Source organism: Nostoc sp., assembly GCF_036917815.1.
In the GTDB taxonomy this organism is placed as follows: domain Bacteria; phylum Cyanobacteriota; class Cyanobacteriia; order Cyanobacteriales; family Nostocaceae; genus Nostoc.
Genome location: NZ_JBALEK010000041.1, coordinates 230,686 through 286,889 on the forward strand (window position 1 = coordinate 230,686; position 56,204 = coordinate 286,889).

Sequence of the window (56,204 nt, forward strand, 5' to 3'; positions counted from 1 at the left end):
TACAAGTTGGGTGCAATCCCTGGCTTTTAGTCCAGATGGAGGAATTTTAGCCAGTGGTAGCAACGACCAAACGGTAAAATTGTGGAATGTCAAAACTGGTGAATGTCTGCAAACTTTGTTAGGGCATAGCAATCGGGTAATTTTTACTACTTTCACTGACAATGGACAAACTTTGGTCACTGGGGGTGAAGACGAAACTGTGAGAGTGTGGGATGTAAATACAGGTTCTTGCCTGCGAGTCCTAGTAATCCCCATCAATTGGGTGTTATCTATTGCTCTTAGCCCAGATGGGCAAACACTGGCAACAGGAAGCGATCGCACAACGGTAAAATTTTGGGATTTAGCCAGTGGTGAATGCCTAAATATATTACCAGATTACAACAGTCATGTGTGGGCAGTTGCTTTCAGCCCAGATGGTCAAACACTGGTGACGGGGAGCGAGGATAAAACTGTTAAAATATGGGATGTCTTTACAGGAAAATGTCTGCAAACTTTGTATGAGAATAGTGATTCACCTACAGGTGATAGCAACGCTTCACGTATTTGGTTGGTTGCTGTTAATCCAGATGGCCAAAGCTTGCTGAGTATTAGTGAAAACCAAACCATGAAGTTATGGGATATCCGCACTGGACAATGTTTGAGAACAGTGGATGGGTATATTAATTGGATATTATCCGTTGCTTTTAGTTCAGATGGTCAAATGTTGGCGAGTAGTAGCCAAGACCAACGGGTGAGATTGTGGGATGTGAAGACAGGACAATACCTGCGAACCTTACAAGGGCATACTAATCTGGTATCATCAGTTACTTTTGCTTCCAAAGACTTAGATGGTTATACAGGTGGGAAAAGCATAACGTTATCTGAAGATATTGGGAAGCAGCGAAAAAGTCAGATTCTGGCAAGTAGCAGCGACGACACAACTATCAAACTTTGGGATGCAAGTACAGGAGAGTGTTTACAAACACTTTGGGGACATGATAGTTGGGTACATTCTGTTAGCTTCAGTCCAGATGCACAAATTTTAGCAAGTGGCAGTCGTGACCAAACGGTAAAGCTTTGGGACTGGCATACGGGAGAATGTCTGCATACCTTGCAAGGACATATTCATGAAGTAAAAACAATTACTTTCAGTCCCTGCGGTAAAATCTTAGCAAGCGGTAGTTATGACAACACTATCAAACTTTGGGATGTAAGTACAGGAATTTGTTTACAAACCTTGTCAGAACACAGTGATTGGGTTTTATCTGTTATGTTCAATCTCCGTGCAGATATCCTTGCTAGTGCCAGTGGAGACCGGACTATTAAGTTGTGGGATGTTAATACGGGGCAATGTCTACAAACGTTGAAAGGTCACACATATCGAGTTAGAACAATTGCCTTTAATTTAGATGGCAAGATTTTAGCTAGTGGCAGTGACGACCAGACTGTTAAATTGTGGGATACCAGTACAGGTATTGTTCTCAAAACATTTCAGGGACACCACAAAGCTGTACGGTCAATTGCCTTTAGTCCTAATAGCCCGGTGTTAGTTAGTAGTAGCGAGGACGAAACCATGAAGCTTTGGGATGTTGAAACAGGCAAATGCCTAAAAACCATCAGAATTGATAGACCCTATGAAGGTATGAATATTAAAAATGCAAGTGGTTTAACAACACCTCAGAAAAACACATTGAAAGCTCTTGGTGCAGTAGACAGAGAAGAAGATGCTATTATTCTCACATAAGGGTTAATTATTATACAATTTGGGTGCAAAAAACGGTATGGAAAATCAAGAACCTAAAAAAACTCCTGAAATAACAGTAGAATCTGATCATTTTCCAGCAATAGATAGAGGCGCTGACATTGAATCTGATGCATCAAGTCATCAAAATATCAAAGTAGAAAGTAAAGGAACTAAAAAAGCTCCTGAAATAACAGTAGAATCCGATCGCTCTCCAGGAACAGATAGAGGCTTATAGCCTGCTTCTGAAACAAGTACCAAAACTAGCACAAAATAGCGATCGCATTTTTGTAGTTAGAGTTTTTGGTTTTTGAATGGCGATCGCAATTTCGCTTATTAAAAGCTACCAGCCTCTTATCCTTGCAATCCGGGTGTTTGATAAACTCGTGCTGGGAAATTTTCTAAAACATCAGTTTCACTGTTACTAGACTCATGTGCAGGTGCTACATCTTCCTCTGGTAATGGCAACATCCGCGCTGCTGACTCAATCCGTTCATGTAATGCTTGGGTGAGCGTTTTAATATCAGGAATTATCACTTGACTTGACAAAGCAGGTTTAACTTGTGTGTCCCAAAGAGCCTCACTATCATGCGCCCGTTTTTCATCGGCTTTGGACACTGGAATAATTAAAGGATAAGGAATAGAAGCTTCTCCCTCTGAACTGTAACCAGGACTGGTAATTACGCACTTGCCTTGAGGAAATTTCAAAATTTCGTCAGCACTGATTACAGGCATTGTTTGCAAATTCTCACTCCAGCTAATTGAACGGCTCATTTGTCCGCCAAGCGATGCCTGCGGCGGGCTACGCCTACGCCCTGTGGTACGATTTTTAATCAGCACTTCCTTCTCACCGTAACGCTTTGAGTAATCCTCAGCCGTTTTGTAGTTACCAGGATTGAACAGAACATGGGTACTACAAGCAGAAGCGATACCTTCGGTGAGCTTCGCTAACGCACTCCCCATTTTATCCCCATAAATATCGTAAAGTTGCTCTAAACTTTGGATACCCAGAATAAAGCAGGCACCATTGGAACGATATTCATTAATCCATTGAGGTAAACGGTCTAGCTTATTACCAGTACCACTGATTTGCAACAACAGTATAACGAACAGTATTCCACCTACCATCATCCAACCTTGGGGATTGTTATACTGTTGAAACAACTTGCCAAAGTCAATGCTAGCCAGAGGTTAAATCTAGGGTTTCAAACAACTCTAATCGCTCCAATCAATCTACTGCCAAAACTGCTGCTTCTAATCCCAAAGCTAATACCAAAACTCAAGTGCGTCGAATTGCAGCAGGTGTGGTGTTAATTCGGTTATTCGGTTTATCTCCAAATGATAGGGCAGAAATTATTACCAATGCCATTAATAAACACGCAGATGCTCTGTATACTTTGAATAAATTTCAGTTTTATTTAGTTAATGTGTGGCTAGATTTGAGTATTTTCGCTATTTATTTATAATCGGAAACAAGCTGAATGTCTTACGTGAATTTACGTAATTAAATATTAAAGTGTTTAAAATTTTATGATTTTACGTATGTAGCCAATGTTTCGCAAACTCATTCCGTTTGGCACAAATTACGGTTTGGGTGCTGCATTTGGATGTTTACCTGCGCGTTCTATTAAGGCCTCCCAATCCCGATTTACCCGACGATTTTTGGCTATTACTAAGGGACTTCCCAATACGGTTCGGATAAGGTTTTTTGATGATACGCCCTAGCAAAGACGCGATAAATCGCCGTCTCTACAAAGGACTGATTATTGTAAAGACGGCGATTTATCGCGTCTCTTGCTTTAACTTCGTGCCGTTACGCGAACGTAGGGAAGGGGGTTAGGGGGTTAGGTTTTTCGCGGCTTTTCCACATAAGGTGAAAAGTCAGACTCAGGACTAGCGATCGCACACCAAAATCCTTACCTGAATAAATATATCCGATTTGTGTACGTAATAACACGGTAAAGCTGACCTGCTGAAGTTGACAAAAACATTGCAAAAGCGATCGCTGTAATCCAGTTCTTGAGTGTACTGGCGACAAGCCGAAGAAGCCTCTACGCCATTCTGGAGTTTAGTGGCGGAATAAAATTTATATTCTGGTTTTTGACACTGCATCAAAAAATAATCTGTAAAAAATGCCCGAAACATCTTCTGGGTATAGATTGTGACGAGCGCGATCGCAGGACTTATGAAAAATGCGGGCTAGGCTGTGATTGGTTTATTATTCTCAGGTTAATTTAGTTCTAATCATGGTCAAAAACATTACTTTAGATCCTCTAGTAACGGATATTCGATATGAAGAAATTTGTCAGATTTTGGGAGAGACTTACAATCAAGAACGCTGGAACGATTGGCGCTGGCAAATGCGGCATCGGTTGACTAAGTTGGAACACTTTCAGAAGTTATTAAGGCTTAGTGCTACCGAAGAACAGGGACTTTTAATCGCCCCAGAGAAGTTTGCTGTAGCTGTAACCCCATACTTTGCATCACTACTCGATCCAGAAGATCCCCTTTGCCCACTACGGTTACAAGTGATTCCACGGGAAGAAGAACTAATAGTTAGTACCGCAGACATGGTAGATCCATGTGGTGAAGATCACGACACTCCAGTACCAGGACTTGTACACCGCTACCCCGATCGCGTGTTGCTCCTTGCCCTAGATACTTGCGCTGCTTATTGCCGTTACTGCACCCGCTCTCGTTTGGTGAGCCAAGGTGAGATGTACCCAGTAACCCGTCGGTTGGATGCGATCGCGGCTTACCTAGAGGAACACACGGAGATCCGTGATGTGCTAATTTCTGGTGGCGATCCTCTATTGATGGCTGATGAACCCTTAGACAATTTGCTTAGGCGGCTACGTGCCATTAAGCATATTGAATTTATCCGAATTGGTTCTCGCGTGCCGAGTTTTTTGCCGCAGCGAATTACACCAGAACTGGTTGCTTTGCTGCGTAAACATCGGGTGTGGCTGTCTTTGCACTTTTGTCATGTACGGGAACTTACCCCAGAAGTGGCACAAGCCTGCGATCGCCTAGCTGATGGCGGCATTCCTCTAGGCAGTCAAACTGTGCTATTAAAAGGTATAAATGATTCTGAAAAAGCCCTGAAGAATCTGTTTCACGGTCTTCTCAAGCTGCGGGTGCGACCCTATTATCTTTACCAATGCGATCCAGTTGTTGGCACCGCACATCTACGAACGAGTGTTCAAACTGGCCTTGATTTAATTTCTAAATTGCGTGGTCATACCACAGGCTACGCTGTACCAACCTATGTGATTGATGCCCCTGGCGGTGGTGGCAAAGTCCCAATTCAAGCCCAGACTCTACTTGCTTATGAGAAGGGCACAGCGACAGTGCAAAATTGGGCAGGTAAGACATACACTTATATAGATCCAGTGGAGTAGCTGACTTTTCACGTTATGTGGAAAAGCCACGAAACACCTAACCCCCTTCCCGATGAAAATTCAAAGTCTCTCTCCTAAAAGGAGAGAGATTTAGAGAGAGATTTTCCAGATCCCGTGAAAAGTCAGGTGGAGTAGAGGTAACACTATATATTTGTATATGAGTTGATCGCCATTATCTAAAAGAGCCAGTTGAATGATTCTTTTAGATTAGACATAAGAGTGAAAATGACGTAGGGACAATTCATGAATTGTCCCTACCAAGGATTTCGAGCAACGCAGAATTAATTTTCACTCCTATGTCTATTATCGCAAACCAAAAAACTAAGTAATTGCCGGAGATTAATTGGAATGTTGATTGTTGGTAATGCAAACATAAAAGGTCGAGGTATTTTCGCACAGAAGCGCTTTTTGAAAGGAGAACTCATTGAGAAAGCGCCAATTATTGTTATACCCGCAGAACAGGTTGAATTGCTAGATAAGACAACTTTGGGTAACTATTACTACGATTGGGAAGAGAAAGCGGCGGCCGTCGCTTTCGGTTTAGTGTCCCTGATTAATCATTCTTACTATCCCAATACTTACTATGTGAAAAAATTCGCTGAAGGAGAAGTGGAATATATTGCCTACCAAGATATAGAAGCGGGAGAAGAAATGACTGCCAACTACAACGGTTCTCCTGAAGATAAATCTCCTATATGGTTTGATGTTGTTGATGAGCTATCTTCGACTCCATTGAAGATTTAGTAAGTAAGTCGGTGCTAATATTTCCAGCTATGTTAAGGAATTTTCATGTAGGGTGTGTTGTCGCCAAGCGCCGCACCGTCAACAATCTCAGGTGCGTTGCTATAAGGCATAACACACCCTACAGCTAATTTATATTTCTTCATATACATTGAATTTTTCTCACCGACTTACTTAATGGGAGTTCCTCAATTAAGACACTTGATTTGGACATTAAGGCTAACAGCAAAAGCTTTCTCACTGGGAATTATCGGGCTATGGGGTTATTAATTGGTCTGTGTTATGACCTGAAGGCAGATTACCTTCAGGCTGGTTTCAGTGCCTCTGAGGTGATGGAGTTTGACGACGAAGAAACTATCATCGGGTTGGAAGATGCGTTATTTCAGTTAGGTCATCAGGTTGAACGTGTGGGCAATGGTAGAGAACTTGCTGTGCGTTTGGTAAAGGGCGATCGCTGGGATCTGGTTTTCAATATTGCTGAGGGTTTGAAGGGTCGTTCTCGTGAAGCCCAAGTCCCGGCGGTTTGTGAATTATTCGCTCAACCTTACACCTTTTCCGACCCGCTTACCTGCGCTTTAACCCTAGACAAAGCACTTGCTAAAAGAATAGTGCGCGATCGCGGTTTGCCTACAGCTCCCTTTGAAGTGGTGAGTACCACCGCCGAAGCCGCAGCCGTATCGCTGCCAATGCCCCTTTTTCTCAAACCTGTGGCCGAAGGCAGTTCTAAAGGGATAACAGGGCGTTCTCTTGTCAAAGAACGCGAAGAGCTAGTAAATACTTATCAAGTGTTACGCGAACTTTTTCAGCAACCCATACTGGTAGAAACCTTTCTTCCCGGTAGAGAAATGACAGCGGGTATTGTTGGCAACGGCAGCAACTCACGGGTAGTAGGTGTGATGGAAGTAATTTTTACAGATCAAGCAGAAACCTCCGCCTATACCACCCTCAACAAGGATGAGTATCTGGAACGGGTATCTTATCGTTTGGTCATAGATCCCGAACCACTGGCAGCACAGGCAAGGCAACTGGCGCTGGATGCTTACCATACTCTTGGTTGCCGTGACGCTGCCCGTGTGGATCTACGCTGTGATGCTAGCGGTGTGTTGCAGTTTATGGAGGTTAACCCATTGCCAGGGCTACACCATATCCGCTCAGACTTGCCAATTATGGGACGTTTGGGTGGTGTGACATACAAAGAAATCATTGCTGAAATAGTCGAATCTGCATGGCAAAGGTACAAATGTTGAAGTTTTTAGAGTAATACAGTTCAGAATCAGCAACAAAACACTTGTAGAGACGGCGATTTATCGCGTCTCGAAAACCCAAAATTGTTGCCAGTAGCCCTTAACCCAAGCGTATTGGTTTTTAGGGCTGTTCAAGCAGACTCAATCTCAGAAGTCAAAAGATAAAAACGCCCAGTTAAAAGCACTGCACCCATGAGTAGCCCTAGTACTAAACCCAACCATAAACCTATAGCACCCCAGCCGAAAGGGAATGCCATGATATAGCCCCCACCTAAACCTACTCCCCAGTACGCAAACATAGTGATTAACGTTGGTATTTGGGTATCTTTCAACCCGATCAAAGCACCAGCAGCAATAGTCTGAATAGAATAAAATATCTGGACTATTGCCCCTACAGCTAGAAAAGAAATTGCCGTTTTAACTATCTCGATATTATCTAGATTGCCGGTATCCAAAAACATTGCCACAATATACTTTGGAAACAGCCAAAAAATTAGTGCCACAATGCTCACAAAGGGAGTCACAAGCGCAATGCAGACAAATCCCGCTCGGCTTGCACCCTTGAGATCATTTTGTCCCCTCAACTGTCCTACTCTCATGGTGACGGCATAGGAAATACCTATAGAAACCGTTTCGACAAAATTTTCTGTCTCAACGGTAATTTCATGGGCTACTAAAGTTTCTGTCCCAAACCACCCCATCATTAAAGCAGTGGCAGTGAATACTCCGATTTCTGCTCCATACTGCAATCCCAAGAACCATCCAGTTTGGAAGATATCCATAAACATATCTTTATCGAAGTGATGCAGGGCGGAATAAAATTGGTAGTCTTTAAAGTAGTTATCGAAGCAAATCCAACTGGCGGCGGCGATAAAATTTAGCCAAAAAATGAGTGTGCTTCCCCAACCGATACCAGCTAAACCCAGGGCTGGTAAACCAAATTTGCCGAACATTAACACGTAATTAGCAGCCGCATTCAATAATAGTCCAGACACCGTAATTACTGTTAGGAATTGGGGGCGATTGAGGGCAGAGCTAACTTCTTTTAAGATACAAAAACCGAGGACAGCCGGAAAACCCCAAACAATAGACCGCAAATAGGTTTGAGCCAATAATACATTGCTTTCTTCTTGACCAGTTAGCAGCAAGATATAGTCAAAGTGCCAAATAATAAACATCACAGGTAAGCACATTGTCACAGCTAACCAAATTCCTTGACCGGTAGCACGGCTAACTTGGTCTATTTTTCCTGCACCAAAAGCAGTTGCGACACTCACACCCGCAGCTGAAAGAATAGAACGACAAATGGAAGCTAGAGTAGAAAAGGCAACAGCCCCTAAAGCACCCGCAGCTAAAGCTCGGCTGTTAAGTAAGCCCATCATTACCCCATCCAATAAAGGAATGCCCGCTTCTAATATTTGAGTAATTACTAAAGGAACTGCCAATTGCAGGCAGGCTTGGACTTCTAATATCAGTTCTGATTTAAATTCTTTTGAAGTTAACTCCATTGGGCACGAAAATTAAGGAGGTTGCGAAAAAACTAACACTTAATATATTAAGACAGGCAAAAGTCCAACAATCAGCCGTTTTGAGTATACACAACTAATAGCGACTCGTATTGGACATTTGTACTCCTAATGGAAACTTTATCTTCCAAATCACCGTGAGAACGTCAGCCTATCCTTGGCATTACCCAGGGCTTTTGCTTTTTTCTCAATCTCTCCTACTCGTTGCATACGGTTAGCACCTACTCAAGGATTCGACCACCTTGAGGGCATACGAGAGGTTACTTCGTTCCGAATGACCATTTTATGTACCTTTAGAGTGACACTGTTCGCCGGGTTTAGAATAAGTGCAGATTGGTGGAGAGAAAATTCGCCAATTCTTTATCCTTTGTCTTTTGGCTCCAGCGTAGTCAGCCTTTTCGCTGGTTGCGGTGTTACGACGATTCAGGCGTGTCTTCAAGCGGTTGCTTTACTTATGGGTACTTTTGCTTGATGGATACCAGATTCAGTAGTTTTCTGGTCACAAGCTCCTTGTGTTTCAATCGAAATATTTTCAGTCAAACAAATCAGAACCTCTTCAAGAGTTTCTGAATCGGTCAGGGCTAGCTGCTTTGATAAAGTCATTGGCTTTCATTTCATGACTAATATCCTTTATTTTTTCATTTTTTAAACCTTATATTACAATTCATAACTTTATCTAATATTATCGGTATTTATTGCTACTTAACTGTACTTGGGTTATAGCGGTTCCCATTCAGATGCGGTACAACATTATATCGCTAGGTGTAGGGGCACGGCAGTGCCGTGCCCTAAAGGAGTGTACCTAACTAGGTCGAGAAACGCTATATGGCTAGCGATCGCCTTTGAAAAAACTTTGCGATTTACTGAAATTAGGTTCCATATTCTTTGACACAATATCACAGTCAATACCCCCTAATATTAGATGGGGCGGCTCAAAGTCGTTTGAACTTTTTCTGGAGAAATCTCAATGACCATTTCAATGTACCAAGCTTTAATACCGGTGTCTATTCGCACACTGAATAACCTTACAAACATTCTTGAAAAAGGTGCTGCTTATGCAGAAACTAAAAAAATAGATCCTTCTGTGTTGATTAATAGTCGTCTATCGCCAGATATGTTTCCATTATCAAAACAAGTGCAAATTGCCTCTGACATAGTAAATAGAGGTGTCGCACGGTTAGCAGGAATAGAACCACCTAAATTCGAGGACAATGAAACTACATTTCCTCAACTTATTGATCGCATTCAAAAAACTATCTCTCATTTAAATACTTTTAAACCTGAGCAAATTGACGGTTCAGAAGAGAGAGAAATTACCCTACAGATGCGTGACAACACTCTCTCTTTTCAAGGAATGCCATTTCTCCTATATTTTGTTTTACCAAACCTTTATTTCCATGTCACAACAGCGTATGATATTCTTAGGCACTGCGGTGTAGAACTTGGCAAAGGAGACTTTCTTGGTCAGCCTTAATCAGAGCAATATCTAACGCAATTTTTTCGAGAATTTTCGATCTTACTTGGGTTAGTAAAAAATAGACTTCTTGGCATTGTGGGGAAAAGTTTTTTCTTCTTCAACATTTCCCTTTTCTCTTTCTCAGTAATTACACTGGCTTGAATCTCGCCGATTAATTAGTAAAATCTAATACTACATCAAATTCAATATTTGTTCGGTTATGAGTATGATTTCGTTTAGACCAGTGATATTGATTATAGGCATAAGTATTGGTTTACCTCTGATGAGTCTCTCCAGCGCTATGACGATATCACAATGTTAATGTTGAGGCTTTAGGCTCCGCAGAAAATGCAGGTGTACTGCTTGGCGATGTTTTGGTAACGTTCGATGGCGTAACTGTGGGCGATACAGGTGATGTGCTGGCGCTGCTTAATAATAGCGATCGCATTGGTAAAGCTGTCAACGTACAAGTTGTGCGGGGTGGAGTGTTAGTTGAGTTAGCGATCGCTTGCAAGCCCTAGAAGCCCGTATTACTGGTACTGGTGGGAAAGCCTTATCCATTACTGCTGATGTTTCAGATGAGGCGCAGGTAGAAGCATTGGTGAACCCAACTCATGCAAAATTTGCCAGAGTTGATATTCTCATCAATAATGCAGGGGTGATGCTGTTAGGTCTGATTGACGGTGCAGATACAGAAGACTGGCGACGCATGATCAATCTCAATGTATTGGGATTGATGTCAAACCACCCGCGAGAATCAAAAATTTGCATTAAATAAAAAAATTGCCTGTTGACTTTTTAACTATTAGTAATATTGGAAAAATATAGCGGTTCTCAGTTGAGTGAGGTACAAGAACCCCACCCCCAACCCCCTCCCCGCTCTTCGAGAGGGGGATATGGTGTACCTCATTTGATTAGGAAACGCTATAAATGAGCCTTTGTATCTGTCAAATAAATTACTATAGCGGTTCCCATTCAGATGCGGTACAACATTATATCGCTAGGTGTAGGGGCACGGCACTGCCGTGCCCTAAAGGAGTGTACCTAACTAGGTCGAGAAACGCTATACTATTGCCAAACAGCCGAGTTAAAGTAATAAATAATTGTGAAAGATTAAGATTAGCTTTGTTATCAGGTTCTGATAAATAAAGCTCCCGATAAAGGGTAAAATTATTTTTAATATAAATACTATTTGCTTCGAGTAGTCTGTATTCAGTATCGTCTAGTCTCCAAAGCTCATATTTAATATTGTTTAATTCAAGTTAAACTTGAATACGTTCTCGAATTTGTCTAACTACTTGTTTCATATATTTGGCTCTAATTTGTTAAGAATATAGTAATACTGTAATTTTATGAGTTACTTTTCGACTATTTCGCTAGTTATGGTTTGCAAAATCTCATTGATATTTTGTAAACTTATGGAACTAATACCAATTGACTCTAAACTTTCAATAGCTGCAAGATATGCTGATTGAGATTGGTATTTCTCCTCAAAATACTGCTCATCTTTATAGCCATAAAGGATAGACTCAGAACCAATCTTCTTGAAAAACTGCTCAGATGGTATCAAGAGCTTTCTACTTTGAAAACAGCCCTCAAGATAACCATAAAAATAGCTGATGAAATAGTTGATTTCTTGGCGAGAAAATTCTATTTCAAAAGGTTCACGAAGTATTTGAGTATCATAACCTTCTACCTCAGCGTCCAGAATCCTGTAAAAGCTGATATAGAGTGTACCCCTATTGTCATAAATATCGATTAAATAGAAGAATCTACCTTGTGCTTTTTCTAAAATCAATAATAGTGGAAAAGAGAAAGTACCTTTCCAATCGTCAATCCAATCACTGCTATCACCAAACAAATGCGTTAAGCAGACATATAATTCAGCTAAATTGAGTTTATTTTTGTTCTCGCGTTCGGAAAGATAAAAGTGCATATAAAACATATAATCATCTTTAATGGGAAGACTTTTTTGCCGAAGTTTCCTAAATTCGGTATCATCCAAACGCCAAAGCTCGTATGTAATATCTTTCCGTTTGAGCTTAACTTTACTGCGCTGTTTAATTTGTCTAACTACTTGCAACATGATAATTAATTGGCTCCAGATTTATAGTAATAATGTACTATATTAATGTTTTAGTTCCAGTTTGACAACATGGTTAATGAAAATCCGCAGACAGAATTTGATAGCCCGTGGAAACAGATACTACAACTGTATTTTGAAGAGTTCATGCTGTTCTTCTTCCCCCAAGTACATGGAGAAATAGACTGGACACGACAGCCTGAGTTTTTGGACAAAGAATTAGAGCAGGTGGTGCGTGATGCAGAACTAGGGAAAAGACTAGCAGATAAGCTCGTAAAAATATACCGCACTGCTGGGGAGGAATCCTGGATACTGATACATTTGGAAGTTCAAAGTCAAGAATCAAGCGACTTTGCAGCTAGGATGTTTACTTATAACTACCGGATTTACGATAGATATAAGCGCTCTGTTGCATCGTTGGCAGTTTTGGGTGATGAGCGTTCAAACTGGCGACCATCAAGGTTTGGTTACAACCTTTTTGGCTGTACGGTTGAGTTCACATTTCCAATTGTCAAATTGTTAGACTATCAACAACGTCAATCTGAATTACAAGCCAGCCGAAACCCTTTGGCGACTGTGGTGATGGCACATCTAAAGGCAATGGAGACACGCAATGATAGAATAGAGCGCAAGCAACAGAAATTGGTTTTAGTGCGTAGATTGTACGAACAAGGCTTAAGACGGGAAGATGTTATTAACTTATTCGGGTTCATTGACTGGATGATGACTCTACCAGCGCAACTAGAGACAGAATTTTGGCAAGAATATCGTGATTTTGAGGAGTCTTTAAGTATGCAGTATGTTACTTCTGTTGAACGATTTGGTATTGAAAAAGGTAAGCTTGAAGCTTTGTTAAAAGGTATAGCCTTGGGATTAAAGCTCAAATTTGGTGAATCGGGTCAAAATTTATTCCCCGAAATCGAATCTATCCAAGATGTAAGCGTGCTAGAAGCCGTCTTGGAGGGGATAGATACAGCTAGTACTGTTTCACAATTGCGTCAAATTTACCAGTCGCACACAACAGACACGCAACCAGAAGTTTGATGTGCGCTACTTTGATCATTTGGTTTCAGGCAAGAATTATAGCGATGTCAACTGTGCTGCGCCTCAATCTGACAACTGGAGAGGGTCAAGAACCAAAGGTTTGCTTCATTTTCATCTAACGTTTGGAGGATTGACCTAATGTGTCAACAGTTAATGCACAGCCCCAGGATATTCATAAACTCCAAGACAAAATCAATGAACTGGAATTTCAGTTAGAGCAACAAAAAGAAATAACAGCAGCAAAAGAAGCTGAGATTGCCACAAGAGAACAGGAATTAGCACAACAGAAAGTGCAAGCTATTAATGGCTTTAAAGAATTAGAAGCTATGGTTCGTCAGGAATGGCTAACAGAAAAAAAAACAGGAAATTATAGTAGAACGTCAACAAATTATAGAAGCAGCACAAACGGAAGTTAACAAAAATTTGAGTGCCGCACAAACGGAAGCACAAAAAATTATCAAGGAAGCTCAAAAGTTAAAGCTTGATGTCCAAAATCAAGCAGATAGTATTATTGAACAGGCAGAAACTCTAGCCAATGAACATAGGCAACGAGCAAGAGAGCAAATAATTAAGGAAATTCAGACGAAGGAAGAAGAATTAGGGACTTCCAAGAAATAAATTATCCAAATAAACGAACCACAGAGGCGCAGAGAACACAGAGAGAGGAGAAATAGAGAGGGTTTTTGGGTCAGTTTTGGGACATTTTTTTATTTGGAAGTCCCTTAGTAAATTTCCGTAAGGTACTTGACGATAAAGACAGGTATCTTGAAGAAGAAGATAAAAAGCTGTCAAGACAAATTAAGCAAATTGAACGCCGAGAAGAAGACTGTCATCAAGATACTCAGTAGATTAAAGCATAAAAGCTTCACTACTAGGGGATGAATGTATCAGATACTGCTGGTTATACGTAGTGATATAGATCATTGACAAAATAGATAAATTAACTTTTGAGTCCATACGTTGAGAAAATTTATTCCCAAAGATAAATATTCGTTACCAACCAGGGAAAAATACGAAATTTTTTTATTTTTACTGGACACTCAGTATATAGTAGTGTAATTTCTTAACAGATAAAAAAGTTACTTCCTAGCAAACCATCTCAGCAGAAAATAAGACTACTAGTAGGTTGAGACTAATCACTCATTGCTTTGATTTAAGCCGATGACAAACGATTCTTACACACGCACAATTACTGCATTAGCCTGGTGTCTTGCTTGGGGCGAAAAGCACAATCTCGTTCAAGATAAACTCACTACCTTGCATCAAATACAACAGGCGTTGCAAAAAGGGCAGGATGTGCCAGAAAGCATAAAATCTATTGTTCAACAGGCACAGCGACTTTACGAAATTCCTAAAGACTACACTCCCAAAACACTCAATGAGTTAAAAGAAAAAGAGGATTACTTAAAACTTTGGGAGGATAAAACGCGCATTGGCTTGGTTTATGGTGGTGCAACAAAGATTAAACAATATGTTTTTGAAGCGGCGAAATTACCTGATATTCGTGGTGCTTCAGCACTCCTTGACCGGATAAACTTGGTTGATTTACGCGCGTTTTTTGGTTATTATAATAAGCAAGATTCAAGTTTAGTTGAGAATATCGAGCAGTGGTTAGATACTAATTTTCCTAATTTAAGAAAAGCTTTAATTCCTGAATTAATTATTTATTCTACAGGTGGTAGTATTCTTGCATTTTGTCCGGCGGCATTTGTTGATGATTTAGCGAATGCTATTGAAAAACGCTATACCCATGAAACTTTAACAGCTAATTCCTGTGCAGTTGGCGATACTTTTAAGTTATTAGAATTTCGGTTTGGTTTGTTGCAAGACAAAATAGAAGATACTTTCTGGTTTGATAAGTACGAGAAGAACCAAGACAATCCGATAATTCGGGCTTATTTTGATCAATCAGAAGTTAACGATCCTTTTGAAAGGTTCCAAAATCGCAAGAACTTTAATGAACTGGTGGGAAAGTTAGCCAACCAATTCACACAAAGACGCAACGGTAATAAACTACCCCAAAAAGAACTAGCTAAAGAACGTCCAAGTCGCTGCTATCCACCGATATTTGAAACTCATCCATATCTGCAACGAGATGAAAGCGATCGCCGTTCTGCAATAATGAAGGTAGAGTTTCCAAATAGCCGTTTTTTGTCGGAACCTTTAGCACGAAAACGCTTGGTAGGAGAGATTGCTAAACGTGAAAGTTCTCGTGCTTGGTATGACAATGCTAACTTGGAATGGGAGCCTTTTGATATTCCTAGCTGGGTAAATAAGTTTAAGGAGTTTCTTAATGAAGGAGATAATCAACAATTAGCTAGTCGATATTATGGTGATGTTAATAAAAAGTTAGTAGAAGAAGCACGTTCTTTAAGAGAAATTGCATCAGCAAGCAATCCATCAGGATTTGTGGCTTATATCTACGCTGATGGTAACAATATGGGTGGCTATATTCGTCAGAAAATTAAAACACCACAAGACTATCGGCTTTTTAGTGAAGATATTTTTACTGCTACAGAGAAATCTGTTTACAAAGCTTTAGCTCAATATTTGCATCCTTATAAATATACACCTGATGCTAAATCTAGCAGAACTAACAAAGAAGCTGTTTTGATTCATCCTTTTGAAATTATTACTATTGGTGGTGATGATGTATTGCTAGTCGTTCCAGCAAATAAGGCTTTAGAAATTTCTAAAGCTATTGGTGATGAGTTTGAAGATATTTTGTGGAGAACTGGTCGTTATTCATTACAGCAGACAACACCTAATTTATTAGCTCATCGCTACACTACAGGTAATATACCACCAGCTTCTAAATGTCTGTTGAGTATGTCAACTGGGGTGTTAATCACAGCACAGGATACGCCAATTTATTATGCAGACAAGCTGGTAAGTCAACTATTAAAATCGGCTAAAAAATATGCGAAGGAATTAAAGAAAGACCACAAATATTATGGTGGAACAGTAGATTTTCTAGTTATGAAAGCTGTAACGATGATTTCGTCGAATATTAAGGAGTTTCGAGAGCAGGGATTAATCAAAAACAAAGATGGAGAATCCAAGTTAAAACTTTATGCTTCTCCTTACACGTTATATGAATTGGGAGGACTGTTAGAAACTGCTAAAGCATTTAAACAAGCCGAATTTCCGCGATCGCAACTTTACCAAATTCGCAGCTTATTAGAAAGAGGTAAGCGTACAGCTATCCTTAACTATCGCTATTTTCGGATTCGCTTGACAAATGAAACAGCTAAACAAGAATTAAAAGATAAATTTGAATTAGCTTGGTGTGATGCACTCACAAATAATGGAAACATAGCACCTTGGTTGTCTGATATTGCAAGTATTCGCCGCAATTTACTGCTGCTAATTTTCCTAGAAGCTTCACCTCCAGAAGAATTCCGATCGCACTATATAGTTCTAACTTTGCTAAAAAAATATACCTATGAAACTATTTGGCGAGAATTAGTTGATTTGTATCCATTTATTGCCGAAGCAGCAGATAATACCGATGAATCTATACAATCAACTGCACCAGAGGTAAGGCAATGATTTATTTAGACAACCTTTCTTCCGTTGAAACTGATACTATCCGACTTAACGCTGTAATTGATACTGGTTTGTGTGTGGGTGCTGGTGGTTCCTCTGGTTCATTAGCAGATAAACCCATTGTCCGCAATGCACAAGGACAACTCCTCATACCCGCCTCGCAAGTCAAAGGAAGATTGCGTCATGAATGCGAAAAGCTAGCGCGTAGTTTAGGGTGGCAAATCTTTTCAGCACCAGCCGCTAATTTACTTTGTCCCACAAAAGAACAGGTATTAAGTCAGTTTAGAAACGATTATCAAGTTTTCGGTTATAAAGGATATCACTGTTTTGTTTCTAAAATATTTGGCGATCCTATTTTACCTTCACGGGTGATTGTTGATGACTTAATTTGTTCTTTAGCAGCAGGAGATTTAGAAGAAGTTTTGCGTCCTGGTGTGACAATTAACCGCAAAAGACGTACCGCAGAGGAGAAGAAATTGTATTTATTAGAAACTTCTCCAGTCAATACTCAATTAATTTTTGAGGGAGATATTCATCTGTTACCAAATTGTCCCAATTATACCAAACCTTTGATAGTTGCAGCTTTACATCATATTCACGCCTTGGGTGGTAGCAAATCTGCGGGGTTAGGATGGTTGCATTGGGAGGGACTACCAACAATTTCTAGTGATGATGAAGTTTGGTTAAGTTTATTACCAAAGGCGGAATCATGACACGACTGGAATTAACTATCACAGCTTTATCTTCCCTCGCACCAGGACGACAAAAACCCGGTGGTTCGGTTAGCGAGGTGGAAAACTATATTTCTGGTTCGGTGTTGCGGGGTGCGATCGCTTCCCAAATTTTACAACTATCTGGTCAGCATTCAGCAAATTTGGCGGAAGATGGTGGTAATTTTCAAACTCTATTTTTAGGGGAGAATCCAGCGATTTTTGGGAATGCTTACCCCGCAGTTACGAAAATAGACAATAAATCGATAGCTGTAAATCATCAAATCAAGGTTTTACCTGCAACTGCTGTTAGTTCCAAAACCAATCCAGGCTTTACTTCTAGTCGCGGACATGGAGTTTTTGATACTCTCATTGATGCCTTTTGTGCAGCAGCCTATAATCAACCTTACGACCCCAGCGACCCAAAAGCGATCGCACAAGGAACAAACCCCCAAGTCGAAACTTACAATAGTTTTTACAGCAAAGTAAAAGATAAATATTACAGCCACGATGCAACCAGTCGCTTTTTAACACGAGTCGGAATTAATCGTCGTCGCGCTACCGCAGAAGAAGAAATCCTTTACAGTGTGCAAGTTTTGAATGAGTCTTTTTTGAAAAATACTAAGACAGATGAATGGGATAACGTCGTATTCCGCAGTTTTGTTGTTGTTCCTGATGAAACTTTGGCTGAAGCGTTTCAAAGATTCATCGAGAGAAATTCCTACAACTTCCGCATTGGTGGTTCGGCTTCCAGAGGTTTAGGTAAGGTCAAAATCGCAGTTAACGAAGGACAATCACTAGCTAAAAGCATTAAATCTCGAATTGAGGAGTTTAACAAAGCATTAAAAACTAGGTGGGGACTTTGGTCTGTTTTTGGTCAATCTCAAGGTGATTTGTTGGCAGATAGAACTTATTTCACCCTCGATTTGCAATCTGATGCTATTCTTAGCGAAAATTGGCAACTCACAACGGTAGTTTCAGCTGCTATGCTGAAAGATTTTGCCAAAGTTGATTCATTGCTGTTCATGCACGTTGCTTATAGCAGCTATGAATATCGTTCTGGCTGGAATTCTGCTTGGGGATTAATGAAAGATGTAGAACTTGTGACTAATAAAGGTTCTGTATACTTGTTCAGCACAACCGAACCAGAGAAATGGTATGCAGCATTAGAAATTATAGAAGCAAAAGGAATAGGCGATCGCACCTGTGAAGGTTTTGGACAGGTGGAAATTTGCAATGAATTTCATCAAGTTTTTCGAGAGGATGCAAAATGACTCAGATATTAGACCCCAAGGTAGCGCTAAAAGTACAAAAAGCAATTCGCCAAGCCGAAGATGATTTAGTAATTGCAATTGAAACCGCTTTAGATAATTGTGAATATAAGAAAGAGGATAAAAAATTGGAAGAATCGCAGTTTAATAATTTGCTGCGAGTCGCTGACACAACTGATAGTCCAGAAGTAATTAAAAATTTTATTTGTTATCAAGTTGGTAGAGATGAAAAATGGGGAAGAGGTAAAAATTCTCTTGCTGCTCAAATTATTCAAGATATCAACATTTCTTTAAAAATCAGAGCTAATGAAATTTTTACAGCTAATCCAGGCGCAGATTTAAAATATATATGGATACAACTTATTCGCCGCTATCTTGGTTACGGCTCACGTTATTTATTGTATCTTAATAAAATAAGAAAAGAGCAAAATTTATCCGTTGTTGAGCCTCGAAAAACTGAAGTAATGAGAGATGAAAAATAAAAATTATGTTTGATATTTTTAAAAATCGTTTGGAAATTACAGGAAAACTCTCTACAGTCACCGCATTACGGATTAGTGCTGGTCGTTCTACTGAGCCAATTGGGGCTGATTTACCTGTAATTAAAGACGCATTAGAACAACCATTGATTCCTGGTTCTAGCTTCAAAGGAGCATTGCGATCGCGTCTCGAAAGTTTCTTGCGAGGAATTGATATCAGTCTTGCTGAAGATCCTGCTAGTTTTACGAGTCCAACTCGCAATCAAATTATCAAAAAACTCAAAGAAGATTATCAAGATGATGCTATTTTAACTGATAAATTACTCAATGAAACTGATTTAATTTCTCATCTGTTCGGTTCACCTTGGATTGCTAGCAAATTTCAAGTGCGAGATTTAACAGTAGATGTTGATACATGGTTTGGACAATATCAAGAACGTGATGGTGTTGCAATTGACCGCGATACAGAAACAGCAGCAGAAGGAAAACTTTATAATTTTCAAGTAGTTCCATCTGGTACAAATTTTAATTTAAAAATAGTCGTCGAGAATGCAGAAAACTGGGAGCTAGGTTTACTGATGATTGGATTACATCAATTTGAAAGTGAACAAATACCACTAGGAGGCGGACGTTCTCGTGGTTTAGGGGTAGTGAGTTTAACAATCGATCAAATGCAGTGGTTTGAGACTAAAGGCGATTCCAGAAAGCTTTTGACTTATCTGCAAAATCAAGTCATGAAGAACATGAATGACTATCAATATTGTGAAGAAGAAATGGAAATACTCAAGCAAGGCTGGACAGAAGCTTTAATTCTTCACTTGAGAAACTTCATATCAAGTAATTCTACAATCTCAGCTAAGACTGAGTAAATTTAGCCATGCACAAGCGATTAGTTAACCACTGTACGATTGATTTCAGTATCATTCCCGTTGGGCCAATTTTAATTAAATCAGGAAAAGAAGGTGCAGACCCAACGAAACCAAACATGGAATTTGTGGAGACTTACCACGCGGGTGGACGTTCAGTTTACCTTCCTGGAAGTTCCCTCAAAGGTGCGATTCGCGCTCATGCTGAACGTATTGTACGCACTGTAGGAAGCGATAAACGTCCCACCTCAGACCCCAAATCAGATAAATTTGAACTTTGGGCTGATGACCCTTTAAAAAATGAAAATTACGAATATTTAAAGAAATTAGCACCTGCTGAAATCTACAAACAATCTTCTTTTACCGACCAAATATTTGGTAATACTAATATTGCTAGTCGTCTCCGCATTCAAGATGCTTATCCTGATACAACTAAACCTCTGAGAATTGAAGAGCGTAATGGAGTCGCAATTGACCGCGTTTTTGGTTCTGCTGTGCGAGGTGCATTATTTAACTACGAAGTTTGTACATTCGGAGATTTTCGCACAAAAATTCATCTGAAGAATTTCTCTTTAGCACAACTAGGTTTAATCGGTTTGGTATTGCGCGATTTAAATGACGGTTGGTTTGGTCTTGGTTTTGCCAAATCTCGCGGTATGGGTACAGTCGAATTACAATACCACTCGGCTGTAGTGCAATATCCTGGCTGTGAATTACGAGGTGATAAAATCTACGCTATTGGTAAAGAGTTAAATTGGCCAAATACTTACTTACTAGGCGCAGGAGCGTTTTTGCAAGGGAAAGAAGCAAACCCTTATAAATTTCCTATTGATGATAAACAAGATACCATAATCACTGCCGAAGAAATGTCTTATGGTTTTGGGGTGCAGTTAACTTGGAAAGGAGAAGATGAGAGGGGCATTCCAGATTTATTTGAACGCGCTGTTCGTCAATGGCGTAAGTTATTACCAAAAGGAGTTGGTGCATGAGTTTTGTGGGATATAAGCAAGTCTCATCTTTAGAAGAATTAAGAAACCTACTCACAGATTATTATCAGGAACGTAGTTATTATTTTTTGCGTTGGACGCATCAAGTTAGTGGCATTTTAGCTGATTTACCACCAGACTTTCCCAGTCCTGAAGGACAAATGTTTAATACAGAATTAGAGCTTCGGTGGAAGCAAAATAATGGCGGATATCAAGTGTTATTGCTCAGTCAAACTCAGCCAAAAACAGAATTAGAATTTACCCCTATTGGTAAGGATTGGAAAACTTGCGATCGCCATGCCTATTTATATGATCTAGATGAGACTAAATTCCCTAAAGGATTCATCTACCCTGAAAAACTTTCTTTAGGTCAACGCTATTTTCAAGATACTGAAACATCGACTATACGTTTTGTTGCTTTAACTATAAAAACATAGAACTCTAATATTTCAGATATATATGCCTAGAAATTATAACTTTATCTCTCTACCACAACACAAACCTGACAGATTAAACATTCTAGGAAATGAAGGAAAGGATAAATTTGGACACGATCAATATCAACTCAATAATCAACGTTTTAGCGGTAAACTTTTTTTAAGTTTAATAGTTGTTTCACCTGTATCTGTAAATTCAGGTATCACCGTTATGGGTAGCGATTTAGCCCAACAAACTTTAGATGCTACCTCAGCCAAATATGTTGCAACAATTAGTCTGATTCAATCTTCTGTACAACAAAATCAGCGACTTATCATTCCTGGCAGTTCTCTCAAAGGGGTTGTACGCTCAATATATGAAGCCATAACAAGAAGCTGTTTGTGTAAAACTAATGCTAAGGTTCCTGATGGCTACAGCGAGTGTAAAGATATCTCACAGCTTTGTCCGGCTTGCGTAACATTTGGTGCAATGAGTTGGTTGGGACTGGTACATTTTCATGATGCCAAATATGACCCTGATAACGATAAGCCAGGGTTCCAAACAGGATTGATTAATCCTTTGTTTTCTCCTAAACCTGAAGCTGTTGATTTAGAAACTGGTGAAAAGGTTTATTATGATAATAACAATAACATTCGTGGTCGCAAATTTTACCCACATTCTTATGAGGAAGAAGTAAAACCAACAATTCGCATCCAACAGGCAGAATTAGGTAAAAAGTTTACAACTTATGTGAGTTATGCGAACTTAACAAAAGCGCAATTAGGAACATTATTAATTGCTTTAGGTCAAGACCCAGAAAATCGACTAGGATTAAAAATAGGTAGCGGTAAAGCTGTGGGAATGGGAACTATGAAGATAGATGTAGTTCAAATCGAGCAATTAAACATTAATCGCTACTTATCTTATAATTCAAACTCCTTAGCTTTAGAAGGTGATAAATTACAGAGATTTATTTTAGACGTTATCAAATCCGCTAAACCTCAACCCGAACCTAAGCAATCGACAAATCAACCTAAAAAACCAATAAAGAAGTCTGCTAATCAAGCATTAGTACAGCTAAAACAATTAGAGGAATTAAAAGAAATATTAAATATATAAATATCCCCAATTCCTTAAATAATTCGGGGATCTGAGACTCACATAAATAGCTTGAGGATAATAACCAGTGCAAATTAAAGAATCTTTGCCAGAAGACCAAATGTGGAATACTGCTCATGATATCGCAAATAAGCTTGTTCAAGAACAACAGCAAATTGAACCAACTAAAGATGGTATTCGATCTGAGTTAAATAAAATTATTGCCTATCTTCGTACTACAATTAGTCAAAATCAAAATAATATAGGTGAGAATTTTTTCAAATATTTAAAAGCACTTGTTGATAACAGTAAAAGCCTAAAACGTAGTGATAAAACTCCAGATTATTATCGTAGCATTCAGAAAATTTGCACTCAACATCTGACAGCGATACAGTCAAATCCTGAAGCCATGCTAGAAGTCTTGGGGTGGTCATCTCGTCTATTCATAGCCGCTACGTTAGAAAATTTGGGCGAATCTGCCCAAACAAATCGGCAAATGGAAATCCAAACGGCTGCTAAATCTCAAAACTTGCAAGAAGGCGATGAAATAGAAGCCAACATAACAAAAATTAGTGGCAATAAAGTTACCTATCAATTATTAAATATTTTTTCTAAAACAGTAAAAGAGCCAAAATATTATACATCATTACAAATTGGGCAGACAGTCATAGTTGAAATCACTGAAATAGAAAATGGAGTTCCAAAGAAAATTAGATATATTAGACCTAAATAAATAACAAAACCTACAAATTATGTTGACCCTCTGCTACATAAGCTGAATCTGCAACAATCCCTATCAAAGTTACAGAAGTATTTGCAGCAACATAATAGTAATCAACTCGCGCTGCTAAATTCTTCACTTCTTCAGAAAATCCATCGATATAGATAACTAAAACAGTTGCTTTATCTAACCAGTTTAGTGCTAAGTCAATCTGATTTTTTACTTTCTCTTCTCGTTTGTTTCTAGCATCATCTTTTGATAATCCAGCAAAATCTTGTCCTTCAAGTAGCCGAGAATTAATCAAATCTAAGACAAAAATATCTCCAACTGGCTTCTTGGGTTTTCTCTTTTGATGCCAAAATCTAACTTTGGCAAAACCTCTAGTTCGCAACAGCTTACAATCATTGGGTTCTGTTGGATCATCACTCGGTAAGTAATAATCTACAGTTGTTGAACCGATTACCCTTTCGCGCTGCAAAGAACGCTTGACGCTCTCAACTTCAGACTGAACTAAATCTGCAATTTTGTTCTCTACTTCTCGGTTAATTAATTGACTAGCGACTTTCTTCGCATCATCTAAATTTTTACCCACAGCAAAAGCTAAAAATCCACCTAAAAAGGCAAATACTACTAAGGTAAATTGCATCGCTGCAACAAATCTGTTAAAGCTCTCACCTAGTTGACCGTTTGTAGCTTTGAGAAATTCTAACTGGCTTTTTAATAATTCAATGTCATTGAAGTTTTTCGTCGGGGCTGATAGCGGTGAAGATGTAGGGATAGGAGTTGGAGTTTGGGAAATAACCAAATCCCACAGGTGAGGTAAATCAATTGAGGGTAGCCAATCCATAGATATTTTGTTTATAGCAATTATTTATTTAATCATGCGCGATCGCATCACTCTACAAATCCAACTTTAACTAAAAGCGATCGCACAATCCACTCCAACTTTAACTAAATCCCGAATATATTTCCATCCCCGTGAGGGGTAATGATTTGAAAACTGGGAAGATATTTATACGTTTCCTATGTGCGCTTTGCAGGTTTCCATCCCCCTGAGGGGTAATGATTTGAAAACCCTACCCTTCTAGAACACTTGCTACGACTGGGTTTGAAAGTGCCATTTTCGCGGGTGGTCTGATTTTACTGTCAATAAGCATACTTTACTCACACTAGCCCCCCACTATAGGCATCTCAAAGTCTTACTCAGTAAGCGATTCGCGGGGGTCAACGAAATCATAAAGGTTTCAAGCATTGGCATACCCCCGCGAAAAATTTGCGTGTATAGGGTAAAAACCAACACTTTAACTTTCACCAAGAAACCCAATATTAATTTTTCAACGAAGAGGCAGGGGGCAGGGGGCAGGGAGCGGGGGGAAATGACCCCTGACTCCTGCCTAGTTTGCGGAGCGGAACATGTTCTTACGTCCCCCACTTCTGCTAAGTGGTTCTCGTATTGGAGGGGTCGAATCCCTTTTCTGTTCTATCCCCCTTGCTCCCTGCTCCCTGCCCCTTTTCCTCTTTTTCAAGGTTCCGCTTTCTTAAACAAGAGTATACCAAACTACTCCTCACTCTTCAAAGCGCGTCGTGCCAACTTGACATAAGTCTTCACCGTTTCATAAGGCATCTCTAAATCTTCTGCCACCACCTGCAATGACTCGCCCATTTCCCGCCGTGCTAAGATTGTCGCCCATTTTGAAGCTATTTCATCTGCGCGATCGCCACCCGTCCGCTTGCGTCGTGCTTTAAAAATCTGTGTTAAATCTTCAATGCGTTTCGCCAAGACAGTTTGCACATCAGGTATGTCTTGGATAACTTGAGATGACCAACCCAAACGTGTTTGTCCCAAGCCAAAGGTAGTTTTGTGACCAGTACCGCAGTAGGGTGCAAGTTTTCCTAAAGCGGAAAATAACTGCCCAAATTCTGGCTGTTTGGCTGCATCTTTAGCTAAACTCAACTCAATCGCCCCAGTGAATCCTGTGACTGCGCCTTTCTTCCCCGCCAATACCTTCGCGGTTGTTACTTGGCAACGAGTAATCAATATATAATCATCTACCCAAGCCAAAAAAGCATCCTGGTCAACAGACATCCCCGAAAAGTCATTCCAGCGCCGCAGGTAGCTATGAAATACATTCACTGGTACTGGTAGGGGAAAGTGATGACCTTTGCGGCGAAAACTTGTAGGACTGAGAAATTTCAGAGCGAAAGTCTCATTAAGCTCAGATTCTAGCAGTTGCTTATAAGTTGTGGTCGGATGGGCAATTTTGACAGAACGAATCTGCAAAGGGGCATTTTTTAATTCCAGCACCTCTGGCAAATTTTCTACCCATTGCGCCATCCACTGTTGCACTCGATGAGATAAAGCTGTGACATACCAACGATAAGAGGTGTTTGCAGATAGTTGTATTTGTCTACCGCTACTGATAATCTCTCCATTTAAAGCTGAGATAGTAAAAGGTTTCTCTGACTCGCCATCATGGAGGTAAGCTGAAAGTTCTGGGTCTGTAGAACCCACTTGTTGGAGAAACCAGGCGTGTAGTCCAATAGTGTACTGAGGGAAGAGGTCACAATCTTTTGCAGGGACTAACTCAAATTCTAAGCCGATTAACTCCGTGTCCGGCGGCCATGTAAGCGGAGATGGAGGGATATTTGGCTTTTCTTGAGAGCGTCGAGGCATAGTATTATTTGAGCCACAGTTTCTATATTTTATCTTTTTTTCATCCCCAGTCGGGGATAAAGCTGTGAGTCGTGCTACTGCAAGAGGGGGTCAAATCAGAGACAAAATAAAAATCCCTAGCAAACTGTTTGAGCGATCGCTGGGGATGATTAATGTTATTGTCATATAGCGGTTCCCATTCAGATCCGGTACAACATTATATCGCTAGGTGTAGGGGCACGGCACTGCCGTGCCCTAAAGGAGTGTACCTAACTAGGTCGAGAAACGCTATACCAGCTAACCAAGTCTTGCTTCATCACAATTACCCTCGAATGTCCCAATCAAAGAACTTTGGAGAATATAATTTTTAGCAATAATCGGGATAACTGATATTAACAAAGACGCAGGTGTTTAGATAAAGTCAATCAACTCAAAGCTTCATAATCGGGTAAATTTTGCACTCCTTGCACATCAAAAATAATCAAGAATTTGATATTTTTGATTGAATGTTGCAACACTTGTAAGTAAGCAACTGCATCATTACGGCGGCGAAACCGTGCAACAACATTAGACTGTTGAACACCAGAATTAACGCCAGCATTATCCAACAGTTGTTCGTTAGATAAAACGCGAACAATACACCACGGATGCAGTTGCTGAAAATAGGTCATAATAACCACCTTACAAATGCTGTAAAATACCCAAAACTCAGCTTTGAAATGACTATCATTACCGTAGGCTATGAGTATTTGCTAAGACAGAGCAAGATGCTATTGACAAATTACTTAAGTTGTGATCAATCTCGGCTATGATTCAAGATGGTTAAGGTGCAACCAGTCCAAAACCTGTTCAGGAATCTCCTCGAAATGTTCGAGAAAAAAATCCATCAAAGCCAGATGGAGTAAATCATTATGCGTGGGATAGCGTCGATTAGAACCATTTCTAAACCAGCCTCGAACTGTTGAATCCGAACGGGAACATATTAAGGCAATTAGTTCATAACTTACAGCCCATTTAGCATAAAATTGTGTTGGTGTCATACTAAACTCCCAATTGCTATAGAGTAAAATCAGATGTCGTTCGCGTGTGGTGATTCGACGAATATTAGACATAATAAAAAAGGAAAAAGGCAAAAGGCAAAAGGCAAAAGAAAGAGCAAATTCAAGGAATTGTCAAAAGTCAGAATTTATCAGGAGTCTAGTATGATTGATATATTCATTCATCAAATGCTCTCCTGAATTCTGACTCCTGACTTTGATTAGTGCGAATCTAAATGGGTAATGATGATGCTCATATCCTCCATATAACGCCAGTAAAACCGTTTCGCCATTGATGCAGAAGAACTCCAGAGTTCGCCATCTTTGCAACGATATCGATGGGTTCTTAAGCTGGGATATGTAGCCCCATTATTAGCGAAACATTCAAAAGCTTTATCGTATTGCTTGCGGTCTTTTGGGGATAATGAATCAAGTTTCTTTTGGGCTTTCGCAGCAAAAATCAAACGGAATTTGACAGCTTGAATGTGCATTCAAAAGTTTCCGAATGTCCAAACTTGACCGAAAGCGCAGAGATTTTTGCACAGGTGGAGCGCGTGCTTTTTTCCAAGTATTCATTTTGTGATAATTTGTGTGGGTAATACTTTGTCAGATGTTGCGCGATCTAAACTATAAATGCAGCGTCATCTACTACAAACTCAGGTTGCGTTCCCAATACTGCGACCTTGCAACGATTGTGTGCAGACATGGGGTAAAATCTAACTTGGTCTTCGCGTTTGTTAACGAGTCGGAAGAGGTATTTGGATAGGTTTTGGTACTGCTTTTCATCCAACACGCACTCGAAAACCGACTTTTGCACCCGCAAACCGTAAGCTTCTAGAAGTTTCGCCACTTTATTACGACGGGTATCGCTAACAATGTCGTAGCAAACTAAATAAAACATCAGAGGAAGTAAAAAGTAAAAAGTAAAAAGGCAAAAGAAAGAAGAAAAGAGAGAGTTGTGTTAAGTTGGATTGAATTCAAACTTAAAAGCTTGGAGTTTAAGCATTTTTTTCTTTTGAGCTTTAACTTTTTACCTTTTACTTTTCGGGTTGATGAATCAAGATATAACTGAGAGAACATTTGACTTTGCGGTTAGGATAGTTAGGTTGTGTCAGTCTTTGGAAGAAAAACCTGGAGTTCCACGCACATTAGCTAAACAATTACTCCGTTCAGGAACCTCAATTGGGGCTAATGTAGAAGAAGCAAGAGCAGGACAAAGCAAAGCGGATTTTATTAATAAAAATGCTATAGCGGTTCTCGAATGGGTGTAATACACTTTGACCTCTCTCCAAACCTCTCTCCTAAAAGGAGAGAGGCTTTGAATCTTGCTCCCCTTCCCTTGTAGGGAAGGGGTTGGGGGTTAGGTCTGTATTGCACTCAACAGAGAAGCGCTATATTGCTCTCAAAGAAGCTCGTGAAACTCAATATTGGTTACGCCTACTTGTTGCGACAGAAATTGTCTCACAAAATAAGCTCAATCAATTATTACAAGAGTCTGAGGAGTTGAACAGAATTTTGGGAGCTATCATTGTCAGCAGCAAGACAGGTAAAAAGTAAAAAGAAAGAAGGAGAAAGAATAAATCCGTAGATTACTACCAAAATTTATTCGTGAGGATTCTCTTTTAAATTTTGACTTCTAACTTTTGACTTTTTACTTCTGCTTCATCTTCCTCTTCTCTTTTGCCTTTTAACTTTTGACTTTTTACTTCACTTGCAGGACGAAACTTCAACGCTAGGGGACGGTAAAATTCTACATCTCCCAGTAAAGATGCAAGATATTCTCGTACCTGTAAGTCGAGACATTGACGATAACTTACTTCTCCAGCGTAAGGATGCAGTACAAAAGTTCGCAATTTTGCTTCCCAATATTGGAGAAAGTTTTGCAGAAGTTTCTGTGAGTGGCTTTTCCCATTCCCATTCCCATTGGTGTTAGTCAAATTGCGGAGAAAATTTAAAACCAAGTCATCGACAATAGGTGCGCGAAATTCTGCGGTAAAGTCCCATGCTAAGGGCACTTCATGATTACCATTGCGGTGTAAAATTGCATAGTCGGGGTTAAGTCCTACGGTATTCAGCAGTGTGTAAATATATTGATGCAGCAGTTGATTTCCCAGGTTTATTAGTTGGCTAATGCGCTTTGCAATTGTAGGCGAACATTCATTGTAGAAGGTGAGTAGAGAAGCAACGGCACCGTAATAAATATTATCAGCTTCTTCGCTGTATTCGTGCAGTTCGTCAATTCCTGGTGCTATTGGTAAGTTGTCCATCAACAGCGTCAAGTAATTTAATGCGCGTTGAGTTGTGTCATTAGCGTGGTGGGGAGTCCAACTTTGCAGAAAAGTATGTTGGTTGTGCAATTTTGCCCAGATAATACTTTCTGCTGTAGCGCGGTTAAATTCAATGTCGCGTGCGCGTCTACGTTGGTAGGTAAGATATTTTGCTTGTAGTTTAGATGGATTTTCTAGCCGTCCTAAATATTCACCGGTTTGGGTTAGATATAAGACGGGAATCTGATGTGAATGAACGATTTGAATGACTTCTTTGGGTAAACTGATATTACCAAAGATGATGAACTGACTGAGATTACGAATTGGAATACAGATCCGTTGATTTTGTTGATGAAACACCTTTAAATAACGGTGTTGAATTTGGAATGATACGTCTTGTTCGGTGATGTAAATGGTAGACATAAATTGAAGCCAACTAGGTTTAGTTGTAGGTCAGAAAGTTTTCTTTCCTTACCTATATTTCAATTTTGTCAGGTTGATATATGAGTTCGTATTTGCGTAAATGCTATTTTTATATGACTTCGTATATGGGTTATATGAGTTGCTAAAAAGGCATAAAAAAAGCCGGAGGTACTACCCCCGACTTAGTGGTAGGGTGTGTTATGCCGAAGGCTAACGCACCGTTTTTATGATCTATTGCGGTGCGTTAGGCTAACGCCATAACGCACCCTACATATACTAATGCGATCGCATTTTTTCTTCAGTCATTCCAGCATGACAAATCACTAATGCGATCGCAACGTCCTTTCAACTTTTCCATCCCCGTGAGGGGAAGTTGATGAAAAAGCGGTAGATCAGGGCGGGGATAAAGCACCAACTACGAGGTTTCCATCCCCGTGAGAGGAAGTTGATGAAAAAGAGCCGTCCAAAAAACAGCAAGTTCAAAGGCATCCTGCTAAGGTTTCCATCCCCGTGAGGGGAAGTTGATGAAAAAGTTTTGTCTAAGTTGAAATCTTTAGGAAGCATTAAAATGTTTCCATCCCCGTGAGGGGAAGTTGATGAAAAAGATTGGACATGCACAGGTTGTGATGGAGTATGGGCATGGTTTCCATCCCCGTGAGGGGAAGTTGATGAAAAAGCAATATGGCATTGGTTTGTGATAAATAATCTCTGAATAAAGTTTCCATCCCCGTGAGGGGAAGTTGATGAAAAAGTCGTTGGTGTTGAGTTAATTAGCTCCAACACCCAAAAAAGTTTCCATCCCCGTGAGGGGAAGTTGATGAAAAAGACCTTGCTCACGGGCTGACTGATGTGATAGCTAGGATTAGGTTTCCATCCCCGTGAGGGGAAGTTGATGAAAAAGGATTATAAGCTAACTCCCGCCTACGGGATGTGTGGAGTGTTTCCATCCCCGTGAGGGGAAGTTGATGAAAAAGCAAGATTTTGGAGAGCAGTTCAAGCTTTCTGATGAAGGTTTCCATCCCCGTGAGGGGAAGTTGATGAAAAAGTGAAGCTGTAATAACACCCGAAGCTTATGCAGCAGCTGAAGTTTCCATCCCCGTGAGGGGAAGTTGATGAAAAAGCAGCACAACAACAGCAGGGTTTGTTGGCAGCATATGATGTTTCCATCCCCGTGAGGGGAAGTTGATGAAAAAGGATTTAGATTTCAAAGCTGAACATTTTTCTACAACTCAAGTTTCCATCCCCGTGAGGGGAAGTTGATGAAAAAGTCTTTTGATACCATTTGCAGAAAACAAGGTGGAATCTTACGTTTCCATCCCCGTGAGGGGAAGTTGATGAAAAAGGCCACTCTTCTAGAAGCCTTATCACAATTGAGTTTGAGAGGGGTCAATCTGAGGGGGTTGTTTTTCCAGGTGAATACCTGAAAAATCCTGTCAATAAAACCGATTATGACGTGCCTCAAATGCTTACTCAGCAAGCTATCTGAGGGGGTCAACGAAAGAATCAGGGTTTCAGCTATTGCCTGACCCCCTCAGATGCTTATAAATTGCTAACAAATTGATAAGTTTATCAAATTGTTGCAACTTGATTAGAAACTTTAGGTTTTAACTTTATTAATTTTTCATGGTTCAGTAAATATAATAAGTAAGTGTATAGACATCTACTGAAAAAGTCAAGCTGAAGTCTAAAGTATAAAAATACTCCATATAATTTTTCTGTTCTTTACCGTGCTGAGTGCTGAGTACTTTTTACCGTACTCAGCACTCTTCATCTAATCCCCAGTCCCTTTTAAAGTTTCCAAATCATCGGTCGGTATAACTCCACTTGTCCCGTCAAACAAGCAATGTATTCCCTTACCTGTAATTCCAAACAACGGCGAAGGCTGACTTGATATCCTGTATGAGGATGCGTTAGCTCAGACTGCAATTTCTCTTCCCAATGTTTGAGAAACTTTTTTAAGGCGTGAGGTTGAAGATATACACCGCCTTTTTCATCTGGAGAAGTAAAATCTTCAGAAGTAAAAATCTTGGAATTAATTAAATAAGCTACAAGAGAATCAACCAGTTGGGCGCGAAATTCTTCCATTAAATCGCTGACTAAAGCTGGGTGGTTATCACGGGGAACATGAAGGTTGCCAAAGTGAGTGTGTAATCCGATTACTTGCACGAATGAGAATACATTTTGACTTAATAATGTATATCCCAAACTTAACAAGCTATTGACGGGATCTGTTGGCGGACGCTTGGTACGTTTCTCAAAGACAAACACTCCCGTAAACAGAGAACCCAAAGCTTGAAAGTATAAAGTCGCTGCTTTTCCTTCATATCCTCGCAGCGAATCCATACTTTCAGCAAAAGTTAACTTCTCTATCAATTCTGCAATTCCACTAATTGCTGTCGCAGCAATTTTCGAGGGATGGCGACGATTTAATTTTAAAAGTAATGCACGGGAATTATGCAACTTTGCCCGAACTATCGCTTCAGCTTGCTTTCTGGTAAATTCTGGATTTTGACAACGCTCAACCTGTAACATCAAATATTCAACCTTAGCATCACCTTCTACTTGCAACCTGCCAAAATACCTCCCCTTTTGTGACAAATACATAATCGGAATCCATCGCTGCAATGCCATACTCACCGCACCATGTGATACATTACAACAACCAAACAGCACAACATTGCTGACTCGACTGACTGGAACTTTAATCCGCAATTCACCTTGATAATAAACTTGAAATTGTTGATTTTTGACGCTCAAATAAGCACCTTGGTCGGTTATATATAAAGTAGTCATGGTTTCCTGCCAATAATGAGAAATTGATGCTTTCGGAAAATTGCTCGGCTTGTCAATACTGCAAGCTTTGGGAGGACGAGAAACTGGTTTCGCTGGTCTTGGTTTACTGCGAAAATAAGGTGTACCCGAATCATTAATTACCCATTCCCCAGCGCGTACAGGTTTGGGTGGCGGTGGTGCATAAACTTCACCGCCAGCAAAGCGATAACCTAAAAAAGTAAACTCATCCTTGGGAGTAAAAATCTGTGTCTTCTCTGGTTGTAGAGTTAAATAAACTTCTCCTAACCAAGCAGTAATTTTGTCAAGGATACGGTTTGCTTCTTGCCAAGTTTTACAAGCGATGACAAAATCATCCCCATACCGCACTAAATTAATTCCTTGACTGAGACATTTTCGATCAAAATTAGTCAGGTATAAATTTGCTAAAGCACCAGAAAGTATCCCACCTTGTAATACTCCTTTACCAAAGTTGCGATATTGTCCAGCAACGATGATTCCTGATTTCAGTTGTCCTTGCAGTAATTGCATTAGACTCGGTTCGAGTGATAATTCCTCCAATACAGTTAACAACAACGCCCAACAAAGATTATCAAAAAAATCGGCGATGTCGGCTTTGATAATCCATTTTGGTTGATACTGGTAGTATCCATATAAATGTTGTACTGCTTGGTGAATACTATGTCCGGGACGATAGGCATAGCTGCAATCAAGAAACGTATCTTCTAAGGGAAAATACAATTCATCGAGTAGTAAACGCTGGATAATTCTATCCCGCACGGTACAGATACCAATTAACCGCTTACTGCCGTTTTTTTTGGGTATGTAAAACCCTTTAGCAGGGCTTGCAGTGTAAGTTTCGTGGTGTAGTTGATATTCGAGCTTCTGTAATTGTTCGGTAGCCATTGACTCGAATAAGTCAACAGAAATACCATCAATCCCCGCAGTCTTACTTCCCGCACGGACTTGTAGCCATGCGAAATGGAGGTGTTCTTTGGTGAACATAATGACAAGTAAAAAGGTAAAAGTAAAAAGGTAAAAGAAAGTAAATATTAAGTAGGGTGTGTTACGGCTATGTCAGGATTTGAGCGTTAGAGAAATTATAAATTAGCCGTAACGCACCACAATCATGCGGTGCGTTACGCGTTGCTTTAACGCACCCTACAATTAAGATTTACTTCTTGCAGTACCTTTAACTTAATTGTTGCAGTGCCATATATGAGTTCGTGTATGAGTTATTGACTCTGGTATATGACTTCGTATATGACCAAAGAAGGCAAAAGTAAAAAGTTAAAAGGCACTCATCAAGAAAAATCAAAATAGTTATACAGCAGATTGCACGTAGGGGCACAACATGTTGTGCCCCTACCCGTGTACTTCAGTTACCTGAAATACGCTATAAGCCCTTAAATTTATTGATGGGGATTATCTTTTAAATTTTTACTTCGTAAATATGTATAATCTTCTTACTTTTAACTTTTACCTTTTTACTTTTTACTTTTTATGAGCAGGACTCTGGTTGCATCATCTGAAGGTGTGAAGCTGGCAAGAAAAGCCTTAAAAGCCAGAAATTTAACTCAAACAGATTTTGGTATAGAGGTAGGATTAGGTTACACAACTGTTAGTAATTTCTTCAACGGTAAACCGATATATCGCACAAATTTTCAAGAGATGTGCGTTTTTCTGGGCTTAGACTGGCAAGATATTGCTGCATTTGGTGAAGAAGCCGAACTTCAAGAACTCACACCCCTTGATAACCTTTGGCAACAACTTCAATTATTAAGCTCTCCTACTGAACAAATGGGGCTAGTCTTAGTAAAAGAGGAAACATTAGGTTGGGGTCAGAAAATACCGAGTCGTTATGAAAAGTCAGTCCAGGTAGGCAGTTATATTCGTTTTGAAGTCAACTTAGAGACTCCTGGATATTTACTACTGTTGCAAAAAGATACATCTGGACAACTATGGTGTTTTTGTCCCTCGTGTTTTGCTCCCCAGCCGCACTTGAATACAGGTAAGACAACTCTGCCTCAAGAAGGTTCACCAATGACGGCTTTTCCAGTAGAAGGCGAACCAGGTAAGGAGGAAATTATCGCAGTCGTTACCAAGGAAGTACCTGCATTAGACTGGTTACGGCAAGAGGATGATGAGGTTTTGTCACTAGAAGCAAGTCATCTTATAGAGTTACTAAAATACGTGACTGAACGCGGAGACTATCAACTTTGGTATACAGATTACATGGTTACTGCACGGTAAAAGACTTTCAATTAAAAAATACTAACTAAGCGAAACGGGCGGTTAGAAACCGCGTCTACACAAACAAAACCCACCTCCGTGGGTTTCAAAACTTTGATTTGACCTTAGTCCGCCTCCGCGGACTAAGCCTGTGTAGCCGCGAATTCCATTCGCCAGGGCTTAAGCTGAAACTCCTTTAAAACCTCGTTTCCAGCCTGAGGCTGGAAATGCTGCTCCTGGTGGCTCTGCCGCCAGCAAGCGAGGCGGAGCCTCTAGGACGGCATTCCCAGTCGGAGACTGGGAACGAGACAACGAGACAATTTATTACACACTTGTGCAAATAGAACTCGCATCTACAAAGACAAAACCGCCTACGCGGGTTTAAAATCTTTAATTTTGTGTAGTTAAAAATTGTGAAGTAGGTTGACTTTAATAGTTTTTTTTCATACTATCTATACTGAAGCATTACTGAACCATGAAAAATCAATAAAGTCTAAACCCAGCGTTTCCAGTTACTCTCAATCATTTGGCAAACTTATAAGTTGCCATTGAATGATAAGCATCTGAGGGGGTCAGGCAAAGGCTGAAACCCTTATTCTTTCGTTGACCCCCTCAGATAGCTTGCTGAGTAAGCATTTGAGATGTGTTCAAGTTGATACTATTGAGAGTCTTTATCAACTATTCACGGTTGAAAATGACCCCCTCAGATTGACCTATCTCAAATTCAATCTTGATAAGGCTTCTGAATGGGTAGGGTTTTAATTCCTTTACCCCTCACGGGGATGGAAACTAGTACCGTTAGAACTTACAACCGCTGTCGCATTACTGGGTTTTAATTCCTTTACCCCTCACGGGGATGGAAACATGAGTGATCCCAATTGTACTTAAGCCAGACTAAAATGTTTTAATTCCTTTACCCCTCACGGGGATGGAAACTAGTCTTCAGAATCGTATTCAAAGCCACATCCAGGAGTTTTAATTCCTTTACCCCTCACGGGGATGGAAACGTAAGGGTTTAGCATTGCTAAACCCCTACAACAGATGTGGTTTTAATTCCTTTACCCCTCACGGGGATGGAAACAGAAAGCAACTGTGGAAAGGGCGATAGCGGTGATAGCGTTTTAATTCCTTTACCCCTCACGGGGATGGAAACTTTCAGCTCCGGTCGTTTGATCAGAAGACTGCATAGTAGGTTTTAATTCCTTTACCCCTCACGGGGATGGAAACCTTAACATCTACATTTGTCACTCCTGCATTTTCAAGTTTTAATTCCTTTACCCCTCACGGGGATGGAAACACTTTCAGGTGAATATGGAGCAAAAGTAGAATTATTGTTTTAATTCCTTTACCCCTCACGGGGATGGAAACATTCTGGAAGTTTGAATATCCATTGTAAACTCCGTGTTTTAATTCCTTTACCCCTCACGGGGATGGAAACAAGGCATCAAGAAAATGCTCTTTCACAGCGAGAGAATCGTTTTAATTCCTTTACCCCTCACGGGGATGGAAACTGGTACACCCCAACCAGGTACGGTTTGAGGGTTTATATCCTGTTTTAATTCCTTTACCCCTCACGGGGATGGAAACTTTAATTGCTTCTGTTCAAAGCCTTCCACAAGGATTTGTTTTAATTCCTTTACCCCTCACGGGGATGGAAACACTCCCCTATCCCCTTTTTCCGCACTTTTATAAGATACACGTTTTAATTCCTTTACCCCTCACGGGGATGGAAACAATTACTTCAAGAATCTTTTCTTGCGCTATTTCGGTTTGTTTTAATTCCTTTACCCCTCACGGGGATGGAAACAAAAAGATTAATTTTCTGTCCATCATCAAGCAAAAGTTTTAATTCCTTTACCCCTCACGGGGATGGAAACAGTTCGGTTAGTTTAGCGGCCACCAAGGGAATCAGTGGTTTTAATTCCTTTACCCCTCACGGGGATGGAAACTTTATGCTATTCACAGTTAGAGGCTGAGACATAGAGTTTTAATTCCTTTACCCCTCACGGGGATGGAAACTGTTGAACCATTTTTTCGCATCCTGGCCGGTGGTTAGGGTCGTTTTAATTCCTTTACCCCTCACGGGGATGGAAACAAAAGAATTGCAGATGCCGTTCTTCTGCAGTGTATTTTGGTTTTAATTCCTTTACCCCTCACGGGGATGGAAACCGATGGAGAACAGTCATCACGGTCATCCCAAACCCTTGGTTTTAATTCCTTTACCCCTCACGGGGATGGAAACTGTTGCGGCTGTTGCGCGGGCCGCTGTGGACTCACAACATTGGTTTTAATTCCTTTACCCCTCAAGGGGATGGAAACTGCCCTTTTATCATTTGAAAGAACCCAACCTTCTTCTCGTTTTAATTCCTTTACCCCTCACGGGGATGGAAACTCGCTTTTGAACAATTTTAGGTAAAATAAGTAATTGATTGAAAAGTCAAAACTAAAAAATATACCAGCATCTGGAACTAGCAGATGAAAAAACTCTTAGAAAAATTAAATCAACTTAACTTACAGGTTGTGCAACTTGCTGGACAAGGAAACTTCAAGCAAGCAATAATTATTGCCCAAGAAGCTGTCAACTTAGGGTCAAGCCAGCAGCTAACTGAGCATTCAGAATATTGTGATAGCTTGAATAACTTAGCAGAATTATATCGAATACAAGGATGTTATTTAGAAGCCAATCCCTTGTATTTACAAGCATTAACTATTAGAAAAAGTCTCTTAGGTTCAGAACATCCTGATGTTGCACAATCTTTAAATAATCTGGCAGTACTCTACCATTCACAAGGGAATTACTCACAAGCCGAAAAATATTTTTTAGAATCACTGGAACTTTGGAAAAGTATTTTTGGAGCCGAACATTTTCAAATTGCGACTAATTTAAATAATCTGGCAGAAATTTATCGAGAACAAAGAAAATATCTCAAAGCTGAACAAGTACATTTAGAAGTTTTAGGAATGCGAAAACGTCTGTTTGGCGATGAACACCCAGATATTGCTCAAACTTTGACTAATTTAGGAGCGATTTACACATCCCTTGGACGTTATAAAGATGCAGAAAAAATGCACTTAGAAACCTTGGCGATGAAAAGACGCTTATTTGAAGAGTTACATCCTGATATTACTATTAGCCTGAATAATTTGGCCAGATTGTACGATGTTCAAGGACGTTATCTCGAAGCAGAACAACTCCATTTAGTTGTTTTAGACAGATGGAAAGAAATATTAGGTTCAGAACATCCATACATCGCATCTACCTTCAGTAATCTGGGGGGAACTTATCAAGAACAGGGGCGTTACCTAGAATCAGAGCAAAAATATCTAGAAGCCTTAGCGATGAGAAAACGCTTACTAGGTGATGAACATCCTGATATTGCTAGCGGCTTGGATAATTTAGCAGAACTTTATCTAATTCAAGGGCGTTATTTATCAGCTGAACAAAAGGCTCTGGAAGCTTATTCTTTGAGAAAACAACTGTTCAGTTCTGAGCAATTCGATATTGTTAATAGCCTAAAAACTCTGGCATTGATTTACACTTACCAAGGGCGATACTTAGAAGCGGAAAAACTATATTTAGAAGTATTCCCAATCCTGGAAAGCTCACTTGGAAAAGAGCATCCCGTAATTGCCAGTACTTTAAACAATCTGGCTGGACTTTATGAACAACAAGGCAATTATTCTCAAGCCGAACAAAAATATTTATCAGCTCTAGAAATTCAAAAAAATCTCTTAGGTAATGAGCATCCTGATATTGCCTTGACTTTCAACCAGATAGCAGTTATTTATCGGTTACAAGGACGATATTCTGAATCGGAACAACTGCATCTAGAATCTTTGGCAATGACCAAAAATCTTTTAGGAGAACAACATCCATTCGTAGCAGCAATTATTAATAATTTAGCAGCATTATATCATGCTCAATTTAAATATCAAGAAGCAGAATCATTACTTTTATCAGCCTTGGCTATTGTTAAAAGCGCCTTTGGTGACGAACACCCACAAGTAGCAAGTACGATGAATAATTTAGCGGTTATTTATGACTTTCAAGGGCGTTATCAACAAGCAGAAGAACTCCATTTAGAAACATTGAGACTGAGAAAGTCATTACTAGGAGAAGAACACCCACAAATCGCTAATAGTCTGAATAATCTGGGAGAGTTATACTTTTCGCTGGGGCGCTATGAAGAAGCACAACAGAAGTATGTAGAAACTTTAGCAATGAGAAAACGCCTGTTGGGAAATGAACATCCTGATGTTGCATTTAGCTTAAATAATCTTGCAACGGTGTTAGCTGCGATTAACCGCCCAGATGAAGCTTTATCTCATCGCATCCAAGCCAGTAACATAAATGATCAGATTATTCGTAATATATTTGCTTTTAGTTCCGAAAGCGATCGCCTGGCCTTTCTGCAAAAAATTCGCAATAACTTTGACTTATTTCTCTCCCTAGTCTACAACCATCTTTCTAACTCCGAAAATGCGATGTCTGCGGCGTTAGATTTTGTCCTGAAACGCAAAGCCCTAACTGCTGCATCCCTGGCGGCGCATAATGAAGCCCTTTATAGCGAACGCTATTCTCACTTGCAAGAAAAATTTCGTCAACTGGGTGACTTGAGTGCCCAGTTAATCAACCTCACTTATTCTCCTCCTCAAAACAGTGATTTCACTAGCTACCAGAAAAAATTAGCACAACTACAGGCACAACATAATAACCTCCAAAAACAACTGGCATCTCAAGTACCAGAAATTCAGTTATTTGAACAACCTGCTAATCGTCATACTGTGGCATCAGCGTTACCAGCAGATTCGATTTTAGTTGAATTTGTGCGCTTCGATGTATTCGATTTTCATGCAGTTTCAGGCAATGGTGATACACAATTACAACCTGCTCGTTATCTAGCATTTGTCTTACCTTCCGGGGAACCAGATGCGGTGCAGATGATAGATTTAGGGTCAGCCCAAATCATTGATGAGTTAATTTGGGAATTTCGCTTGCAAGCATCCGACTATACCAAGCAAACTCTAGCATGGGGAAAAGATCCTCGCTTACCAAAGTTACCAATTAAACCATATAACCCAGCCCCAGCCATCCAACTCAGTCAGGTGCTTATTAAGCCTATTTATAATGCGATAAAAGGCTGCAAACATCTAATATTTGCACCGGATGGCAACTTGAACTTACTACCTTTTCAAACATTACCCAGCGATGAGACTAACACACATTTACTGATAGATGAGTTTATCATCAGTTATCTGGGTGTGGGGCGGGATATTCTGCGCTCTCAAATTCCCAATCAGCGGAGAGCTTCAGCATCTATAGTAATTGCTGACCCAGATTTTGATTTGGCTAGCGAACAAAGTGATATAAATCCTGCAACTCTCAAACAGAGTCACTTGATAATCCCAAAGCAGCAACCCTCAAACGCAGAATTGCTCGAAACTCTTGATGGTGAAATTTTGTCCCGCACAGTTGGTACAAGGTTTCTCGGTGAAAGTGTGGCCAAAAAGCTAGCAGATGCACGGCTATATGTGGGAGCAGAAGCACTTGAAACTCACCTAGTCACCAGCAAGTGTCCCCAAATTATGCTCATTGCAACTCATGGTTTATTTTTAACCGACTCGCCGCAAGCATCGCTTAACATAAAGCGGTTGCAAATGTCAAAAGTAGAAAACCCGATGATGCGCTCTGGGCTTGCTCTGGCAGGTGCTAATACATGGCTTTCTGGAGGTACTTTACCTTCTGAAGCAGGTAAAGGCTTTGTTTTCGCCCAGGATATCGCATCTTTAGACCTATGGGCAAATGAACTGACTGTATTATCTGCCTGTGATACCGCCAGAGGAGACATAAAGATTGGTGAAGGTGTGTTTGGGTTGCGGCGTGCTTTTGCCGTTGCAGGTTCAAAAACACTCGTGATGAGCCTGTGGAAAGTGCCTGATAAAGCTACTGCTCTGCTGATGGAGCATTTTTTTGACAACTTGCAGCTCGATATGGGGCGTGCAGAAGCTTTACAAAATGCCCAGAATTATATACGTAAAATCACGGTAAAAGAACTGCGGCAGTCTGCCTTGGGTATGGAAGTGCTGAAAGAACTTTTAAAAGTAAATGATTTCTCATCAAACACCAGAATTGATTGTCAAGAAGAAGACACACCGCTTCAGTATCCGTTTTATTGGGGAGCATGGATCTGTCAGGGAAGGACAGATCCGTTAGTCGGTACAGGAATTTTCAACTAGCGCGATCGCAGTGGTTAGGAGCCAAGTCAAATAACATAGTTTGTTGAGGTGGCAAAATTTCTCTAACAACTTGTTGACACAAACAGATTTAACTGAAGATGACCAGGAATTAATTATGAATTTAATTGTCAGACGTGGAAGAGTATTCCCTGAAATTCAGTGGACAGAAGCACAAAAAGCTGAAGACAAAGCTAGGAGACAGGCATTTTATGAACGTTGTTGGGCGATTTTTGAGCGTTTAAAACCAGAAATATTAGATAAATATTCTGACTGTTACATTGCTATTGAACCTGATAGCGGCAATTATTTTATTGATCGGGATCAAGAAGTAGCCAGTAAAATGGCCAGAGAAAAACACCCTCATGTAATTCATCATATTTTTGGCATTAATGAAACAGGTGTTAGTGGCAGAATATGATTGAGGGCAGATTTGGAGATAAAGGTCAAGTTTACTTTGAAATAGATTTGATTGGCGGGGATGGTTTTGGTTTTCCTGTAGAAACAATCTTATAGCGTTTCTCAATCTAGTGAGGTACATCTTAAGCCCCCTCTCGAAGAGCGGGGAGGGGGTTGGGGGTGGGGTTCTTGTACCTCACTATGAGTTGTGAACTTTGAATTGTTAACGCGCCGGCAGTTGTGGGTGTGTAGTCGAGTACTTGGCGACGATACCAGAAATCTCCGGGTTGTAAAGTCTCAAATAATTCCAGTAATTGCCAAACACTTGCCGCACATAATTTTTGGTTTCATCAAAGGGAATTTCTTCAACAAACTCATCTGGATCTTGTGTAGTTTGAGTTTGCAGCCATTTGGAGACATTGCCGGGGCCAGCATTGTAACTGGCGATCGCTAGCAGGGAGTTATTGTTATATTGCTGATGGGTATGATCCAAATACCATGTACCCAGCATGATGTTATCGTTGGGGTTTTCTAAGTTGATGGTTTTGAAATCCACCTTGATTTGTGGGGCAATCCATTGAGCTGTACTGGGCAACAGCTGCATTAAACCAGTAGCGTTAGCAACAGATTTGATTTTTGGTTCAAACCGTGACTCCTGACGAATTAAGGCAGTGACTAACAAAGGATTGAGTTTACGCTCAGTAGACCACTTTTCAATCTCCCGAAGATAGGGAAATGGATAACGGGCTTGCCAGTAGGCGATCTGTTTGCTTAAAGTCTGATATTGGGCAAGTTCAGCTGGTATTTCCCGATCTTCCAACTTAGAAATTTTGTCAATTCCGATGAGATTTTCTCCCTTAGCCTCCCGGATCAACCCTTCGGTAAATTGCTCTGTTACCGTTGGCTGAATTTTGTTCTGAAATTCTGTTTGCCATTGTAACCAAGCATCGCGGTCTTGACCTAGCTGATATAATTCTTTGAAAGTATCAGAACCAGCCGGTGGTAATGGGCGTTGGGGTGTGATGACTTCCGGGTTCATGACGCGCACATTGTCAAAGTTGCCGACATTTAGCCCCAACATGGTCGCGGCTCGCCATGCATAGTAAGAATAGGGAAACTGTTTAATCACATACTCATAAGCAGTTTGAGATTCCTGCTGTTTGCCTAGTAAAGCTGCCCATTTACCTACCCAAAAGCCTGCTCTCGGAGCCAAAATACTGTTAGGGTTGTTGGTAACAATTGGTTCTGCCCATTGCCAAGCACCGACGTAATCTTTAGCTTTGGCTTTATCTTGGGCGACTTTCCAGCGATACTCTGCCGCCTCGTCAGAACTTCCATACTTGGCTATCAGTAATTGCCACGTTTCGCTTGCTGACTTTTGGCTATTGAGAGCTTGGAGAGTTTTGGCTTTTTGTGCCAGTGCCGTACCAGCTTGTTTCGGAAATTTACTAATTACCTGTTCAAGATAGGGTAAGCCGTCTTTAGGAGTTTTTGCCATTTCTGCTAACCGCAGTAGAGCATTGCCAGTGTCTTCGGTATTGGGAAATTGCTGCACCAATTGTTTATAGGTGGCGATCGCTTTTTCTTTATCTTTACCCCCGATCTGTAACCCTCGTGCGGTACGGTAGAGGTTACGGGATGTTTTGGGTGCTTGGGTATAAGCATTGGCCGCTTTGAGAAATTGACTATTTTCCCAATAGCTTGTACCAATTAGTTCCCAGTCTTCGGGTTTGAGGTTAGGCTGTTTTACTAGCTGATCCAAAACGCCCACTATGCCTGGTTGATCGTAAGCATATTTAGCCAAAATCAATTGTAATTTTGGCTGATTGGGATTTTCTTGCAAGCGTTTGCGAATAATTTCCCAAGTTAGAGGATTGGAGGGAAATTGAGCGATCGCTATTTCTTGTTGCTTTGGTTGAGCAATCAGATATAACGCTTTCACGCTGGCCGCTTCTTTGGGATACTGTTTCAGCACACCTTGCCTGAGATCCGAGGCTTTGCCATCCTCGCCCAGCATATCCTCTGCCTGGGCTTGTTTCAGCAAAATGTAGGGTGCGAGGATGGGATAGTCTTTCTCTAGTCCATCCAGTAAAACCAGGGCTTTTTTCCCTTGGGTTCTTTCAACGTAATCACTTGCCAAAAGGTAACGAGCGCGATTCCGGTCTGGCGAAGGCGATTGTCCGGCGATCGCTGCTAGTTTTTCCGCCCGTTCTGGCAGTGATTGTGAAATCAGTGGAAAGACGGCTGATTGGGCAATAGTAGCATCAGATGGTTGCTGTGCCTGATTCTTACCCAGTTTGAGCCATTGCCCAACGGTTTTACCAATCTCTGGTGCTGATACCATTGCCCCAGCTAAAAAGGCAAACAGTGCTGCACCCGCAATTATCGAAATTTGCTTGTTCTGTAGTTTCTTCACCATGAATACCTGCTGAAAAGTTCCGGTGAATTTCTTGAAACTCTAGCATTCCTAACCATCAGTGTGACCAAATTTTAATTTTAGATTTTTAATTTTATGTAGAAAAATACTAATTTTCAATCTGACGATTGGCAGTATTGGTAAATCGCACATATTTAGATGCCATTACATCTATCTTGGGTATATCATAAATGCAATTCGTTCCCACCGTTTGTTAAGTAAAAACCCAGTCCCCAATCCCCAGTCCCTAATCCCCATTACCCCTTATCCCCAGAGGGGTCCCCACCTTCCCCAATCCCTAATCCCCAGTACCTTACTATGTCTGACTTCAGCAGCGAACCGATACCAGAGTTGAGAAATCCCCAACAAACCTTTCATTCCGGTGACTTAAGTTTAAGAATCGAAGGAGAAGTAGTACCTGTAGTAGATGTCCATCTAGGACAACAGCAATCAATTTACTTTGAACATCATATCCTGCTGTGGAAACACCCCAATGTTCGCCTCGGTGTCAAAGGTTTAAAAGGGGCAGCCAAGCGCTTCTTTGCCGGACTGCAAATTTTTATCAGTGAAGCACACGGTCCAGGAAATATTGCTTTCTCCCGTGAGGCTCCAGGACAGATTGTGGTGCTGAAATTAGAGCGGGGACAGACAGTGGATGTGCGCGAACATCAGTTTTTGCTAGCTACGAGCAATATTGAGTACAGTTTCTTCTTCCAGCGAGGACTAGCGAACCTCTTTTTCAGCCGCAGTGGTGGGTTATTCATCGATCGTTTCATTGGTCAGCAACAAGGGGGGCTGCTTCTAATTCACGGTTACGGCAATGTTTTTGAAAAGCACCTCGCTGCTGGAGAGGTGTTGGATGTAGAACCGGGGGCATGGTTGTGGAAAGACTCATCAGTGAAGATGGAGACAGTAACGGCGCTGCAATCTAGTGGTGGCATCTTCGGAGCAATTGGGGTGATGCTTGGCGGCATTTCATTTACTCTTAACCGCTTTATTGGCCCTGGTCGCTTAGGGTTGCAGTCTATGACTTATCACCCTCCTGCATCTGAGGGTGCAACTCAAGTCGGTGGCAGTGTTAATATCGGTTAAAGCTGTGAGCTATTTTAATTAGAGCCTATTTATAAAGTAAATATTAAGTAGGGTGTGTTACGGCTGTGTAGGAATTTGAGCGTTTGAGAAAGTCTAATTTAGCCGTAACACACCTGGAAATATGGTGCGTTACGCGCTGCTTTAATAAATGGTCTCTTATAGAGTTTGAATTGTCAGCATTTGAGGGGGTGTAGCATCGGGTGGGTAGAGAAAATCCACTTCTACCAGTCGCCGTTGACCAGGAGATATTTTTAATTGAGCAAGGGGTTCTCCCATCTGTCCCTCTTGTTGAACTAAATGCCAATATTGGGTTCTGGGTAAGCCGCCATCGTCTTTGTAGCGAATACGGACTGTACCTCGGAAAAAGACGGATGGTTCGGGTGGTGAAAAAAAGCGCAGCCCTGGTTTACTTAACTGATCTTCTTTGACAGGTGTTTGAAAAAGCACATTGACAGTCTGCAACTTATCTGTATTGTTGATTAATGGTAGAGAAATGTTGTATTCAATGCCGTAGTTGCCGTGAGCTTCGTAAGCAGTACCAGGATAACGCGCCACTAGTTTGGCGGTTTGATTTTGTCCAGTACCCATTTTTCCTGCTAAAAGGGTACTTAAACCGTAGGAAAAAGCTTGTCCTGATTCGGGAATTGTCAGGTATGAACTATTTGAGTCAGTAAGTTGTGATTGCCAACGAGAGCCAACAGCTACCCCCGCTACTCTACCATAAATTTCTGTTGCACCTGCAAGCTGATCTGGAGGACTGGGAGCAGGTTCACGGGGTCCGGCAAAATCACCATTTTCTAACAAATTCTCCCATTCTTCTAAAGTAGGCGATCGTTCTGTACCATCTGCATTGGGTTTGGCAAACATCGCCAGGTTCGCCAGATAAACTGGATTGTCACTATACAAATGCAACAATGTAGAACGTCCATTCAATGGCGGCGTTAAAGTCCGCACTGGAATGGGAAGATTCATTAACATCCGGCTTTGTTTTGCTGGAATTACCAACTGGGTTGGCCATCCTGATTGCTGTTTGACTCGTAGCAAATCATTCATGACGCGATCGCCTGGACCTGCATAAATGTTTCCCGAATTATTTTCCTGCATCGGGGGAAGTTTGATAAAAGGTGCATCAGGTTGACTAACATAACTGGCTGCTTGCAATATATTGACAGTTGCAGTGCGATCGCTTGGATTGTAAACAATCACCCCCAAATAAAGAGTCCGCAAATCATTTGGAGTCTCAATCGCTCTGGCAATATGGTGAGAAAATAAATCAAACCGTCCCTGAAATGGAAAGTTCAAATGGGCGCTGGGCACTTTTTTGCCTTGAGGAGGAAATGTAGACAGCAGAATGCCTTCGCTCTGAACTACTTCGGGGTTATTACTGTTAAATACTGGTACTGTATCAAGATGTCCTGTTAAAGGTCTTGTTTGTTGGGGAATGAAAATTTCTTGTGGTGCAGGTGCAGGCGCTGCTTGAGCCAAGAACAAGTAGGAAATTAAATTAAACATTTATTCAAAAAGCAATTTATCGCTGAAGTTAGGGACTTCCAAGAAATAAATTATCCAAAAAACGTAGACGCTGCATCGGCTTGCCGCAGGCTACCACAGACACAATAGAGTTGCCAGCGCGTTGCCGGGGTTCCCACGGCAGTCACTCATGGGGGAAACCCCCAAGACCGCGCTGCCTCCCCGTTGTAGCGACTGGCGCGACACAGAGGAATAAAGAGGAGAGAGTTTTTTCGCCAGTTTTTTGAGTATTTTTTTATTTGGAAGTCCCTTAAGAATACAGCATATCTAATCCATATCTCCTGCGATCGATGACAATTTAGAGGATGTTTGCCAAAACTTTTGCTAACTGATAAAATCAGCCTCTATGCTAATTTTTACCACAAAAACAACGATATATAGTCAAGTAGTATATGACACTAAATTTTAGCCGACGTAAATTTGTTTTGTCTGGTTCAGCTACTTTTGCTGGTAGCTTATTGCTGAAAGCTTGCAGTAGTAATCAAAGCACGACACCAACAGTTAGTAGTAGTAGTGGGGAAGGTTTTAAAATAGCGATCGCACTCCCCGGAACAATTACTGATAAAGCTTGGAATCAGTCTGGTTACGAAGGCGTAAACTTAGCTAAACAAAAACTGGGTGCAGAAGTTGCATATCTGGAACAAGTCGCTCAAGCAGATCAAACAGAAGCATTAACAGGCTTTGCCCGCAAGGGTTATAATGTTGTATTCGCCCACGGTGGACAATTTGATGCAGCTATAGAACAAGTTGCGGCACAATTTCCCAATACATTTTTTGTGGGTGTAAATGGTAATAACAAGGGAGCAAATATTGCCTCTTTGCGAATAGATCATTTGCAAGGTAGTTATTTATGTGGAATTATTGGCGCGGCCATCACTAAATCTAATAAATTAGCTTATATTGCTGGACAGGAATTTCCCGCTACCCAAGAAGAACTAAGGGGATTTCAATTAGGGGCAAAATCAGTTAAGCCCAATATTCAAATTACTTCTACATTTCTCGGTGATTGGAATGATGTTGCTAAGGCGAAAGAAGCTACACTTGCTTTAATTTCTTCCGGTAATGATGTAATTTATCAATGGTTAGATAGTGCTTCGCCCGCAGTTTTACAAGCAGCTAGCGATAAAGGAGTTTATGCTTTTGGGAATACAAAAGACCAGCTAGATGTTGCCCCTAAAGCAGTGTTAACAAGTGCTGTTAAACGATTAGATATAGCAATAGCTTATTTAGCAGAACTCGCAAAACAAAAACAACTCAAAGGGCAGATATATAGTATAGGTTTAGAAAGAAAAGATATCTTATATTTAGGTAAATTTGGAACATCAGTGCCGGAAACAGTTAAACAAAATGCTTTGAAAGTGAATCAGGAGATTGTCGATAAAAAAATTATCTTTGAAAATTGTCAGGAAGCTGGTAAAGATACCCGTTGTGTCAAAAAAGCATGAACTTCAATGTATTTACGTTTAGAAAATATTAGTAAACGTTTTAACTCATTTGTTGCTAATCAGAAGATTAACTTCAGTGTTGATGCTGGTAAAATTCATGGAATTTTAGGTGAAAATGGCGCAGGTAAGACGACTTTAATGAACATTATTAGTGGTCTATATCAACCTGATACGGGAAAAATTTATCTAGAAGATAAACCAGTAAAAATTACCTCTCCAAATGAGGCAATAAAATTAGGTATAGGCATGGTATATCAACATTTTATGCTTGTACCTAAGTTAACTGTTACCGAAAATATCATCCTGGGTAGAGAAAATAATTGGTGCTTAAATCTGCGGGAAAAACAACAAGAAATTGCGGCTTTATCCCAAGCCTACGGACTAGAAATTGACCCCACAGATAAAATAGAAAATTTACCAGTAGGGACACAACAGCGAGTAGAAATTCTCAAAGTATTATATCGCCAAGCCCAACTATTAATTCTCGATGAACCAACAGCAGTTTTGACACCAACAGAAGTAGAATTATTAATTAATATCTTGCGAAAACTGGCGTTAGCTGGCAAAACAATTATTTTTATTAGTCACAAGTTAGAAGAAGTAATCAATCTCTGCGATACAATAACAGTGCTACGACGAAGTAAAGTAGTAGCGACAACTACAGCTAAAGAAGTGACTCCTCAGCAATTAGCAGAATTGATGGTGGGGCGCGAAGTAGTTTTACAAGTCAATAAATCTGCATCTGTACCGGGAAAAGCAATCGTGTCGGTACAAAATTTGTCAGTTTTGAATGATAGGAATATTCCTGCTATCCATAATGTTTCATTTCAATTACGGGCTGGGGAAATTTTAGGAATTGCTGGTGTAGATGGCAATGGACAGCGAGAATTAGCTGATGCGTTGGCTTTGCCCGCCGCAGGCATCGCAGGTTTAATTCGGATCAACAATGGTAAGATTGAGTTTAATATTTCTTGTACTCACCAGAGAATCGGCTACATCCCTGAAGATCGGCAAAAAATGGGTTTAGTGTTGCAGTTTACCATTGCCCAAAACTTGATTTTGAATGCTTTTAAAAGCTTACCATTCTGCCGCAATTTTTTATTACAACTACCAGCAATCAAAAATCATGCTCAAATTGTCATGGAAAAATTTGATATTCGGGCGACTGGGGAAGATATCAAGGTAAGCCAACTATCGGGGGGAAATCAACAAAAGGTAGTATTGGCGAGAGAACTGGCGGGAGAACCAAATTTAATTATAGCGATGCAACCCACACGAGGATTAGATGTAGGGGCGATCGCCACAGTTCATTCTCAGTTGTTAGCACAACGCGATCGCGGTGCCGCAATCTTGTATATTTCTACAGAGTTAGAGGAAGTCATGGCCATGAGCGATCGCATTGCTGTAATCTACAGAGGTGAGTTTGTCGCTATTTTGGATGCACAGACGGCGACTAGAGAAGAAATTGGTTTATTGATGGCTGGGGGGAAACGCAGAGGGTAAAATGCCAAGTCTTTACATCATTGGTGGTGCAAATGGTTCAGGAAAAACCACCGTGTCTATGAGTTTATTACCAAATTTTTTACACTGCTTTGAGTATGTGAATGCAGATGCGATTGCTGCTGGGTTATCCCCATTAAATCCAGAGTCGATGGCTATAGAAGCAGGAAGATTAATGATTACACGCTTGCGGACGTTATCTAACTCTGGTAGTGATTTTGCTTTTGAAACCACATTAGCCGCGAGAACTTTTGCACCTTTTATAATTGAATGTAAAGCTAAAGGCTACATAATTAATTTAATTTATTTTTGGTTGCAAAGTCCTGATTTGGCAGTAGAACGGGTAGCACAAAGGATTGCTAGCGGCGGACACTCGATTCCAGAAGATGTGATCCGAAGACGCTACCAGAGAGGGAGAGTAAATTTAATTTCCTTATATTTACCATTATGCGATCGCTGGATTATTTATAATAACTCTAGTAATGATGCCAGCTTAGTAGCTGAGTATAGCTATAGTCAGCAGCTTGTTGTATATGAAAGTATAATTTGGAATCAAATCAGAGGATGAAAATGGCTGATCAAGAATTAGAACTTTTATCGAGTAAAATTGATGCTGGAGTTAAAGCCGCAATTGCCGCAGCCATAGAACGACATCGTAAGCTAGGTCAATCGATTAGTATTATGCAAGATGGGAAAGTTGTAACTTTAACTGCTGATGAAATTACAGCGATTCAGAATCAATAGAATAATATAAATCAATGGTCGTAAGATTTGCAAATAGAGGGAATGTGAGCGCTATAAAAAATTAAGACATATATATATAAATATACCGTCTGGGTAGGAGAGGATGATGAGCTATTGGAAGACTTAATAGCTATCAAACAGGAAATTACAGAATATTACCGAGATGCAGCTAACAAAGGAAACGCTATGTTGCTATATCTGAGTTAACTGAATAAAGATTTATTCTTTAATATCATGTCCGCATAATTAGTTATGCTAACCACAGTCATTACACCCCACCCCCAACCCCTAAGAGCTTGCGGGGAGGGGAGACAAAGCATAGCTTTGGCGGGGTGGGGTTCTTCGGGTTTAATAAGCAATCAAGCGGACATGATATAACTCTTCTTTTAGTCTCTCCATGAAAACATATATTTATTCTCGACTCTCAAAAGTCACACCTTCATAAATCAAATCAATTTCACAACTAAAACCAACACTTTCTAGAGTGATATCCTCACCAATAGTATAGGGCGAATACAGCCACATTCTGCCTTCTCCCCGACGATAAAATTCAATTCCAATTTTTTCGGATTCAATCAAAATATATTCTTGCAAACTGGGCATAGTGCGATAAGAAGCAAACTTTTCTCCTCTATCTTTAGCTTCTGTCCCAGGAGAAAGAACTTCCACAATGATTTTGGGATATTGAATGAATTTGCGTGCATTTAAATCTCTAGCATCACAACTAACCACCACATCAGGATAGTAATATGGGCTTTGAGTACTGACTTGCACTTTGACATCTGCAACGTTAATTCGACAACCTCTAGCACGCAGATGGGGATACAATGCTCTGTAGAGATTTAGGGCAATATCATTGTGAGGAATTGTCCCGCCAGTCATGGCAAACACTTTGCCATTAACGTATTCATAGCGACTCTCTTGTAATGGTTCCCATTCAAGATATTGGTCGATACTCATTTTTTGAGGTTGAGGGATGGCAATCATCGCATCATGATCACAAATAAACGCTTTCAACTCCTGCTACCAATCCTATCACCACTAATTGCCATCGCCTCTGCTCTCATCGTCGGTGCTATCCTCATATTACTCGCCAGAGCAAATCCTATAACTGCCTACACAGCTTTATTTCAAGAATCTCTCTCTACTTACTTTGGGTTTGGCAACACCCTTACCAAAATGACACCTCTATTATTCACTAGTTTAGGGGTATTAGTAGCATTGCGGGCTGGTCAATTTAATATCGGTGGCGAAGGACAAATTTACCTTGGTGCGTTGGGTAGCGCTTTAATCGGGTTATATGTGCAAGGATTACCAGCTATCATTCACATTCCCTTAGCACTTCTGACTGGGTTTGGCTTTGGTGCGGTTTGGGGTTGGATACCTGGTTATCTCAAAGCAGTACGGGGAGTCAATGAAGTCATCACTACCTTATTACTGAATTACATTGCAGTCAATTTAGTTAGCTACTTAGTGCAAAATCCCTTAAAAGCACCAGGCGCACCTAGTCCTTATTCACCGTTGATTGCTAAATCTGCACAGTTGCCGATTATCTTACCCGAAAGTCTTGCCCATGCTGGTATAATACTGGCGTTAATGGCAGCAGTCATATTGTGGGTGTTATTGGTGCGATCGCCTCTAGGATACCAAATCGCCGCCGTTGGTTTTAACCCCATAGCAGCCCATTATGCCCGAATTTCGGTCAAAAATACCATCATGTTAGTGATGGGGTTAGCAGGTGGTTTAGCCGGGTTAGCGGGTGCATCTGAGGTGATGGGATTGAAGTACCGCTTATTTGAACAAGTTTCATCTGGTTATGGATTTGATGCTGTGGCGATCGCTTTTTTAAGTCGCGGTAGTATTGGCGGTGTAGTGTTGACTTCTTTATTTTTTGCCGCCTTGCGTAGTGGTGCCAATGTCATGCAACGTAGCGCTGGTGTACCTGTGACTATAGTTTATGTAATTCAAGGATTAACCGTCTTATTCATTGCCATCAGCCTTGCCGTAGAAACACGATTAAAAACGCAAAGTAACGCTGAGGTTTAACGCAAAGGTACGCAAAGACTTCTCGGCGATACTCTGCGCTTCCCTTAGCGTTCCTCTGCGTTTAAAAAAAAACTATGAATAACCTTAACTTCCTCTCTGATTACTTAATTGCTAGCTTAAACTTAGCCATCCCCCTAGCATTTGCTGCCCTTGGGGGAATGTACTCAGAACGTTCTGGAGTATTAAATATTGCCCTAGAAGGGATGTTAATAACTGGTGCTTTTACCAGTGCAGCCGCTACCTTTTACACTGGCAACCCTTGGCTTGGTGTCCTCTGTGCGTTGATTGCTGGGGGATTAGTCGGTTTACTTCATGCATTTCTATGTGTAACTTTATATGTCAATCAGTTAGTGTCAGGGTTAGCGATTAATTTAGTAGCTGCGGGGTTAACATCGTTTTTAGCGCGGTTAGTATTTAATGACAGTAGCACTCAAAGATTGCCAGGAATTGAGCCTATAATTATTCCTGGTCTTGCGAATATACCTATACTTGGTGCTATGTTGTTCCAGCAAGATGTGCTTGTATATTTACTGTTAATTTTAGTTGCTTTAAGTACCTATATTTTATTTCATACTAGCTTTGGGCTGACTTTGCGGGCGGTGGGGGAATATCCCAAAGCTGCGGCGACGGCTGGGGTTTCGGTATTAAGGGTGCGATATTTGGCTGTAATCCTTAGTGGCTGTCTTGCCAGTTTAGGAGGTGCTGATCTCGCTTTGGTACAAATAAAATTTTTTACAGAAGGGATGAGTGCAGGTAAAGGATTTATTGCGATCGCTGCTTTAATTTTTGGTAGATGGCATCCTTTAGGTAGTACATTGGCTTGTTTATTATTTGGCGCTACCGAAGCTTTACAGTTACGAGTTCAAGCCTTGGGTGCAAATATTCCTTATCAATTTTTGGTCATGTTACCATACGCGATCGCTCTATTTGCATTAGTGGGATTAGCTGGTAAATCTATACCACCCCAAGGGTTAGGTGTTCCTTACTCGCCAGAAAATCGCCAAGAGAATTAAGGACAAGTTCAAGGAACGCTTTTAGCGCCAGTTATTCCTCCAGGTGCGATCGCTTAATCTGTAATTAGCAACTTGTATATGACTTCTATTTGATTTTTGATTTTTGAAAAAACTCTATAAAACTCGAAAGTGCTGATTCCCAACTCCCAACCTATGCAAATAAGTTCAAAAATCAAATCGGATTGCTATATTACTTTTTCTTAACAATCAATTTTTGATTTTTATCTTCCATTTCTAAGAGTTGAGGGATAGTAACAAAGCTATAGCCCTGCTTGCGAAAGTTGGCAATAATTTCTGGTAAAGCTTGTACAGTCTTAGAACGATTACCACCACCATCATGCATCAACACAATTCCACCAGGTTTTGCCTCTCTGAAGACATTACCGATCAATTTGGGTACAGCAGGACGCGAATAATCTACAGAGTCAGATGACCACAAAATAATTGCATATTTGCTATTTCTAGCGTAATCAACCACCCCATTATGCATAATTGCTCCAGGTGGTCGAAATAAATTTGTTTTTAACCCTGTAGTTTGATAAATGATATCAGATGTGTGGTCAATTTCATAAGCGGCGGCTTGGGGATTCAAGAATTGATACCAATGATGCCAAGTATGGTTGCCAATCACATGACCTTCAGCAACCTCCTGCTTGAGTAAGGCTGGATAATTTTTCACATTTTGCCCAATTACAAAAAATGTTGCTTTAATCTGATTTTTTTTCAGAATATCTAACACTTCTGCTGTACTCTCAGGCCAAGGGCCATCATCAAAGGTGAGAGCAATTACTTTTTGAGGTGGAGAGAGTTTTGCCGCCTCAATTATTGCACCTTGAAAACTGGATGGTATAGAGTCAGAAAAACCCTTTACTTGTGCTTGTTGCTGCCAACCTGTCAGCATCGCTGCCTTCAATTCCTCAACTCGCTGCTGGGTTCCTACATTTGCCGTTATATTATTTACATTTACACTCTGTTGTGATAAAACTTTAAGAAAATTTATTTTGATCAAAAATATTAAACTAAGACTAAAACTACTACATAAGATAAGCAAACCAACTAATTTTACTGGAGTCCAAGGGATTGGCTTATTATTGATCACGTCAACTTCCTTATAATGGTCAAATAATCAGTCATTATACTGACAGTAAGTTAGATTTTTATCTGCTTACTTTCAGAAAAAGTATAACTATCTATTCAGCGATTGCCAAGAGTGCGTAGGCGTAGCGCGTCGTAGACATCGCTTTCCCACCGAACTTAGGTGTTCATAATTTATGATTGTAAGCGCAATCATCTAAATAAAACATACTTTTGTCATAATTCTGTAATATTTTCATCAATAATGCATGTCAAAATTTTTAGTCATAAATCAAGATTTACTGTGAATTATTGATGTCCCAAATAAAATAATCAATTTAAATATTGACATCGTAAACAAATATAACTATGATTTTGGCATATTATATGTAAAATATACAAATTCTTCAAAAAAACTGCCCAAGTAAATAAATTTATCCCGGAAATAAATCAATGAGATTACGCTGGTTTTTACTAAGTATTATTAGCACTTTGTTCCTAACATCCCCCACCTTGGCAGCAAGATTAAAATCTCCCCAAATTGACTCGAATCGGAATCATCTAGAGTCAACAACAGACTCGAAGTATTTATTGGCTAACTTTCCAAGTGAAGTAACTAGACAGAAAAATTTTATTCCTAAACTCAATCAACCGGAGATTTTCAGCAATACCAATGATACTTCTTTATTTGGTGGCATTATTCCATTAGGCAAAGAAATAGCAGAGCTAAAGTCTCAAGTTAGAGCATTAATGACTCACTATACTTTTCTCAAACCTGGGATGTTTTTCTTAGATATAGAAACAGGTAACTACTTGAATATTGATGGCGAAAAGGTATTTCCCGCAGCTAGTACTATTAAATATCCGATTTTAATTGCTTTATTTGAACAAGTAGATGCTGGTAAAGTCAAACTTGATGAAAAGCTAGTGATGCGGCGTGACTTAGTGGCGAGTGGTTCGGGTGAATTGCAGTATAAACCAGCAGGAATCAAGCTGAGTGTAATCGAAACTGTTAATAAAATGATTACGATCAGTGATAATACTGCAACTAACATGATTATCGACCGTTTAGGCGGAAAAGCAAAACTCAATCAACGTTTCCGCACTTGGGGACTAAAAAACACAGTAATTCGCAATATGTTAGGAGACTTTAAAGGCACTAATACCACTAGTCCAGCAGATTTGGTAAGGTTGTCAGCCTTGGTTGATCAACATAAGTTAATTTCAGAGGGTAGTCATTTCCAAGCTTTAGATATCTTGCGTCATTGTCATAATAATAAGTTGCTGGCGGCTGGTGTGGGTAAAGGTGGAACTATTGCTCATAAAACAGGAGATATTGGATTTTTGGTTGGAGATGCAGGGATTATTGAAATGCCAAATGGTAGGCATTACTTAGCAGGAATTTTTGTCAGAAGACCCCATGACGATGAGCGAGGAAGGGAGTTTGTACGTCAAGTTTCGCGGATAGTTTATCAGTACCTTGATCAACCAAAATTATCCCAGAAGTATTGATTTTAAAAGCTGCTGGCATCGCCTTGGGTGACTGACATCTTTGGCAAGCTGCATGAAAAGCTTAAATGTGCAACTTGATTCTATCAAGCTTCAATTACATTTTCTTGACAAAGTTATTACCAAGTTGTGACGAAGGTGTGACTAGACTGATTTTGCTATATGCGTCTGTTTTTCCTTAGTTACCTTGACTCTGGCAGTTAAGAATATTGCTAGATTGGGTTGAGGCAATGCGTTATCCAACAAACTCGGCAAAATTTTGTAACCTACACATTTTTATTTTTTGGGCTTAAGAGGGTGTTTGAAAAGTCCTCTTGTTAGTAGCAAAACATTATAGATCCTCCTAAATCCCCCGCTCAATTGGGGGACTTTGATTCCGGTTCCCCCCTTTTCAAGGCAGGGCTGTTTCATTCGTTCAGATCAGAATTTTGTCAAGAGTATCAACCAGAAAATTTAGTGAGTTGGTAATCGAAAAATTACTGTTTCAA

Annotated in this window: 53 protein-coding genes, 1 pseudogene and 2 CRISPR repeat arrays (1 of these 56 running past the window's edge); of the genes and pseudogenes, 36 read left to right on the forward strand and 18 right to left on the reverse strand. The window is 40.3% G+C overall.

Annotated features, from left to right (window positions below):
* Positions 1 to 1,723: the 3' portion of an NB-ARC domain-containing protein gene (locus V7K97_RS11890; protein WP_334801123.1), read on the forward strand. 1,970 nt of this gene lie to the left of the window's left edge; 1,723 of the gene's 3,693 nt are visible here — the last part of the coding sequence; the start codon falls outside the window, past its left edge; the stop codon is at positions 1,721 to 1,723.
* 37 nt (positions 1,724 to 1,760) lie between these two features.
* A complete protein-coding gene (locus V7K97_RS11895; RefSeq protein ID WP_334801125.1) occupies positions 1,761 to 1,958 on the forward strand; it encodes a hypothetical protein in 198 nt (65 codons plus the stop codon).
* Between the two features lie 116 nt (positions 1,959 to 2,074).
* Here V7K97_RS11895 and V7K97_RS11900 read toward each other — a convergent pair whose 3' ends face one another.
* A complete protein-coding gene (locus V7K97_RS11900; RefSeq protein WP_334801126.1) occupies positions 2,075 to 2,884 on the reverse strand; it encodes a TraM recognition domain-containing protein in 810 nt (269 codons plus the stop codon).
* Between the two features lie 119 nt (positions 2,885 to 3,003).
* Here V7K97_RS11900 and V7K97_RS11905 point away from each other — a divergent pair, with 119 nt between their 5' ends.
* A complete protein-coding gene (locus V7K97_RS11905) occupies positions 3,004 to 3,186 on the forward strand; it encodes a hypothetical protein (RefSeq protein WP_334801128.1) in 183 nt (60 codons plus the stop codon).
* A gap of 427 nt (positions 3,187 to 3,613) precedes the next feature.
* Here the strand turns inward: V7K97_RS11905 and V7K97_RS11910 are convergent, their stop codons facing one another.
* Positions 3,614 to 3,832 (reverse strand): hypothetical protein, encoded by a 219-nt coding sequence (locus V7K97_RS11910; protein WP_334801130.1) that lies wholly within the window; start codon positions 3,830 to 3,832, stop codon positions 3,614 to 3,616.
* A 134-nt stretch (positions 3,833 to 3,966) separates the two neighbouring features.
* Here V7K97_RS11910 and V7K97_RS11915 point away from each other — a divergent pair, with 134 nt between their 5' ends.
* From V7K97_RS11915 to V7K97_RS11925, 3 genes are all read left to right on the forward strand, one after another.
* The gene (locus tag V7K97_RS11915; protein WP_334801132.1) at positions 3,967 to 5,121 is read left to right on the forward strand and encodes a KamA family radical SAM protein; all 1,155 of its coding nucleotides are present in this window, start codon (positions 3,967 to 3,969) and stop codon (positions 5,119 to 5,121) included.
* A 348-nt stretch (positions 5,122 to 5,469) separates the two neighbouring features.
* Positions 5,470 to 5,865, forward strand: coding sequence for an SET domain-containing protein (locus V7K97_RS11920; protein WP_334801134.1), 396 nt, complete (start codon positions 5,470 to 5,472; stop codon positions 5,863 to 5,865).
* 203 nt (positions 5,866 to 6,068) lie between these two features.
* Positions 6,069 to 7,109 carry a D-alanine--D-alanine ligase family protein gene (locus tag V7K97_RS11925; protein ID WP_334801136.1) on the forward strand — a complete coding sequence of 347 codons (1,041 nt, stop codon included), beginning with the start codon at positions 6,069 to 6,071 and terminating at the stop codon, positions 7,107 to 7,109.
* A gap of 128 nt (positions 7,110 to 7,237) precedes the next feature.
* Here V7K97_RS11925 and V7K97_RS11930 read toward each other — a convergent pair whose 3' ends face one another.
* Positions 7,238 to 8,614, reverse strand: coding sequence for an MATE family efflux transporter (locus V7K97_RS11930; RefSeq protein WP_334801138.1), 1,377 nt, complete (start codon positions 8,612 to 8,614; stop codon positions 7,238 to 7,240).
* Positions 8,615 to 9,067: 453 nt separating this feature from the next.
* Positions 9,068 to 9,235 carry a hypothetical protein gene (locus V7K97_RS11935; RefSeq protein ID WP_334801139.1) on the reverse strand — a complete coding sequence of 56 codons (168 nt, stop codon included), beginning with the start codon at positions 9,233 to 9,235 and terminating at the stop codon, positions 9,068 to 9,070.
* Between the two features lie 364 nt (positions 9,236 to 9,599).
* On the opposite strand from V7K97_RS11935, the gene V7K97_RS11940 reads away from it, so the two are divergent.
* The 3 genes and pseudogenes from V7K97_RS11940 (at position 9,600) to V7K97_RS11950 (ending at position 10,866) form a co-directional block, all read left to right on the forward strand.
* Entirely contained in the window at positions 9,600 to 10,106 is a 507-nt protein-coding gene (locus V7K97_RS11940) for a DUF1993 domain-containing protein (protein ID WP_334801141.1), read from the forward strand.
* A 311-nt stretch (positions 10,107 to 10,417) separates the two neighbouring features.
* A pseudogene (locus tag V7K97_RS11945) lies at positions 10,418 to 10,609 on the forward strand (PDZ domain-containing protein); the annotation flags it as partial.
* A complete protein-coding gene (locus V7K97_RS11950) occupies positions 10,597 to 10,866 on the forward strand; it encodes an SDR family NAD(P)-dependent oxidoreductase (RefSeq protein WP_334801144.1) in 270 nt (89 codons plus the stop codon). The pseudogene V7K97_RS11945 and the gene V7K97_RS11950, both read left to right, overlap by 13 nt.
* 579 nt (positions 10,867 to 11,445) lie before the next feature.
* Here the strand turns inward: V7K97_RS11950 and V7K97_RS11955 are convergent.
* The gene (locus tag V7K97_RS11955; protein WP_334801145.1) at positions 11,446 to 12,174 is read right to left on the reverse strand and encodes a hypothetical protein; all 729 of its coding nucleotides are present in this window, start codon (positions 12,172 to 12,174) and stop codon (positions 11,446 to 11,448) included.
* 69 nt (positions 12,175 to 12,243) lie between these two features.
* Here V7K97_RS11955 and V7K97_RS11960 point away from each other — a divergent pair, with 69 nt between their 5' ends.
* The 13 genes from V7K97_RS11960 (at position 12,244) to V7K97_RS12020 (ending at position 23,324) form a co-directional block, all read left to right on the forward strand.
* Positions 12,244 to 13,215, forward strand: a complete 972-nt coding sequence (locus V7K97_RS11960) for a cytosolic protein (protein ID WP_334801146.1) — start codon at positions 12,244 to 12,246, stop codon at positions 13,213 to 13,215.
* 140 nt (positions 13,216 to 13,355) lie between these two features.
* Positions 13,356 to 13,631, forward strand: coding sequence for a hypothetical protein (locus V7K97_RS11965; protein WP_334801147.1), 276 nt, complete (start codon positions 13,356 to 13,358; stop codon positions 13,629 to 13,631).
* A 7-nt stretch (positions 13,632 to 13,638) separates the two neighbouring features.
* Positions 13,639 to 13,833, forward strand: a complete 195-nt coding sequence (locus V7K97_RS11970) for a hypothetical protein (protein WP_334801149.1) — start codon at positions 13,639 to 13,641, stop codon at positions 13,831 to 13,833.
* A gap of 65 nt (positions 13,834 to 13,898) precedes the next feature.
* A complete protein-coding gene (locus V7K97_RS11975) occupies positions 13,899 to 14,063 on the forward strand; it encodes a hypothetical protein (RefSeq protein ID WP_334801150.1) in 165 nt (54 codons plus the stop codon).
* A 313-nt stretch (positions 14,064 to 14,376) separates the two neighbouring features.
* A complete protein-coding gene (gene cas10, locus V7K97_RS11980; RefSeq protein ID WP_334801151.1) occupies positions 14,377 to 16,767 on the forward strand; it encodes a type III-B CRISPR-associated protein Cas10/Cmr2 in 2,391 nt (796 codons plus the stop codon).
* Positions 16,764 to 17,477: an RAMP superfamily CRISPR-associated protein gene (locus V7K97_RS11985; RefSeq protein WP_334801152.1), complete on the forward strand. Its 714-nt coding sequence runs from the start codon at positions 16,764 to 16,766 to the stop codon at positions 17,475 to 17,477. The genes cas10 and V7K97_RS11985 overlap by 4 nt, the downstream gene beginning before the upstream one ends.
* The gene (gene csx10, locus V7K97_RS11990; protein ID WP_334801153.1) at positions 17,474 to 18,748 is read left to right on the forward strand and encodes a type III-D CRISPR-associated RAMP protein Csx10; all 1,275 of its coding nucleotides are present in this window, start codon (positions 17,474 to 17,476) and stop codon (positions 18,746 to 18,748) included. Before V7K97_RS11985 ends, csx10 begins: the two co-directional genes overlap by 4 nt.
* Positions 18,745 to 19,227 carry a hypothetical protein gene (locus tag V7K97_RS11995; RefSeq protein ID WP_334801154.1) on the forward strand — a complete coding sequence of 161 codons (483 nt, stop codon included), beginning with the start codon at positions 18,745 to 18,747 and terminating at the stop codon, positions 19,225 to 19,227. Before csx10 ends, V7K97_RS11995 begins: the two co-directional genes overlap by 4 nt.
* A gap of 5 nt (positions 19,228 to 19,232) precedes the next feature.
* The gene (gene csx7 / locus V7K97_RS12000) at positions 19,233 to 20,093 is read left to right on the forward strand and encodes a type III CRISPR-associated RAMP protein Csx7 (RefSeq protein WP_334801155.1); all 861 of its coding nucleotides are present in this window, start codon (positions 19,233 to 19,235) and stop codon (positions 20,091 to 20,093) included.
* 8 nt (positions 20,094 to 20,101) lie between these two features.
* Positions 20,102 to 21,079: an RAMP superfamily CRISPR-associated protein gene (locus tag V7K97_RS12005; RefSeq protein WP_334801157.1), complete on the forward strand. Its 978-nt coding sequence runs from the start codon at positions 20,102 to 20,104 to the stop codon at positions 21,077 to 21,079.
* Positions 21,076 to 21,513 carry a hypothetical protein gene (locus tag V7K97_RS12010; RefSeq protein ID WP_334801158.1) on the forward strand — a complete coding sequence of 146 codons (438 nt, stop codon included), beginning with the start codon at positions 21,076 to 21,078 and terminating at the stop codon, positions 21,511 to 21,513. The genes V7K97_RS12005 and V7K97_RS12010 overlap by 4 nt, the downstream gene beginning before the upstream one ends.
* A 22-nt stretch (positions 21,514 to 21,535) precedes the next feature.
* Positions 21,536 to 22,612 carry an RAMP superfamily CRISPR-associated protein gene (locus V7K97_RS12015; protein ID WP_334801160.1) on the forward strand — a complete coding sequence of 359 codons (1,077 nt, stop codon included), beginning with the start codon at positions 21,536 to 21,538 and terminating at the stop codon, positions 22,610 to 22,612.
* Between the two features lie 67 nt (positions 22,613 to 22,679).
* Entirely contained in the window at positions 22,680 to 23,324 is a 645-nt protein-coding gene (locus V7K97_RS12020; protein WP_334801162.1) for a hypothetical protein, read from the forward strand.
* A 10-nt stretch (positions 23,325 to 23,334) separates the two neighbouring features.
* Here V7K97_RS12020 and V7K97_RS12025 read toward each other — a convergent pair whose 3' ends face one another.
* From V7K97_RS12025 to cas2, 6 genes are all read right to left on the reverse strand, one after another.
* A complete protein-coding gene (locus V7K97_RS12025) occupies positions 23,335 to 24,159 on the reverse strand; it encodes a hypothetical protein (protein ID WP_334801163.1) in 825 nt (274 codons plus the stop codon).
* Between the two features lie 711 nt (positions 24,160 to 24,870).
* On the reverse strand, positions 24,871 to 25,986 hold the full coding sequence (gene cas6 / locus V7K97_RS12030) for a CRISPR-associated endoribonuclease Cas6 (protein ID WP_334801164.1): 1,116 nt from the start codon (positions 25,984 to 25,986) through the stop codon (positions 24,871 to 24,873).
* 404 nt (positions 25,987 to 26,390) lie between these two features.
* Positions 26,391 to 26,636: a hypothetical protein gene (locus V7K97_RS12035; RefSeq protein WP_334801165.1), complete on the reverse strand. Its 246-nt coding sequence runs from the start codon at positions 26,634 to 26,636 to the stop codon at positions 26,391 to 26,393.
* A 135-nt stretch (positions 26,637 to 26,771) separates the two neighbouring features.
* A complete protein-coding gene (locus V7K97_RS12040) occupies positions 26,772 to 27,077 on the reverse strand; it encodes a hypothetical protein (protein ID WP_181927114.1) in 306 nt (101 codons plus the stop codon).
* 146 nt (positions 27,078 to 27,223) lie between these two features.
* Complete coding sequence (locus tag V7K97_RS12045; protein WP_334801167.1) at positions 27,224 to 27,493, reverse strand: hypothetical protein; 270 nt, start codon at positions 27,491 to 27,493, stop codon at positions 27,224 to 27,226.
* A gap of 131 nt (positions 27,494 to 27,624) precedes the next feature.
* The gene (gene cas2 / locus V7K97_RS12050; protein WP_104898458.1) at positions 27,625 to 27,903 is read right to left on the reverse strand and encodes a CRISPR-associated endonuclease Cas2; all 279 of its coding nucleotides are present in this window, start codon (positions 27,901 to 27,903) and stop codon (positions 27,625 to 27,627) included.
* A gap of 151 nt (positions 27,904 to 28,054) precedes the next feature.
* On the opposite strand from cas2, the gene V7K97_RS12055 reads away from it, so the two are divergent.
* Complete coding sequence (locus tag V7K97_RS12055) at positions 28,055 to 28,273, forward strand: four helix bundle protein (protein ID WP_334801168.1); 219 nt, start codon at positions 28,055 to 28,057, stop codon at positions 28,271 to 28,273.
* A gap of 100 nt (positions 28,274 to 28,373) precedes the next feature.
* Positions 28,374 to 28,559 carry a four helix bundle protein gene (locus V7K97_RS12060; RefSeq protein WP_334801169.1) on the forward strand — a complete coding sequence of 62 codons (186 nt, stop codon included), beginning with the start codon at positions 28,374 to 28,376 and terminating at the stop codon, positions 28,557 to 28,559.
* Positions 28,560 to 28,624: 65 nt separating this feature from the next.
* Here V7K97_RS12060 and cas1 (V7K97_RS12065) read toward each other — a convergent pair whose 3' ends face one another.
* Entirely contained in the window at positions 28,625 to 29,692 is a 1,068-nt protein-coding gene (gene cas1 / locus V7K97_RS12065) for a CRISPR-associated endonuclease Cas1 (RefSeq protein WP_334801170.1), read from the reverse strand.
* A 350-nt stretch (positions 29,693 to 30,042) separates the two neighbouring features.
* Positions 30,043 to 31,035: direct repeats of the CRISPR family, unit length 35 nt; unit sequence GTTTCCATCCCCGTGAGGGGAAGTTGATGAAAAAG.
* Between the two features lie 445 nt (positions 31,036 to 31,480).
* Positions 31,481 to 33,487, reverse strand: coding sequence for a CRISPR-associated endonuclease Cas1 (cas1, locus tag V7K97_RS12070; protein WP_334801172.1), 2,007 nt, complete (start codon positions 33,485 to 33,487; stop codon positions 31,481 to 31,483).
* Between the two features lie 498 nt (positions 33,488 to 33,985).
* Between cas1 (V7K97_RS12070) and V7K97_RS12075 the strand changes: the two genes are divergently transcribed.
* Positions 33,986 to 34,735 carry a DUF4384 domain-containing protein gene (locus V7K97_RS12075; RefSeq protein WP_334801173.1) on the forward strand — a complete coding sequence of 250 codons (750 nt, stop codon included), beginning with the start codon at positions 33,986 to 33,988 and terminating at the stop codon, positions 34,733 to 34,735.
* Positions 34,736 to 34,894: 159 nt separating this feature from the next.
* On the opposite strand, the gene V7K97_RS12080 is transcribed toward V7K97_RS12075, so the two are convergent.
* Complete coding sequence (locus V7K97_RS12080; RefSeq protein ID WP_334801174.1) at positions 34,895 to 35,026, reverse strand: hypothetical protein; 132 nt, start codon at positions 35,024 to 35,026, stop codon at positions 34,895 to 34,897.
* 443 nt (positions 35,027 to 35,469) lie between these two features.
* Positions 35,470 to 37,106: a CRISPR direct-repeat array (repeat unit 35 nt; unit sequence GTTTTAATTCCTTTACCCCTCACGGGGATGGAAAC).
* An 83-nt stretch (positions 37,107 to 37,189) separates the two neighbouring features.
* Between V7K97_RS12080 and V7K97_RS12085 the strand changes: the two genes are divergently transcribed.
* Positions 37,190 to 40,951: a CHAT domain-containing tetratricopeptide repeat protein gene (locus V7K97_RS12085; RefSeq protein WP_334801176.1), complete on the forward strand. Its 3,762-nt coding sequence runs from the start codon at positions 37,190 to 37,192 to the stop codon at positions 40,949 to 40,951.
* A gap of 115 nt (positions 40,952 to 41,066) precedes the next feature.
* A complete protein-coding gene (locus tag V7K97_RS12090) occupies positions 41,067 to 41,369 on the forward strand; it encodes a hypothetical protein (RefSeq protein ID WP_334801177.1) in 303 nt (100 codons plus the stop codon).
* A gap of 201 nt (positions 41,370 to 41,570) precedes the next feature.
* On the opposite strand, the gene V7K97_RS12095 is transcribed toward V7K97_RS12090, so the two are convergent.
* A complete protein-coding gene (locus tag V7K97_RS12095; protein WP_334801178.1) occupies positions 41,571 to 43,766 on the reverse strand; it encodes a transglycosylase SLT domain-containing protein in 2,196 nt (731 codons plus the stop codon).
* 315 nt (positions 43,767 to 44,081) lie between these two features.
* Between V7K97_RS12095 and V7K97_RS12100 the strand changes: the two genes are divergently transcribed.
* The gene (locus V7K97_RS12100) at positions 44,082 to 44,855 is read left to right on the forward strand and encodes an AIM24 family protein (protein ID WP_334801179.1); all 774 of its coding nucleotides are present in this window, start codon (positions 44,082 to 44,084) and stop codon (positions 44,853 to 44,855) included.
* 156 nt (positions 44,856 to 45,011) lie between these two features.
* Here V7K97_RS12100 and V7K97_RS12105 read toward each other — a convergent pair whose 3' ends face one another.
* Positions 45,012 to 46,367 carry a DUF3370 domain-containing protein gene (locus tag V7K97_RS12105; protein ID WP_334801181.1) on the reverse strand — a complete coding sequence of 452 codons (1,356 nt, stop codon included), beginning with the start codon at positions 46,365 to 46,367 and terminating at the stop codon, positions 45,012 to 45,014.
* A gap of 410 nt (positions 46,368 to 46,777) precedes the next feature.
* Here V7K97_RS12105 and V7K97_RS12110 point away from each other — a divergent pair, with 410 nt between their 5' ends.
* From V7K97_RS12110 to V7K97_RS32020, 5 genes are all read left to right on the forward strand, one after another.
* Positions 46,778 to 47,830: a BMP family protein gene (locus V7K97_RS12110; protein ID WP_334801183.1), complete on the forward strand. Its 1,053-nt coding sequence runs from the start codon at positions 46,778 to 46,780 to the stop codon at positions 47,828 to 47,830.
* Between the two features lie 6 nt (positions 47,831 to 47,836).
* Positions 47,837 to 49,333 carry an ABC transporter ATP-binding protein gene (locus tag V7K97_RS12115; RefSeq protein ID WP_334801184.1) on the forward strand — a complete coding sequence of 499 codons (1,497 nt, stop codon included), beginning with the start codon at positions 47,837 to 47,839 and terminating at the stop codon, positions 49,331 to 49,333.
* A gap of 1 nt (position 49,334) precedes the next feature.
* The gene (locus tag V7K97_RS12120; protein WP_334801186.1) at positions 49,335 to 49,898 is read left to right on the forward strand and encodes a zeta toxin family protein; all 564 of its coding nucleotides are present in this window, start codon (positions 49,335 to 49,337) and stop codon (positions 49,896 to 49,898) included.
* 2 nt (positions 49,899 to 49,900) lie between these two features.
* Entirely contained in the window at positions 49,901 to 50,074 is a 174-nt protein-coding gene (locus tag V7K97_RS12125; RefSeq protein WP_334801187.1) for a hypothetical protein, read from the forward strand.
* A 72-nt stretch (positions 50,075 to 50,146) separates the two neighbouring features.
* Positions 50,147 to 50,281, forward strand: coding sequence for a hypothetical protein (locus V7K97_RS32020; RefSeq protein ID WP_442938906.1), 135 nt, complete (start codon positions 50,147 to 50,149; stop codon positions 50,279 to 50,281).
* Between the two features lie 204 nt (positions 50,282 to 50,485).
* Here the strand turns inward: V7K97_RS32020 and V7K97_RS12130 are convergent, their stop codons facing one another.
* Positions 50,486 to 51,061: a Uma2 family endonuclease gene (locus tag V7K97_RS12130; RefSeq protein ID WP_334801189.1), complete on the reverse strand. Its 576-nt coding sequence runs from the start codon at positions 51,059 to 51,061 to the stop codon at positions 50,486 to 50,488.
* Between the two features lie 6 nt (positions 51,062 to 51,067).
* On the opposite strand from V7K97_RS12130, the gene V7K97_RS12135 reads away from it, so the two are divergent.
* Both V7K97_RS12135 and V7K97_RS12140 read left to right on the forward strand, forming a co-directional pair.
* On the forward strand, positions 51,068 to 52,120 hold the full coding sequence (locus V7K97_RS12135; RefSeq protein ID WP_334801190.1) for an ABC transporter permease: 1,053 nt from the start codon (positions 51,068 to 51,070) through the stop codon (positions 52,118 to 52,120).
* Positions 52,121 to 52,194: 74 nt separating this feature from the next.
* Positions 52,195 to 53,133 carry an ABC transporter permease gene (locus V7K97_RS12140; RefSeq protein WP_334801191.1) on the forward strand — a complete coding sequence of 313 codons (939 nt, stop codon included), beginning with the start codon at positions 52,195 to 52,197 and terminating at the stop codon, positions 53,131 to 53,133.
* Positions 53,134 to 53,323: 190 nt separating this feature from the next.
* Here the strand turns inward: V7K97_RS12140 and V7K97_RS12145 are convergent, their stop codons facing one another.
* Entirely contained in the window at positions 53,324 to 54,232 is a 909-nt protein-coding gene (locus tag V7K97_RS12145) for a polysaccharide deacetylase family protein (protein ID WP_442936811.1), read from the reverse strand.
* A 428-nt stretch (positions 54,233 to 54,660) separates the two neighbouring features.
* On the opposite strand from V7K97_RS12145, the gene V7K97_RS12150 reads away from it, so the two are divergent.
* Complete coding sequence (locus tag V7K97_RS12150) at positions 54,661 to 55,719, forward strand: serine hydrolase (RefSeq protein ID WP_334801195.1); 1,059 nt, start codon at positions 54,661 to 54,663, stop codon at positions 55,717 to 55,719.
* Positions 55,720 to 56,204: the final 485 nt, after the last annotated feature.

What these genes read in the sequence shown, in the direction of transcription:
- V7K97_RS11920 (WP_334801134.1), top strand. Translation starts at nt 5,470, where the DNA reads ATGTTGATTGTTGGTAATGCAAACATAAAAGGTCGAGGTATTTTCGCA.
- V7K97_RS12095 (WP_334801178.1), bottom strand. Translation starts at nt 43,766, where the DNA reads ATGGTGAAGAAACTACAGAACAAGCAAATTTCGATAATTGCGGGTGCA.
- V7K97_RS12140 (WP_334801191.1), top strand. Translation starts at nt 52,195, where the DNA reads ATGAATAACCTTAACTTCCTCTCTGATTACTTAATTGCTAGCTTAAAC.
- csx10 (WP_334801153.1), top strand. Translation starts at nt 17,474, where the DNA reads ATGACACGACTGGAATTAACTATCACAGCTTTATCTTCCCTCGCACCA.
- V7K97_RS11955 (WP_334801145.1), bottom strand. Translation starts at nt 12,174, where the DNA reads ATGTTGCAAGTAGTTAGACAAATTAAACAGCGCAGTAAAGTTAAGCTC.
- V7K97_RS12090 (WP_334801177.1), top strand. Translation starts at nt 41,067, where the DNA reads ATGAATTTAATTGTCAGACGTGGAAGAGTATTCCCTGAAATTCAGTGG.
- V7K97_RS12005 (WP_334801157.1), top strand. Translation starts at nt 20,102, where the DNA reads ATGCACAAGCGATTAGTTAACCACTGTACGATTGATTTCAGTATCATT.
- V7K97_RS12110 (WP_334801183.1), top strand. Translation starts at nt 46,778, where the DNA reads ATGACACTAAATTTTAGCCGACGTAAATTTGTTTTGTCTGGTTCAGCT.
- cas1 (WP_334801172.1), bottom strand. Translation starts at nt 33,487, where the DNA reads ATGTTCACCAAAGAACACCTCCATTTCGCATGGCTACAAGTCCGTGCG.
- V7K97_RS12120 (WP_334801186.1), top strand. Translation starts at nt 49,335, where the DNA reads ATGCCAAGTCTTTACATCATTGGTGGTGCAAATGGTTCAGGAAAAACC.
- V7K97_RS12040 (WP_181927114.1), bottom strand. Translation starts at nt 27,077, where the DNA reads ATGTCTAATATTCGTCGAATCACCACACGCGAACGACATCTGATTTTA.
- cas6 (WP_334801164.1), bottom strand. Translation starts at nt 25,986, where the DNA reads ATGCCTCGACGCTCTCAAGAAAAGCCAAATATCCCTCCATCTCCGCTT.
- V7K97_RS11940 (WP_334801141.1), top strand. Translation starts at nt 9,600, where the DNA reads ATGACCATTTCAATGTACCAAGCTTTAATACCGGTGTCTATTCGCACA.
- V7K97_RS12150 (WP_334801195.1), top strand. Translation starts at nt 54,661, where the DNA reads ATGAGATTACGCTGGTTTTTACTAAGTATTATTAGCACTTTGTTCCTA.
- V7K97_RS12010 (WP_334801158.1), top strand. Translation starts at nt 21,076, where the DNA reads ATGAGTTTTGTGGGATATAAGCAAGTCTCATCTTTAGAAGAATTAAGA.
- V7K97_RS12130 (WP_334801189.1), bottom strand. Translation starts at nt 51,061, where the DNA reads ATGATTGCCATCCCTCAACCTCAAAAAATGAGTATCGACCAATATCTT.
- V7K97_RS11995 (WP_334801154.1), top strand. Translation starts at nt 18,745, where the DNA reads ATGACTCAGATATTAGACCCCAAGGTAGCGCTAAAAGTACAAAAAGCA.
- cas1 (WP_334801170.1), bottom strand. Translation starts at nt 29,692, where the DNA reads ATGTCTACCATTTACATCACCGAACAAGACGTATCATTCCAAATTCAA.
- V7K97_RS12015 (WP_334801160.1), top strand. Translation starts at nt 21,536, where the DNA reads ATGCCTAGAAATTATAACTTTATCTCTCTACCACAACACAAACCTGAC.
- V7K97_RS12025 (WP_334801163.1), bottom strand. Translation starts at nt 24,159, where the DNA reads ATGGATTGGCTACCCTCAATTGATTTACCTCACCTGTGGGATTTGGTT.
- V7K97_RS12135 (WP_334801190.1), top strand. Translation starts at nt 51,068, where the DNA reads ATGATCACAAATAAACGCTTTCAACTCCTGCTACCAATCCTATCACCA.
- csx7 (WP_334801155.1), top strand. Translation starts at nt 19,233, where the DNA reads ATGTTTGATATTTTTAAAAATCGTTTGGAAATTACAGGAAAACTCTCT.
- V7K97_RS11910 (WP_334801130.1), bottom strand. Translation starts at nt 3,832, where the DNA reads ATGCAGTGTCAAAAACCAGAATATAAATTTTATTCCGCCACTAAACTC.
- V7K97_RS12115 (WP_334801184.1), top strand. Translation starts at nt 47,837, where the DNA reads ATGTATTTACGTTTAGAAAATATTAGTAAACGTTTTAACTCATTTGTT.
- cas10 (WP_334801151.1), top strand. Translation starts at nt 14,377, where the DNA reads ATGACAAACGATTCTTACACACGCACAATTACTGCATTAGCCTGGTGT.
- V7K97_RS12125 (WP_334801187.1), top strand. Translation starts at nt 49,901, where the DNA reads ATGGCTGATCAAGAATTAGAACTTTTATCGAGTAAAATTGATGCTGGA.
- V7K97_RS11895 (WP_334801125.1), top strand. Translation starts at nt 1,761, where the DNA reads ATGGAAAATCAAGAACCTAAAAAAACTCCTGAAATAACAGTAGAATCT.
- V7K97_RS11985 (WP_334801152.1), top strand. Translation starts at nt 16,764, where the DNA reads ATGATTTATTTAGACAACCTTTCTTCCGTTGAAACTGATACTATCCGA.
- V7K97_RS11915 (WP_334801132.1), top strand. Translation starts at nt 3,967, where the DNA reads ATGGTCAAAAACATTACTTTAGATCCTCTAGTAACGGATATTCGATAT.
- V7K97_RS11930 (WP_334801138.1), bottom strand. Translation starts at nt 8,614, where the DNA reads ATGGAGTTAACTTCAAAAGAATTTAAATCAGAACTGATATTAGAAGTC.
- V7K97_RS12105 (WP_334801181.1), bottom strand. Translation starts at nt 46,367, where the DNA reads ATGTTTAATTTAATTTCCTACTTGTTCTTGGCTCAAGCAGCGCCTGCA.
- V7K97_RS12085 (WP_334801176.1), top strand. Translation starts at nt 37,190, where the DNA reads ATGAAAAAACTCTTAGAAAAATTAAATCAACTTAACTTACAGGTTGTG.
- V7K97_RS12045 (WP_334801167.1), bottom strand. Translation starts at nt 27,493, where the DNA reads ATGCACATTCAAGCTGTCAAATTCCGTTTGATTTTTGCTGCGAAAGCC.
- V7K97_RS12100 (WP_334801179.1), top strand. Translation starts at nt 44,082, where the DNA reads ATGTCTGACTTCAGCAGCGAACCGATACCAGAGTTGAGAAATCCCCAA.
- V7K97_RS12055 (WP_334801168.1), top strand. Translation starts at nt 28,055, where the DNA reads ATGAATCAAGATATAACTGAGAGAACATTTGACTTTGCGGTTAGGATA.
- V7K97_RS12035 (WP_334801165.1), bottom strand. Translation starts at nt 26,636, where the DNA reads ATGACCTATTTTCAGCAACTGCATCCGTGGTGTATTGTTCGCGTTTTA.
- V7K97_RS11960 (WP_334801146.1), top strand. Translation starts at nt 12,244, where the DNA reads ATGGTTAATGAAAATCCGCAGACAGAATTTGATAGCCCGTGGAAACAG.
- V7K97_RS12075 (WP_334801173.1), top strand. Translation starts at nt 33,986, where the DNA reads ATGAGCAGGACTCTGGTTGCATCATCTGAAGGTGTGAAGCTGGCAAGA.
- V7K97_RS11935 (WP_334801139.1), bottom strand. Translation starts at nt 9,235, where the DNA reads ATGACTTTATCAAAGCAGCTAGCCCTGACCGATTCAGAAACTCTTGAA.
- cas2 (WP_104898458.1), bottom strand. Translation starts at nt 27,903, where the DNA reads ATGTTTTATTTAGTTTGCTACGACATTGTTAGCGATACCCGTCGTAAT.